The following is a 44,319-nucleotide window of genomic DNA, read 5'->3' as shown; positions in this document are numbered from 1 at the left end:
TCACGGTCGATGACCTGGTCGGCGCCGGGTTCGACGTCGCGGAGTGACGGTGACCTCCTCCCCCCGGCCGGACACGCCGCGCCGGCGGGCCCTCGCGGCCCGCCGGCCGGCGTCCGCCCCCGGCCCGGAACGCCCGCCCCGCACCCCGGCGCGACCAGCGCGACCGGGACGGGTCGCCGGCCTCGGCCGCCGCAGCGCGCCCTGGGGCTTCCTCGCCCCGGCGATCGTGCTGTTCACGATGTTCCTCGCGGCGCCGATCGGCTACTCCGTCTATCTCAGCTTCCGCACCGAGCAGGTGCAGGGCCTCGGCCTGGGCTCCGGCTCGCGGCAGGAGGTGTGGAACGGCGTCGGGAACTACGTGTCCGCCGTCGCCGACCCCGAGTTCCTGGCGTCCGTCGGCCGGGTGGGGCTGTACGGCCTCGTGGTGGTCCCGATCATGCTCGGCTCCGCGCTGCTCTTCGCGCTGCTGCTGGACGCACGCCGGGCCCGCGCCCGGCGGTTCTCGCGCATCGCGATCTTCCTGCCGTACGCCGTGCCCGCGGTGATCTCGTCCCTGTTGTGGGGCTTCCTCTACCTGCCGGCCGTCAGCCCCTTCTACTGGGTGTTCGACCGGTTCGGCTGGAACGTGCCGTCCCTGTTCGAGTCGGACCTGGTCCTCTTCGCGGTCGCGAACGTCGCGGTCTGGGCCGGCATCGGCTTCAACATGGTCGTGATCTACACCTCGCTCAAGGCCGTCCCGTCCGAGCTGTACGAGGCCGCCGAGCTCGACGGTGCGTCGCAGGTCGGCCTCGCCTGGCGCATCAAGATCCCGATCGTCACCCCCTCGATCATCATGACCTTCGTGTTCTCGATGATCGCCACGCTGCAGGTGTTCGCCGAGCCGACCACCCTGCGGCCGCTGTCCAACTCGATCTCCACCACGTGGACCCCGCTGATGAAGGTGTACCGGGACGCGTTCACCCGCGGCGACCTGTACTCCGCCGCCGCGACGTCCGTGATCATCGCGGTGGCGACGTTCGTGCTCTCGTTCGGGTTCCTGCGTCTCGTGCAGTCCCGGGCGTTCTCCTCGGAGGAACGATGACCGCAGTGACAGCCACCCGGGACGTCGCCGTCCCCGCCACGCCCGCGTCACGGCGCAGGGACCGCCGCGCCGGCGACCGGCCGAGCGCCGCCGCCACCGCGATCCTGCTGATCGGGGCCGTCTACTGCCTGCTGCCCGTGGCATGGGTGGTGCTCGCGGCGTCCAAGAGCTCGTCCGAGCTGTTCTCCACGCTGACGTTCCTGCCGTCGACGCACCTGCTCGACAACGTCGCGGAGCTGTCCGCGTACCGCGACGGGCTGTTCTGGCGCTGGATGCTCAACACCGCGCTGTACGCGGGCGTGGGCGCGGCGCTCTCCGCCGTGGTCTCCGCGATGGCCGGGTACGGCCTGGCGAAGTACCGCTTCGCCGGCAAGACCGCGGTGTTCAACGTGCTGCTCGCCGGGGTGCTCGTGCCCGGCGTCGTCCTCGCCATCCCGCAGTACCTGCTCCTGGCGCAGGTCGGGCTCACGAACACGTACTGGTCGGTGCTGCTGCCCAGCATCATCAGCCCGTACGGCATCTACCTGGCCCGCATCTACGCGGCGGCCGCCGTCCCGGACGACGTCGTCGAGGCGGCGCGGACCGACGGGGCGAGCGAGCTGCGCACGTTCGTGCAGGTCGCGATCCCCATGATGACGCCCGGACTGGTGACGGTGTTCCTGTTCCAGTTCGTCGCGATCTGGAACAACTTTATGCTTCCTTACATCATGCTCGGCAACGACAAGCTCTTCCCGCTCACCGTCGGACTCTCCGGCCTGCTCAACCAAGGCGCCTCGGCGCCGGCCATGTACACGCTCGTGGTGACCGGCGCGCTGCTGTCGATCATCCCGCTCGTCGCCCTGTTCCTGCTGCTGCAGCGGTTCTGGCAGGTCGACCTCGCGGCCGGAGCGGTCAAGGCGTGAGCACGGGCAGGAGACCTACGATCCGCGACGTCGCGGCGGCCGCGGGCGTGTCCCGAGGCACGGTGTCGCGCGTGCTCAACGGCGGGAAGTGGGTCTCCGCCGACGCCCGCACCGCCGTCGAGGCGGCGATCTCCTCGACCGGGTACGTGGTCAACCAGGCCGCGCGCTCGCTGGTCACGTCGCGGTCGAACTCCATCGCCTTCCTGCTCACCGAGCCGCAGCACCTGCTGTTCGAGGACCCCAACTTCTCCGTGCTGCTGCGCGGGGTCGCGCAGGAGCTCTCCGAGCGGGAGATGCCGCTGCTGCTCATGGTGGCCGGGACGGTGTCCGAGCGGCGGCAGATCTCCCGGTACGTCGCCGCCGGGCACGTGGACGGGGTGCTGCTGATCTCGTCCCACCGGGGCAACCCGATGGTCTCCGACCTGCTGGAGCACGACGTCCCGGTCGTGGCCTGCGGCGTGCCGCTCGGCTTCGAGGGCCGCGTGGGACACGTCGCTGCCGACGACCGGACCGGCGCCGTCACGATGACGCGCCACCTCCGCGACCGGGGGCGGACCCGCATCGCGACCATCACCGGACCGCTCGACACGCCCGGCGGCACCCTGCGCCTCGAGGGGTACCGGGACGCGCTCGGGCGCGACTACGACGAGACCCTGGTCGCGACCGGTGACTACTCGCGGGAGTCGGGACGCGTCGCGATGGCGGACCTCCTCGAGCGCCGGCCGGACCTGGACGCCGTGTTCGTCGCGTCCGACCTCATGGCCGCCGGGGCGCTGGCCACCCTCCAGGCAGCGGGCCGCAGCGTGCCCGGCGACGTCGCCGTGGGCGGGTTCGACGACTCCGGCGTCGCCGCGGCGATGCACCCCGCGCTCACGACGATGCGGCAGCCGTTCGGCCGGATCAGCGCGGAGATGGTCCGGCTCCTGCACGAGGTGATGTCCGGCGAGGAGCCGGCAGGCATCACCCTCCCGACCTCCCTGGTGCACCGAGCCTCCACCTGACCCAGCTCTCACCCTCCCCCCGACCCGCAGCCGGGCACGCGACCACGCCAGGTTGCGGGGTGGCCACGTTCCCACCACGCAACCTGGCGTGGTCGACATCGCGGGATCGGCTCGGGGCCGTAGGGGGTGGGGAGGTGTGACTGCGGGGGCTGGAGGCGTCAGGCGCGGCAGTCCTTGCAGGTGCCCCACAGCTCGATCGTGTGGTCGATGTCGGTGAAGTCGTGGACCGCGCCGACCTTGGCCGCCCACGCCTCGACCGTCGGCCCGTCGATCTCGATGGTGCGGCGGCACGACCGGCACACCAGGTGATGGTGGTGCTCCGCCCGTGCGCAGCGCCGGTACAGGACCTCGCCGTCGGCGTTGCGCAGCAGGTCCACCTCCTGCGCGTCGGCGAACGTCTGCAGCGTCCGGTACACGGTGGCCAGGCCGACCGAGTCGCCCCGGGCGCGCAGCACCTCGTGGAGCTGCTGGGCCGAGCGGAACTCGTCCTGCTGGTCGAGCGCCTCGGCGACGGCGGCCCGCTGCCGGGTCATACGAGTCACGTGCACACCTCCTGATCTGCCCCCACCCGTTCGCCCGGCGGGAGCTCGACGTCGTCGGGCAGGTCGGGGTGAGGGTCCTGGAACGGCGCGCGCCGTGCGACGAGCGGACGCACGATCGCAGCCACAGCGTAGACCGCGATCGCAAGCACCACGATCGTGGCTCCCGGCGAGACGTCCTGGAAGTAGGTGATGGTCAGACCCGTCACGCAGACGACCACGCCGACGACGACGGCCGTGCCCATCGTGCGCGTGAACGAGTGGGTGAGCTGCTGCGCCACGGCGACCGGCACGATCATCAGCGCACTGACCAGGAGGAGGCCGACCACCCGCATCGCGACCGTCACCGTCAGCGCCGCCACCACGGCGACCAGCGCGTTGAGCAGCCACACCGGCAGCCCGGAGGCGATGGCGAAGTCCTCGTCGTGGGTCGCGGAGAACAACGCGGCGCGCAGCCCGATCCCCACGGCCAGGACCACGATGGACAGCACGACGGTGAGCACGAGGTCGGTGTCGGACACGGTGGAGATCGAGCCGAACAGGTACTGCATCAGGTTCCCGTTGGAGCCGCCGGCCAGCCCGATCAGCAGGACGCCGCCCGCGATGCCGCCGTAGAACATGATGGCCAGGGCCAGGTCGCCGGAGGTGCGTCCGCGGCGTCGTACCAGCTCGATCGCGAGGGCACCGACGACGGCGGCGACCACCGCCCCGGGGACGGCGAGCGCGTCGGGCGCGATCCCGAGCGCGGCGCCCACGAGCCAGCCCAGGGCCACCCCGGTCAGGGCGACGTGGCCGATCCCGTCGCCGAGCAACGACAGCCGCCGCTGCACGAGGTAGGTGCCGACGACCGGCGCCCCGGCGCCCACCAGGAGCGCGGCGACGAGGGCGCGCTGCATGAAGGGGTCGGTCAGCATGTAGCCGATCTCGCTGAGCACGGTCACGGGGCGACCTCCTCGGGGCTCCCGGGGACCGGGTGCTGGGTCAGGGGCGAGCGACGGCGCGCCTCGTCGTCGTGGGGATGCTGGTGGTGATGGCTCTCCGCGCCGTGGCCGGTGCGGGGCCGTGGCGGGGCGCCGTCGTGCACGACACGGCCGTGCCGCAGGACGACGGCGCGGGTGACCAGGCCGGCGAGCTCGCCGAGCTCGTGCAGCACCACGAGCACGGTGACGCCGCGCGCGCCGAGCCGCCGCACGGTCTCGGCGAACGCCTCCTGGCTGGGCCGGTCGACGCCGGCGACCGGCTCGTCGAGGACGAGCAGGTCAGGGTCCCGCACGAGCGCGCGTGCGATGAGCACGCGCTGCTGCTGGCCGCCGGAGAGCAGGTGCATGGCGGACTCCGCGCGGTCCGCGAGGCCGACCTCGCCGAGCGCGTCGCGCACACGGGCGCGCCAGCCCCGCGGGAGCCACCAGCGGCGGCCGTTGAGCAGGCCGGACGCGACGACCTCGGCGGCGGTGGACGGGACGCCGGTGCGGGCGCCGACGCGCTGCGGCACGTAGCCGACCCGTTCCCACGGCACGCGGTCGGTCCCGGGGGTGGCCCCGAGCAGCCGGACGGTGCCCCGGGACGTCGCCATGGTGCCGACCAGCGCCTTCACGAGGGTCGACTTGCCGGAGCCGTTGGCGCCGAGGATCGCCACGGTCTCCCCCGCACCGACGGACAGGTCGATGCCGCGCAGGATGTGGCTGGCGCCCGCGTGCACGTGCAGGCGTTCGACCTCGACCACGGGTCCGCGGGGTTCGTTCACTCGCACACCAGTCCTTCCGCCAGTGCGTCCAGGTTCTCACGCATGACGCTCACGTAGTCGGCGCCGGACGCGGTCGCGTCCTCGCTCAGCCCCTCCAGCGGGTCGAGGACGGCGGTGCCGAGGCCGAGGTCGCCGGCGAGGGTCTCGGCGACCTTCGGGCTCACGAGCGTCTCGGTGTAGACGGTGGTGACGTCGTTCTCGCGTGCGATGTCGGCCACCTCGCGCAGGCGCGCGGGAGACGGCTCGGCCTCGGGGTCGAAGGAGGCGAGCGACACCTGCTGCAGCGAGTAGCGGTCGGCCAGGTAGCCGAACGCGGCGTGGCTCGTCACGAGCGTCGCGCCCGCGCAGGTCGCGAGCCCGTCCGCGAACTCCTGGTCGAGGTCCTCCATCTGCCGGCCGAGCTCGACGGCGCCGGCGGCGTACTCGTCCGCGTGCTCGGGGTCGACGACGGCGAGCTCGTCCGCCACGGACTGGCCGAGCGCGGCCATCCGGCTGGGGTCGAGCCAGAAGTGCGGGTCTGCGCCGTCGTGCCCGTGCTCGTCCCCCTCCTCGCCGTCCTCGCCGTCCTCGCCGTCCTCGGAGTGCTCGTCCTCCTCGCCCAGGTCCGCGAAGGTGGCCGCGTCGACGACGTGCTCCGGGGCGCGGGTCTCCACGCCCTCGTCGACGGCGGGCTGCATTCCCGACAGGAACACCACCAGGTCGGCGTCGCCGATCCGGCGCGCCTGGGCCGGGGCGAGCTCGAGGTCGTGGGGCTCGGCCGACGGCGGCGTGAGGTTGTCCACCCGCACGAGGTCACCCCCGACCTGCTCCGCGACGTACTGGAGCGGGTAGAAGGAGGCGAGCACGGCCACGCCGTCCGACCCGGAGGAGCCGGACCCGCCGGCCGCGGTGCATCCGGCGGCGAGCAGAGACGCGGCCGCGGCGACGGCGGGCAGTGCGAGAAGTCGGCGATTCATGAGAACGATTCTCACGCCGTGCGAGAACCGATGTCAAACTCCGGGGGTTGTGGAGAACCTCCGGGTCCCGCGGTGCGCGACCGGTAGGCTGGAGCCTGTCACCCAGCCGCCCCGCGGCGATCCATTCCACCTGGAGAGATACCCCCGTGTCCGACAAGCCATCGCGCTCCGCGCAGACCGCCAAGCTCGACGCCGTCGTCTCGCTCGCCAAGAAGCGAGGTTTCGTCTTCCAGTCGGCGGAGATCTACGGCGGGACGCGATCGGCGTGGGACTACGGCCCGCTCGGCGTGGAGCTGAAGGAGAACATCAAGCGCCAGTGGTGGCGCTCGATGGTGACCAGCCGGAACGACGTCGTCGGCCTCGACTCGGCAGTGATCCTGCCGCGCCCCGTGTGGGTGGCCTCGGGCCACCTCGGCGCCTTCAACGACCCGCTGACGGAGTGCCTGAGCTGCCACAAGCGCTTCCGTGAGGACCACATGGTCGAGGAGTTCGAGGAGAAGAAGGGCCGCTCCCCCGAGGGCGGTCTCGCCGAGATCGCCTGTCCGAACTGCGGCACGCGGGGCCAGTGGACCGAGCCGCGCGACTTCAACATGATGCTGAAGACGTACCTCGGCCCCGTCGAGGACGAGTCCGGCCTGCACTACCTGCGGCCCGAGACGGCGCAGGGCATCTTCGTGAACTTCGCCAACGTGGCGCAGTCGGCCCGGATGAAGCCCCCGTTCGGCATCGGCCAGATCGGCAAGTCGTTCCGCAACGAGATCACGCCCGGCAACTTCATCTTCCGCACCCGCGAGTTCGAGCAGATGGAGATGGAGTTCTTCGTCACGCCCGGCGAGGACGAGACCTGGCACCAGTACTGGATCGACTACCGCACGAGCTGGTACACGGACCTGGGCATCTCGCGCGACAACCTGCGGCACTACGAGCACCCCAAGGACAAGCTGTCCCACTACTCGACGCGCACGGTCGACATCGAGTACCGGTTCGGCTTCACGGGCGGCGAGTGGGGCGAGCTCGAGGGCATCGCGAACCGCACCGACTTCGACCTGCGGACGCACGCCGAGCACTCGGGCAAGGACCTGCAGTACCGCGACCCGGCGACGAACGAGAAGTACTTCCCGTACGTCATCGAGCCGGCCGCCGGCCTGACCCGGTCGCTCATGGCCTTCCTCGTCGAGGCGTACGACGAGGACGAGGCCCCCAACACCAAGGGCGGCGTCGACAAGCGCACCGTGCTGCGGCTCGACCCGCGCCTGGCGCCGGTCAAGGTCGCGGTGCTGCCGCTGTCCAAGTCCGCGGAGCTCCTGCCCACGGCGGAGAAGATCGCCGACGAGCTGCGCAAGTACTGGAACATCGACTACGACGTGACGCAGGCCATCGGCAAGCGCTACCGCCGCCAGGACGAGATCGGCACCCCGCTGGCCGTCACCGTCGACTTCGACACGCTCGAGGACCAGGCGGTCACGGTGCGCCACCGCGACGCCATGACGCAGGAGCGCATCTCGATCGACCAGCTCGTCACCTACCTGGCGGGCCACCTGCCGGGCGTGTGACCCGGGGCGGTACCCGCGTCGCGCCGGGGTGGGGGGCCCGTCACCGGGTCGCCCGCTCCGGCGTTCTGCTGTGCGAGCACGACGCCGGAGCACCCCTCCGGCTGTGCAAGACTTAGGCAATGCTTACCTCACCCTCGGTGGCCCTGGCCGGTGAGGTGGCCCGCACTCCCGATCGAGCCCGCCGCAGGACGCTGATCCTGCTCGGCCTGGTCGCCGCCCTCGGCGCGACCGTGCTGGCGAGCCTCGCCCTCGGCGTCCGCGACATCCACCCCGCGGACGTGTGGGACGCCCTGACCGGCTGGGCCACCGGCACGCCGCTCCCCGACGACCAGGACCATCGCGTGGTCGTCGAGCAGCGCCTGCCCCGTACCGCCGTCGGGATCGCCGCAGGCGCCGCCCTCGCGCTGGCCGGGACGCTCGTCCAGGGTGTCACCCGCAACCCGATCGCGGACCCCGGGCTCCTCGGGCTGAACGCCGGGGCCAGCCTGGCGATCGTGCTGTCGATCATCTTCCTCGGCGTCACGTCGCCGCTGGGCTACATCGGGTTCGCGTTCGCGGGCGCCGCCGTCGCGGCGCTGCTCGTCTTCTCGATCGGGGCCGGCCGGCCCGTCCGCCTGGCGCTGGTCGGCGCCACCGTGACCGCGCTGCTCACGCCCCTCATCACCATCGCGCTGGTGAGCAACTCGCTGGCGTTCAACCTCTACCGGCAGTGGGCCGTCGGGTCGCTCGCCGGTGTCCGCTCGGCGGCGCTGGCCGACCTGTGGCCGTTCCTCGCGGTGGGCGTGGTCCTCGCCGCGCTCATGGCGAACCGGATGAACATGCTCGCCCTCGGCGACGACGTCGCCACCGCGCTGGGCCAGAAGGTCGGGACCACGCGCGCCGTCTCCGGCGTCGGGATCGTGCTGCTCTCCGCGACGGCCACCTCCCTGGTCGGCCCGATCGCACTGGTCGGCCTGGCGGTCCCGCACGCCGCCCGCCGCCTGGTCGGCACGGACTACCGCTGGATCACCCTGGCCGCCCTGCTGCTCGGGCCGGTGGTGCTGCTCGGCGCCGACGTCGTCGGCAGGCTCCTGCTGCCGCACTCCGAGCTCGAGGCCGGGGTCGTCGCCGCCGCGATCGGGGCGCCCGTCCTCATCGCCGTCGCCCGCAGCCGCTCCCTGTCGGGGGTGTGATGATGACCGGCCCCGTGACCACCGAGACGCCCGCGCCCGGCGCCACCACGACCGCCGTCGCCAGGCTGCGCACCTCGCGGCGCCGGCGGCTCGGCCTGATCCTGACGACCTGCGTCGCGGCGATCGCCGCGCTCGGGACCCTCGGCCTGATGCTCGGCGACTCCCCGATCGACCCCGGCACGGCCCTGCTCGCCGCGTTCGGCGTGGGCGACGGCGGCGACCTGTTCATCGTGCAGCGCCTGCGGATGCCGCGCGTCGTCGCCGCGATCCTGGTCGGCGCGATGTTCGGGCTGGCCGGTGCGATGTTCCAGTCGACCCTGCGCAACCCGCTGGCCTCCCCCGACATCCTCGGCATCGCGTCCGGCGCGAGCCTCGGCGCGGTGACCGCCCTGCTGACCTTCGGCCTGATGGGGTTCGCCGTGGCCGCGTCGGCGTTCGGCGGAGCGCTCACCGTCGCGCTGGCCATCTGGTTCTTCGCGTGGCGCCGCGGCCTGCACTCGATCCGGTTCGTCCTGGTCGGGGTCGGCTTCGCGTACCTGTGCCAGTCCTTCCTGTCGTGGCTGCTCGCCCGCGCCGACGAGCGCGAAGCCGCCTCGGCCCTGCTGTGGACGGTGGGCTCCGTGGCCGACGTCCGCGGCGACGACCTCGGGATGCTCGCGAGCGGCGGCCTCGTCCTCGCGCTCTGCGTCGCCGTCGTGGCCCGCACACAGCGCCCCCTCGCGCTGGGCGACGACAACGCCCGCGCGCTCGGCGTGCCCGTGAACGCGGCGCGCGTGACGACGCTGCTGCTGGCCGTCGGGCTCGTCGCCCTGGCCACGTCGTTCGCCGGGCCGGTCGCGTTCGTCGCCCTGGTCGCCCCGGCGATCGCCCGGCGCCTGCTGTCCGACGGCGGCCCCGCGCTGGCCGCGTCCACCGCGGTCGGAGCCCTCCTGACGCTGGCGGCCGACCTCATCGGCAACCATGAGGTGTTCGGCGTCTCCGCGCCCGTCGGCATCGTGACCGGCCTGGTCGGCGCGCCGTACCTGCTGTGGCTGCTGGCCACGAACGAGAGAAAGGAGCGCCGGTGACGACGCGCTCAGACAGCACCGGGGCCGCGGGTCCCGGGCTCCGCGAGGACGCCACCACCGACGCCGGCCCGGCGGACCGGGCCGGGGACGCCGTGGCCGGCCCGACCCTGCGGGCCGAGGGCGTCGTCCTCGGCTACGACGGCCGCACCGTCATCGACGGCCTCGACCTGGTCCTGCCCGCCGGGAAGATCACCGCGATCGTCGGCCCCAACGCCTGCGGCAAGTCCACGCTCCTGCGTGGGATGGCGCGCCTGCACGCGCTGTCCGGCGGCACGGTCCTGCTGGACGACCGGGACGTCACCGCGATGTCGCGGCGCGAGCTCGCCCGTGCGGTCGGGATGCTGCCGCAGTCGTCGATCGCGCCCGACGGCGTCCGCGTGGCCGAGCTCGTCGCGCGCGGCCGCTACCCGCACCAGGGCTGGTTCGGCAGGCACTCGTCCGACGACGACGCCGTGGTCGCCTCCGCACTCGCCTCGACCGGCGTGGCCGACCTCGCCGACCGGCCCGTCCAGGACCTGTCCGGAGGGCAGCGGCAGCGGGTGTGGATCGCGATGGTGCTCGCGCAGCAGACCGACATCGTGCTGCTCGACGAGCCGACGACGTTCCTCGACGTACGCCACCAGCTCGACCTGCTCGACCTGCTCACGTCCCTGAACCGGGAGCGTGGCACCACGGTCGCGATGGTGCTCCACGAGCTGAACCTCGCTGCCCGGTACGCGGACCACCTGGTGGTGATGAACTCCGGGAAGATCGTCGCCGAGGGCGCTCCCCGCGCGGTACTGACCAGCGAGGTGGTCCAGGGCGCGTTCGACCTGGAGTCGGACGTCGTGCCGGACCCGGTCTCCGGGACGCCGATGGTGGTGCCTCGCGGGCGTTTCCACACGGCGAGCTGAACCGGGTGCGACGCAGGACACACCCCGCAGGGAATTTCGTGATGTGGACGTGACGAAAAAGCCTGGCTGATGAGGTTAGGCTCGCCTCACACGCGCCCGGCGTCGTCGGGCCCCCGGATATCAAGGAGGACCCGTGCGAGTTCGCCGCACCCTCACCACCGCGGCCGGCCTGCTGGCCGCATCAGCCCTCGCCCTGGCCGGCTGCGGCTCGTCGGAGCCCGACGACGAAGCCCCGTCGGAGGCCGGCGCCGCCACGGACGAGTTCCCGATCACCATCGAGCACGCCCTCGGCGAGACCGTCATCGAGGAGGCACCGGAGCGCGTCGCCACCTGGGGCTGGGGCTCCACCGAGGCCGCGATCTCCGTCGGCGTCTACCCGGTCGCCGTCGCCGAGCAGGTCTGGACCGTCGGCGAGGACGCCCTCCTGCCGTGGGTCGAGGAGGCCTACGACGAGGCCGGCGAGGAACCGCCCGTCATCCTCGACGACCCCAACGCCGGCGACGAGGTGCCGTACGAGCAGTTCGCCGAGGCCGAGCCGGACGTGATCGTCGCGCCCTACTCCGGCGTCACGGAGGAGCAGTACGAGCTGCTCAGCGAGATCGCACCGGTCGTCGCGTACACCGACGGGCCGTGGGCCACGCCGTGGGAGCAGATCATCACGGACACCGCGAGCGCCCTCGGCCGCAGCGGGGAGGGCGAGCAGGTCGTCGCGGAGATCGAGGAGTACGCGGGGGACCTCGCCGAGGAGAACCCCGAGTTCGAGGGCCAGACGGTCGCCGCCATCGCGGACAGCCCGTCCGAGGGCCTGGTGTACGTGTACAACTCGTCCGACCCGCGCGCCGGCTTCCTCGAGCGTCTCGGCCTGACCACGGCTCCGGCCGTCGACGAGCTCGACTCCACGAACGGTGAGGGCTTCTTCTACACGCTCACCTACGAGGAGCTCGACAAGCTCGAGTCCGACGTGATCGTGGCCTACACCTACACCGAGGAGGAGGCCGAGGCCCTGCCCGACAGCAAGCAGCTGCAGGCCCTGCCCGCGGTGCAGGCCGGACACGTCGCCCAGGTCGTCGGCAACGTCCCGGTGTCGTCCGTGTCGCCGCCCACCGCCCTGTCCTACGACTGGCCCGACGGCATCCCGGCGCTCGCCGAGGAGCTGGGCAACCTCTTGGGCTGACCAGTCCGTCCGCCGAGGTGGTGGGGCCGTTCGAGCCCCACCTCCTCGGCGGACGCCGTCGGGACGAGATCTACGTCGACGTGACCGCGTCGATCGCCCCGCCGTAGCGGCGGTCGCGGCTCGCGTACTCCTCGACGGCGCGCCAGAGGTGCCGGCGGTCGACGTCGGGCCAAGCCTCCGGAAGGTAGACCATCTCGGCGTACGCCGCCTGCCAGACCATGAAGTTGCTGGTCCGCTGCTCGCCACCGGTCCGCAGGAAGAGATCGACGTCGGGCGCGTCCGGCACGTACAGGTGCTTCTGCATCGTCTTCTCGGTGATCTTGCGGGGGTCCAGCCGGCCGGCCGAGACCTCACGGGCGATGGACGCCGCGGCGTCGGCCAGCTCCGCGCGGCCGCCGTAGTTCACGCACATCGTCAGGGTGCAGCGGTCGTTGTCGCGCGTCGCCTCCTCGCACCGCTCCAGCACCTTGATCACCGAGCCCCACAGCTTGGGCCGCCGCCCCGACCAGCGGATCCGCACCCCCCAGGACGCCATCGTCTCGAGCTGGCGCTCCATCACCTCGTGGGTGAAACGCATGAGGAACGCCACCTCCTCGGGCGAGCGCTTCCAGTTCTCCGTCGAGAACGCGTACGCCGAGATGTTCTCGACGCCGAGCTCGACGGCGCCGGCGACGACGTCGAGCAGCGACGCCTCCCCCGCCTTGTGCCCCTCCGTGCGCGCGAGCCCGCGCGCGTTCGCCCACCGGCCGTTCCCGTCCATCACGACCGCGACGTGCCGGGGCAGGAACTCACGGGGAATCCGCGGCGCACGCACGCCCGACGGGTGGGGGTACGGCTCGACGAACGGGCCCCGCGGGCCCGGCATCGCTTGGCTCATGAGCGCTCGACCATCCTCAACGATCTCAGTGTCCTCTCCAGGTAGTACTGGCTGTAGGCGGCCACCAGGCCGCTCGCCTCGTTCCGGTGCCGCCCGTCCGACGCGTCCGCGGTGTCCCAGTCCCCCGACAGCAGCGCCGCGAGCAGGCGGAACGTCTCGGGCGCGGGCGACGGCGACCCTGGGGGCCGGCAACGCGGGCACACCGCACCGCCCTGGGCCACGTTGAACGCCGAGTGCGGACCCGGCTCGCCGCAGCGCGCGCAGTCGACCGGCGACAGCGCCCAGCCCGCCACGGCCAGCGCCCGCAGCAGGTAGGAGTCCAGGACCAGCCCGGCCGCGTGGTGCCGCTCGGCCAGGGCCCGCAGCCCGCCCGACAGCAGCCAGTACTGCTGCACCGCCGGCTCGCCCTCCTGGTCCACCAGCCGGTCGGCGGCCTCCAGCATCGCGGTGCCCGCCGTGTAGAGCTCGTAGTCCTCGCAGATCCGCCGCGCGTAGGCGCCGACGGTCTCGGCCTGCGTGACCGTGTCGAGCGTGCGGCCCGTGTGCAGCTGCACGTCCACGGCCATGAACGGTTCCAGCCGCGCCCCGAACCGGGACGACGTCCGCCGCACCCCCCGCCCGACGGCGCGCACCTTGCCCCGCTCGCGGGTCAGGAGCGTGACGATCCGGTCCGCCTCGCCCAGCTTCTGGGTCCGCAGCACGATCGCGTCGTCTCGATACAGGGGCACGAGAGCATTCTCGCAGCCCTGACTGACATCCCGGCCGGGGCGCCGGCGCGGGTGCGGTCAGCGCTCGACGAAGCGGGTGCCGTCCGAGGTGAGCTCGGGCTCCCAGACCACGCGGTGGATCACGTACTTCTCCAGGATCCCGCGCACGATCATGGCGACCGCTCCCCACACGGCGAACAGCAGGAGCGCCTTGAGCCAGTTGTTCCCGAACGTGCCGAACCCGATGACCGCCAGCAGCGGGAGGGTCAGCAGCGCGCCGATGAGCACCGGGAAGATGTGCACACCCACCCACTGCAGCGCGGACAGCGGCTCGAACCGCCGCTCCGCGATGACGCCGCGGTAGTCGAGGACCTGCACGACGTGGTCGGCCCGCCACTTGGGCACGTGCCGCGCCACGGTCCACTGCGCGTCGCGCGCCTCGAGGTACTCGCTCTGGGTGGGCAGCCAGATCCCGAGCATCTGGTGCACCTCGGCGGGTGTCATGTACCCGCGGTCGAGGATCGACACGGAGTGCCACGGCGGCTGCTTGGTGTAGGCGGGACCCGGGATCGCGAGCGAGACCAGGAAGAGCACCGACCCGCCCACACCGAGGAGCCAGGTCAGGACATCGGGGACCCAGGCGAGGATGAGAAAGGTCAGGCTCACGGCGCCTGCGCCCAGGAGCGCGCAGAGGATGCGGTTCTTGGTGGTCATGGTGCCTCGATACTACCGAAATCGGACAGGACAACGGGTCGTTGAGTGCACAGTATCTGCTGGGTCCGACACTCCTGCACCCACAGAGACCGCACGGGTCTCGTGGCTCCTCGACCTCGCTCGTCGCGACGCCGGACGCACGGCGCGGCGGGCCCTGTGCACGAATGGTGAATTCCGACCTCGCACCCTTGATGTCCGTTGTGCCCGAAAGTAGGGTCGCCGGGCCTCCAGGTGGCCGACAGAACCGGCAGAACCGAAAGAGCCGGCGTGGCCGACACGGCCCGGGACTCCGGGCCGACGCGCGGACCGGACGATCTGGCGACGCGCATATGCGCGCTGATGTGAGCGTTCACCGTTTCGATCGAGGAGAATACCGACAGTGACGGACGACAAGAATCAGCCGGAGGTCATGGACCTGGACGGCCTGGTGACCCCGCAGGGACTCGGCGCCCTGGGCGACAAGCTGGACGAGCAGCTCCTGCTGATCGCCGCGCTGAAGGCGCGGCTCGAGGGTGCGTCCGCGGCGGGCGAGGCGCCGGAGTCGGTGATCCAGGAGGTGCTCGACCAGTTCGAGGCGGCGCAGCTCTTCCCGTCCGAGAAGGACGACGAGTCCGGCTCCGTCGCCTGAGCCGCACCGGCGGCCCGCTACCGCCGGTCGACGTCGTCGCCGCCGCCGAGGTCCGTGCAGTCGACGGCGCGCACGCCGTGCTCCCGCAGGTACGTGGCCGCCCCGCCGTCTCCCTCGACGGTGTGCGCGACCGGTTCCCAGTGCTGCCGCCCGAGCACGACGGGATGCCCCGGCCGCCCGTCGTACGCCGCGCGCCGGAGCGTGTCCGCGCCCGCTTCGTCGTCGCGCCGTCGTGAGCCGGTCGACGGACCGGCCGCGAGCAGCCGCCGCACCGCCTCGGGACGCTGGTCCGGCAGGTCCACGAGCGTGATCACCGCGACGTCGGCGCGGGTCCCGACGGCTGCCGCGAGCCCTGCCCGGAGAGATGCGGACGCGCCGTCGGCCCAGTCGGGGACGACGACGGTCATGGCCCAGCCCGGCACCAGCGGTCCGGCGTCGTCCGCCCCGGCTCCGAGCGTCACGACCACCTCACCGCACCCGCCGTCGCGCAGCGCACGGCACGCGACCTCGACCCAGGGAGTCCCGCCGCCGTCCCGCGCGAGCGCCTTGGGCCCGCCGAACCGCCTCCCGCCTCCGCCTGCCAGCACGATCCCGACGGCATCAACCATGGGCGCCACGCTAGTGCAGTCGTGACGTCGTCGTGCGATCGGCGGCGCGCTCTGCCGGCCTCACGGCACCGCCGGCCTCACGGCACGGTGCCGGACGCCCCGTTCGCACGCCGGTCCGGGTGACCCGTCCGGCCGCCGAGGCCCGTCGATGCCGCCGAGGACGCGGGGCCGGTCAGTACGGGGTGCGGGTCTCCGCGGACTTCCACGCGGCGAACGGAGCACCGGCCGCCGGGATGCGACGGGACGTGACCGAGTGGGGCCAGGTGTCACGGTCCTGCTCCAGGAGCTCGTAGAAGGCTCGGTCGTCGAAGCCCGCCTCCGCGGCGTCGTGCCGGTCGGCCGCGAACACGATGCGGTCCAGCCGTGCCCACAGGCTCGCCGTCAGGCACAGCGGGCACGGCTCGCACGAGGAGTACAGCGTCGCGCCGGACAACTCGTGCGTCCCCAGCGCCTGGCAGGCGGCGCGCATCGCCACCACCTCGGCGTGCGCGGTGGGGTCGAGGTCGAGGGTCACGCGGTTGACGCCGACGGCGATCTCGGCGCCGTCGCGCACCACGACCGCGCCGAACGGCCCTCCCCCGTGCGCGACGTTCTCGGTGGCGAGCGTGACGGCGCGAGCGAGCCAGCGGTCGTCGTCGAGGCAGGTCGCGTCGGAGTCGACCGCGTCGGGTCCGGTCTCCTCGGGGTCGGTCATGATGTCTCCTCGCTGTTGAGCAGCCGCCACAGGACGTCGCGCTGCATGGGGATCCCGTGAGGGCGGACGCCCGTCGCGTCGGCGATCGCGTTCGCCAGCGCTGGAGCGACGGGGTTGTACGGAGCCTCGCTCATGGACTTCGCCCCGCGCACGCCGAGCCGGTCGGCGGTGTCGGCGAAGAACACGTCGGTGCGGGGCACGTCGGCCATGGCGGGCAGCCGGTAGTTGCGCAAGGTGCGCGTGCGGACGGTGCCCGCCGGGACGCCGTCGGACCCGTCCGACAGCTCCAGCCGCTCCTGGAGCGCCGACCCGATCGCCTGCGCGACGCCGCCCTCGATCTGGCCGCGCAGCTGCTCCGGGTTGATGACGACGCCCGCGTCGGCGGCGTGCACCGAGCGCAGGATGCGCACCTCCCCCGTCGCGCGCCGCACCGCCACGCGGAAGCCGTGCACGTTGAACGCCACGGAACGCGGCGTGCCGTCGTGCGAGGCGGTCGCCTCGACCAGGTCGGACGGCAGGCGGTCCGACGGCGGACGCCCACCCGCCCCCAGCTTCTCCCGCACCTCGGCGGCCGCCCGGGCGACGACCAGTCCCGCCACGACGGTCCCGGCCGAGCCGTAGGCACCGGTGTCGTACCCCGAGGTCGCCGTGTCCGACTGGACCAGCCGCACCCGGCCGGGCACGACGCCGAGCTCGGTCGCCGCGATCTGCACGAGCGCCGTCGACGTCCCGTTCCCGAACTCGGCGGTCCCGACGTGCACGGCGAACGTCCCGTCGGGGTGCGCCACGACACGAGCCTGCGACCGGTGCCCGCGCGGTGGCAGCGTCGCGATCATCGCGAGCGCCAGCCCGCTCCCGACGCTCCACCCGCTGTCCGCCCCGTCGGAGGCGCCGGTGCGGCCGGCCGGGCCTGCGTGAGCGGGGACCGCGGGGGGCGGCGGGTGGAGCTCGCGTTCGACCAGGTCGAGGCACTGGTCCAGGCCGTAGGAGCCGTACTCCAGGTCGCCGTCGTCCACGTGGCCCGTGATGAACGGGTCGCCGGGACGGACCACGTTGCGGCGGCGGAGCTCGGCCGGGCTCAGCCCGGTGCGTGCGGCGAGCTCGTCCATGGCCTGCTCGACGGCGAGCTGGATCTGGCCGAGCCCGTACCCCCGGAACGCGCCGGAGGGCAGGTTGTTCGTGTAGACGGCCTCGCCGTCGACCCGCTTGGCAGGGGCGCGGTAGACCGCGACCGACTCGTTGAGCCCGTGGAACAGGACGCCGGGCGCGTGGTTGCCGTAGGCGCCGGTGTCGGAGAGGGCGTCGACGGCGAGGGCGGTGAGGGTACCGTCGTCGTCGGCCCCGAGGGTGACGGTGACGCGCATCGGGTGCCGGCAGGGGAACGTGGCGAAGGCCTCTTCGCGGCTGGGCTCCCACTGGACGGGCCGACCGGTGCGGAGCGCCGCGAGCGCGACGACGTCTTCGAGCAGCATCTCCTGCTTGCCCCCGAAGCCACCGCCCACGCGGGGCGCGACGACCCGCACCGAGGCCGGGTCGCGCTCCAGCAGGCGGGCGAGCTCGTCGCGGACCAGGAACGGGACCTGGGTGGAGGTGCGGACCACGAGCGTGCCGTCGGGCGCGACGTGCGCGCGGGCGGCGTGCGTCTCCAGGCTCGCGTGGGCGACGCGCGACGTCGTCCACGTGCCGGTGACGGTGTGCGCGGAGGCGGCGAGCGCCGCGTCGACGGCGCCGGGAGCGGGGTACTCCTCGTGGACCTGCGCGACGACGTTCCGCGCGGGGTCCGCGATACGGGAGGCCACCGGGTCCTTCTCGGCGTGCAGGAGCGGGACCGCCGGCGCCGACCCGTGTCCGGCGACGCTGCCGCCGGTGGCGGGGCGGCGGGCGAGGACCGGGTCGAGGACGGCGGGCAGGATCTCGTACTCGACGCGGACGAGGGCCAGCGCCTCGCGGGCCAGGCGTGGCGAGTCCGCGACGGCGACGGCGACCCGCTGGCTGCGGAAGCGGAGCACGGGGTCGAGGAGGCGGGTGTCGTCGGGGTCGTCGGTGCGGTGCTCGTGGCGGCCGGTGGAGTAGAGCGTGTCGGGGACGTCGGCGTGGGTGAGGACGAGGTGCACTCCGGGCGCGCGGCGTGCCGTGTCGGCGGAGATGCGGGTGATGCGGGCGTGGGCGTGCGGGCTGCCGAGCACCGCGACGTGCAGCAGTCCGGGCGGTGCGGGCTCGTCGAGCGTGTACGGCTCGCGCCCGGAGACGACCCGCGCGGCGGCGGGAGCACGGACGGACCGGCCGAAGGAGACGGTGTCGTCCCCGGGACCCTCACGCCGGCCGGTCCCGGGCCCGCCCCCGGCCGCCGGTCCCTCGGTGTTGGACTTCCCCGTGATCGCGTCCTGGATCGACCGGTACCCGGTGCAGCGGCAGAGGTTCCCCTTCCACAGCTCGGCGTCGACCCCGCCGTCCTGCCGGGACAGGGCCTCCGCCGCACCAGGCGCCGCACCAGGCGCCGCCCCGGCGAGGGCCACGGCCGTGGTGACCATGCCCGGGGTGCAGAAGCCGCACTGGAAGCCCCCGGCCTCGGCGAAGCCCTGCTGGACCGGGTGCGGTTCCTCGGGGGTACCGAGACCCGCGGCCGTCGTGATCTCGGACTCCGCCGCCCGGTGGGCGGGGATCAGGCAGGAGTGCACGGGGGCGCCGTCGAGCAGCACGGTGCAGGCACCGCAGTCGCCGGCGTCGCAGCCGCGCTTGACCGCTGTCGCGCCCTGTTCGCGCAGGTAGGTACGGAGGCACTGGCCGGGTCGGGGCGCGTGGGGGCTCTCGGTCCCGTCGATCTTCATCGCCGGTCCCCGCACGTCGAGGCGGGCCCGGGGCGCTCGTGCGTCGTCATGAGAGTTCCTCCAGGACCTCGTGGGCGAGCCGGCGCGTCATGGCGGCGCGCCAGTCGGGGGCGCCGTGCGGGTCGTCGTACCAGTCGGTGATCCGGTCCAGCGCGGCGTCCAGGACGTGATGGCCGCCCGAGGGGACGGTGAGCACGAGCGGCCGGGGCACGGACGCGGTCAGTGCCAGCCGGACCGTGTCCTCGGACGAGGCCGCGGGGCGCGCCGGCCCCTCGCCGACGACGGCGCCCGCGCTCGCGGGGACCGGTCGCCCGGCGGCCGATGCGCCCGTGACGAGCACGGCCGAGCGGCCGAACTCCGTCAGGCTGAGCTTCCGGGCGGCAGTCCGCGCGCGAAGGCCCGCCGCCGGCACGTGGAGGGCACGCAGCACCTCACCGTGGGCGAGCGTGGTGGTGCCCGGGCCGGTGATCAGGTCCGCCACGGGCTCCGTCCGGGCGCCGCCGGCCGGTGTCCAGATCTCCGCCGTGGCGTCCAGGGTGGCGAACAGCGCCGCCATCGGCCCCGCCGGCAGGGCGAGGGCCAGGTTCCCGCCCACGGTCGCGGTGTGCGCCACCTTGAAGGACAGCAGGAACGCCGAGACGCAGGAGGCCACGAGCCGCAGACCCGGATGCCACCCGGCCGACGCCGCGGCCCGGTCCCGCAGCATCGCGATCGTGCAGGTCGCGGCCACCTCGAGCCCGCCCGGTCGTACCGCGCCGTCGCGACTCGCGGAGCCGCCCGGCCCCGCGCCGTCGCCGGACGGTGCCCACGGCTCCCAGCCGAGGCCGAGCAGGTCGACGAGTCCTGTCACGCCCGGCGGGACCGGTTCGGAGTACAGGAAGGTCCCTCCGGCGAGCAGCCGCTCGCCCGGGCCCAGCGCCAGGTCGGCGCGTTCGCGTGCGATGCGCACGCCGTCGATGTCCAGGTCCATGAGTCCTCGTGTCAGCCCTCGTCCAGCTCGCCGAGCTCGGCGTACACGGCGTCCACCTCCGCGATCCGGGCCGCCCCGGACGCCGTCCGCGCGAGCACCAGGTCCGACAGCGTGGCCACGAGGCTCATCGGGACGGCGTGCGAGTCGAACGCGCCCTCGTACCCCACGGGGCACTCGATCCACCAGCGCACACCGGCGGCGAGCCGGCGCAGCGTCGGGTCCGCCAGGAGCAGCACGGGGACGCCCGCCTCGACGAGCCGTTCGACGGCGGCGGCCGTCCCCGCGGGGTGCCGCCGGAAGGAGACCACGACGACGACGTCCTCCCGGCCGACGCCCACGAGATCCTCGGCGAGCGACTGGCCAGGCGACGGCGCGAGCATCACGCCGGGCCGCACCTGCGCCAGGTTGCGCCGCAGCTCGGCGGCCACCGGATGGCTCCCGCGCCGCCCGACCACCAGCACCCGCCGCGCGCGGGCCAGCGCCGTCGCGGCGTCCTCGACCGCGGTCTCGTCGAGCGCCGCGTAGGCACGCTGCAGGTGCTCGGTCTCCCGCTGGAGCCGGGCGGCGAGTCCGGCCGGCGGGGTCACCGTCACCGGCAGGCCCCGGCCACGCTGCTCCCGCAGGTGCTCGCGCAGGCCTTCGAAGTCCTCGTAGCCGAGGCGCCGCACCAGCCGGCTCATCGTCGCCTTGGACACCCCGGCGAGCTCGGCCAGCTCGGTGGCCCGGTAGGCGGCGAGGTCCGACATCCGTTCCAGCAGCAGGTCGGCGGCGCGCGCCTCCTGCGGGGACAGGTCGGCGTAGCGTTCCCGGACGCGGGTCTCGAGCGGCATCACGGCGTCGTCCCCCGGACGTCCCGCGCGACGGCGAGCACCGCCGCCTCGAACGCGTCCAGCGCGACCGCGACGTCGTCCTCGCGCACCGACTCCGCCGGGTGGTGGCTGATCCCGTCGTGGCAGCGGACGAACAGCATGCCCACCTCGGTCACCGCGGCCATGGCCATGGCGTCGTGCCCGGCGGGGCTCCAGAGGCCGGGGACGTCGCCGCTGCCGGGCCGGGCGGCGCGGACGCCGTCGGACACGGTGCGGCTGAGGCGTTCCGAGCAGGTGGCCGACGGCGCGCGGTGGGTCTCGGTGACGTCGAGCGTGACGCCCCGGCGGGCGCCGGCCGCGTGACCTGCCGCCTCGATCGCGGCCACGAGCGTGTCCCGTGCGGCGTCGTCGACGGCGCGGACGTCGAGCGTGACCTCTGCCCGTCCCGGGATCACGTTGACCGCGCCGGGCAGCACGCGCACGTCACCCACGGTCGCGAGCGCCCCGGCGTCACGGGCGAGCCGCTCTGCGGCCAGCACCACCTCCGACGCGGCGGCGAGGGCGTCCTTGCGCCGCTCGTACGGCGTGCCCCCGGCGTGCCGGGCCTCGCCGGTCAGGGTGAGGACGAACCGTCGCGCGCCCGCGATCGACGTCACGTACCCGAGCGGCAGGCCGGCCGCCTCCAGGCGCGGGCCCTGCTCGATGTGCGCCTCCAGGTAGCCCACCAGGTCCGCGGGACGCCGGGCCGCCTCGCCGACCCGGTCCGGGGCGAGCCCGAACCGTTCGAACGCCTCGCGCACGGTGACGCCGTCGGCGTCGCGCCGCTCCCACCAGGCCTCGTCCCACCGCCCGGCCACGGCGCTGCTGCCCATGAGCGCCGTGCCGAAGCGCGCGCCCTCCTCGTCCCAGAAGCCGACGACCTCCAGCGCGAACGGCAGCGCCGCATCCCGCAGCCGCTCGGCGACAGCGATCGCGAGCACCACCCCGAGCGGCCCGTCGAAGGCGCCCGCGTCCGGGACGGTGTCCAGGTGGGAGCCCAGCACCAGCGCCGGTACGCCGCGCGTGCCCGGCTCCTGGCGGACACCGTCCGCTCCAGGAGGCTCGGGGGCGCGGCGTCCCCACAGGTTCCCGGCCGCGTCGGTCTCCGTGTCCAGGCCCGCGTCCCGCATCCACCCCGCGACCGCCGTGTTGGCGGCGGCGTGCTCGGGCGTGAGGTAGGTGCGCTCCAGCCGGTCCGGACGGGCGGAGTAGGAGGTCAGGTCGGCACAACGGTCGAGCGCCCGGCGCGCGGTGGTCATCGGCGTCCCTCCGGCCCGGCCGCCGGGGCGCGGTCGGGCACGAGGCCGGTCGGCGGTCCGGCGTCGCCGCGCCGCTGGCCGCCGCCCGGGGCGACGTCGCCCGGCGTGCCGTACGTTCTCAGCGCCGCGTCGACGCCACCCCCGGCCAGAACGCCGACCCCGGCGCGGCGCAGCACGTGCTCCAGCCCGGCGAGCGTGGTCAGCACGGCGTCGCGGCGCGCACCGGTGCCCATCACGCCGATCCGCCAGACCTGCCCGTGCAGCGGCCCGAACGACGTGCCGATCTCGATGCCGAAGTCCTCCAGCAGCGCGCCGCGCACGCCGTCGCCCGCGTCCGGCGCGGCACGCAGGCGCTCCGGGATCTGCACGGCGACCACGTTGTTCATCCGGAACCGGTCGTCGCCGAACGTCTCCAGCCCCAGCCCGCGCACCCCGGCGACCATCGCCGCCCCGTGCCGGGCATGGCGGGCGGCTCGCGACTCGACCCCCTCCGCGCCGACCAGCCGCGCGCACTCGCGTGCCGCGTACAGCATGGACGTGGCCTCGGTGTGGTGGTTGAGGCGCCGCGGTCCCCAGTACTCCATGATCTGCGCGAGGTCGAGGTAGTTGGAGGCGATGCGCGGGCCGGTCGCCTCGACGTCGTCGGCGGACCGGATGCCCGCCTCCACGTGCCGTCGCGAGCGGATTCGCGCGGCGGCGCGCTCCGAGAGCGTGACCGGCGCGCTGCCCGACGGGCCGCCGAGGCACTTCTGCAGGCCTGCCGTGGCGGCGTCGATCCGCCAGGCGTCGGCCTCGAACACGTTGCCGCCCAGCGTCGCGGTCGCGTCGACGTACAGCAGGGCATCGTGGGTCCGCGCGATCTCGCCGAGCGCGTCCAGCGGCTGCGCCATCGTCGTGGACGTGTCCCCGTGCACGACCGCGATCACCCGCGGCCGCACCCGTCGCACGACGTCGGCGACACGATCCGGGTCGACGACGCTCCCCCACTCCGCCTCGACCGGGTGCACCCGCGCCCCGGCACGCGCGGAGATCTCCGCGAGCAGATGGCCGAACCGCCCGAACGACGGCACGACGACGTCGTCCCCCGGCTCCAGGAGCGACACCAGCGCCGCCTCGATCCCCGCCCGCGACGTGCCGTCCACGAGGAACGTCTGCTCGTTCGCGGTGCGCCAGACGTCGCGCCACAGGCCCATCGTCTCGGTCATGGTGTCCGTCATGAACGGGTCGAACTGGCCCACCAGCGGTGCGGCCATCGCGCGCAGCACGCGCGGGTCGGCGTCGACCGGGCCGGGGCCCATCAGCAGCCGCGGGGGCGGGTTGATCTGGGAGGTCATGCGATCTCCTCGGGCGTGGCCGGCGGGTCGGGTCGCGGGTGGCTCGTCATGCGTTCTCCCGGCGGGTCGCGACGCTGCCGGGCCGGGCGAGCAGCCGGCCGTCGCCTCCGTGCCCGACGTCCGCCTCCGGGTGCCCGGTGCCGTCGTCGAACTCTCCGTGGGCCGCGGCACCGGGGAAGGCGCCGGCCACGAGACGGCCGCCCAGGACGGTCGCGGCGACCTCCCCGGTGATCGTCATGCCGTCGTAGGCACTGACCGGGTTGCGGTGGGCCAGGCCGGCGACGTCGACCGTGCGCTCCACGTCGGGGTGGTACACCACCAGGTCCGCCGCAGCGCCCTCCGCGAGCACACCCTTGGGACGGTCGGAGCGGTCCAGGCCGACGAGTTCGGCGGTCTGCTGAGCGGTCCAGCGGGACACGTCGGCCAGGGGCACACCCCGGCGCCGGGCGGCGTCCGCGAGGGCGACGAACCCGGTCTGCAGACCGCTGATGCCGCCCCAGGCCTGCTGCAGGTCGACCTCGCCGCGCGGCTTGGCACCATATTTCTTGTCGGTGGTCGTGGGCGAGTGGTCACTCACCACGCAGTCGAGGATGCCGGCACGGAGGCCGTCCCAGAGGGCGTCCTGGTTGCCCCGGTCCCGGATCGGCGGGCAGCACTTGTAGGCCGGGTCGCCGGCGGGCACGTCCTCGGCGGCGATCGTCAGGTAGTGGTGGCAGGTCTCGGCCGTGACCGGCAGGCCCTCGTCCTTGGCCGCGGCGAGCAGGTCCAGCACCCGGGCCGAGGACACGTGCAGCACGTGGGTGCGCGTCCCGGTCTCCCGGACGACGTCGAGCAGCCGCGCGACCGCCGTCGTCTCCGCCTCGTGGGGGCGGGACAGCAGAAAGTCCGCGTACGCCGGACCCTGCCGCGCCGGAGCCGCCGCGAGGACGCCGGGGTCCTCCGCGTGCACGACCATCAGCCCGCCGAACCGGGCCAGCCGGTCCATCGCCGCCAGCAGCTCGTCCGGAGCGAGCGGCGGGAACTCGGGCACACCGGAGTCGGCGAGGAAGCACTTGAAGCCGAACGCCCCGGCATCCCAGAGCGGTTCGAGGTCCTCGACGTTGCCGGGAACGGCCCCTCCCCAGAAGCCGACGTCGCACACCAGACCACCGCCGGTGCCTGGCCTGCCGGGCCGGGCGGCGAGCGCCTCGGCGGCGGCCCGCTTGACCGCGAGCGCCTCGACGCTGGTGGTGGGCGGGACCGAGTTCAGCGGCATGTCGATGATCGTGGTGACACCGCCGAGGGCGGCAGCCCGGGAGGCGGACGCGAAGCCCTCCCACTCGGTCCGGCCGGGCTCGTTGACGTGCACGTGCGTGTCGACGACGCCGGGCAGCACGACGGCGTCACCGAGCCGCAGGACTTGCGAGGCAGGAGCGGGGTCGCCCACGTCCGGACCGCCGAGCACCTCGGCGCCGCCGTCACCGAGGGCGACGCGGTCCGGGTCGGAGGTGCCCCACCACACCTGGGCGATCCTGTCGCCCTCGATCAGCAGGACCCCGGAGCGCAGCGCGCCCTCGACCAGCATCTGCTCGGACCCGACCAGCAGACTCATACGAAGCCCCCGATCGTCGCCCACACCGGATGCTCCGGGCCCTGGCCGGGCTGCCCGCCCGGGTCGTCGTCGGTCGCGTCGTCCGACCTGGTCACGGCGGCCTCGATGAGGCCGTACGGACGGTCCGCGGCGAAGAACACCTCACCGGGGTTGTCCAGGCCGAACGGTTCGAGGTCCACGAGGAAGTGGTGGTTGTTGGGGCAGCTCAACCGGATCTCGGCGATCTCGGGGTGCGCCTCCAGCACCGCCCTGCCCATCGCGTACACGGTCTGCTGGAGCGCGAGGGAGTGCAGGCCCGCGAACGTCTCCAGGAGGATCGAGCGGACCGCGTCGTGGCGCGCGTCGAAGGTCGCGCCCTCGTCGTCGGCGGCGAGCGCGGCGGCCACGAAGCTGTCCGTGTAGCGCCACCACGCCGTGACGTCCGTGGCCAGGACGCGATCCGTGACCTCGGGGAGGGTGGTGTAGCGGTCGCGGGGGAAGCCGTGGAACTCGGAGCCGGTGGACTTGAGCAGTGTCACGTCGCGCAGGCCGGCCAGGACTGTCAGGTGCGGGTCGCCGTCGTCGGACGTGGCGGCGTGGACGAGCGCGGTCCGGGGCCCGCCCCCCGGGCGTACGAAGGAGTGGTCGTGGCCGGCGGCCGCGGCGGGGCGGGGTCCGGCGGACGTGGCGGTGCCCGGGCCCGACCCGGCCGCGCCGTCTGCTCCGATCCGATCCCAGGCGTACTGCTCCGCGACCCAGCGTCCGCCCGTCACCTGGGGAAACGTGAGGAAGTGCCGCGCCAGCCGGGCAAGGAAGGTCTCCGGCGCGCCGACACCGGCGCGCGCGAACGCGTACACCGTGTTCTTCTGCGTGTCGGTCGCGATGACGCCGGCGTTGTCGCCCTCCAGATGGGTCGCGGCGAAGTCCCCGCGGAGCTGGGACGTGACGCTCAGGTCGGTGAGGCGGTGGCGCGGGGTGCCGCGGTCCACGCGGACCAGCCGCACCTCGGCCTTGCCGTACTGGTTGGCGCCCAGGACGATCGGCATGTCAGCTCCCCCGGTAGGTCGTGTAGGCGAACGGGCTCAGCAGCAGCGCGACGTGCGCGTGAGCGGCCCCGAGGGCCACCTCCAGCACGACGCGCGGGTAGAACGTGTCGCGGTCCTGCGCGGCGAACCAGTCACCGGTCGCCAGCTCCAGCGTGTAGGTGCCCGGCCCGGGCAGCTCACCCCAGTCGATGCGGCCGTCGTCGTCCGTGGCAGCTCGGCGGCGCCCCGCGTCAGGGCTGCCGGGCACGGCGTCGGCCCGCGGGTCGACACCCATGTCGTCCTCGGCCGAGAGCAGCCGGGGCGGACCGGGCAGAGGACCGGTGAGCGTCGCCCGCAGGCCGGCGGCCGGGAGACCGCGGGCGGCGTCGAGCACGTGGGTGGAGGCGGTGGTCATGCCGGGGTCCCCTCGTCGACCAGGCCGTCGAGGCGCAGCAGAGCGATCTGCCGCAGCTCGTCGATCGCCACCAGCGTCTCGGTCGCGTCGTCGTTCCGCAGCCGGGCGGTGAGGTTCGCGAGAATCTCAGGCCCGGTCCGGCCGGCGGCGCGGATCAGGAAGATGCGGCCAAACCGCTTCTCGTAGACGGCGTTGCCGTTCGCGATCGCGGTCGTCGTCGCCGCGTCGGCCGACGACGCCGACCCTTGCTCCCTCCGCGACATGGCTGCCTCGCGGGTGGCGCCCCCGGGCCGCTCTCCGATCCGCGGGTGCTGCGTGAGCGCGGCGTCCAGGTCGGCCACGCCCCAGTGCGCGGCGGCGCGTGTCGCGCGTCGCACCAGGGCTTCGCGCGTCGGGTAGGGGCGGCCGGAGACGACGTCGTCCACCCACGCAGGGACGTCCGCGCACGGCCGCACGACGCCGACCGCCTCGGTGTCGGGCAGAGAGTTGAAGGTGGCCAGATCCATGGTCATGAATCTACGGTTTCACGACCCCGCGCGTGCGACACGCACGTTTCGCCCACGTAAAACCTCGCCCGGCACCAGCCGCCGCACCCGCCACCCGCCACCGGGCACCGGGCACCGGGCACCGGGCACCGGGCACCGGGCACCGGGCACCGGGCACCGGGCAACTGAACGCGGTTCAACAGGGTCTCGCAGACCTTTCGCGGCCTCTTAAATGGATTCGAAACCCTGTTGAACCAAGCTCAGCAGGGGGTGAGGTGGCCGTGGCCGCCGAAGGGGTGGTCAAGTGCCCCGGGGTCAGGTGCCCCGGAGGTGGTCAGGTGGCGGCGGGGCGCTTGGGGCGGGGTGTCTCCGGTTCCCAGCCGGGTCCGGCCGCGAGCTCCAGGAGGGCGCGGTCCGAGCCCGCCGGCCCCACCAGGCAGAACCCGGTCGGAGGACCGCCGGAGGTAGGGACCGGGATGGTGACGGCCGGAAGACCGCCCAGTACCGCGGTAGCACACAGCCGCACCGTGTCCGCGCGGACCGCCTCGGCGGCGTCGGGGTCGCCGGCCGGCGGCGCGACCGACGCGACGGCGGGAATGACCAGGACACCGCTGCCCAGGCGGTCGCGGATCTCGGTGCGTGCCGCCGCGGCGACCCCGCGGGCCTCGGCCGCCTGCGCCGTGGTGACCGTCCGCGCGTACTCGAACCGTCCTCTCACGGCGGGCCCGATCCGGTCGAGGTGCCGCTCGGCCCAGCCGCCGTGCGCCTCCCACGCCTCAGCGGCCTGGACGACACGCAGCGCCTCGACCCACGTGGGCCCCACCGGCCAGTCGACCTGCCCCGGCCGCTGCTCCAGGCTCGCCGTGCCGCGGTGCACGGCGCCGACCACCGCCTCCCGCACCTCCGGGCTCAGCATGGCCAGCAGGTCCGGGGCGGTGAGCAGCTCACCCGACGGCGCGACGCCGCCGGCCGGGAGCAGCACGTCCCCGACCCGCGTCAGCAGGCCGGCGTCGCCGGTCAGCCAGCCGACCGTGTCGAACGACGGCGCCAGGGGCAGCACACCCGCGGTCGGGATCACCCCGTGAGTGGGCCGGAAACCCCACAGCCCCTGATAGGCGGCGGGCACGCGGATCGACCCTGACGTGTCGGTACCGAGCCCGACGCTCACCTCACCGCCCGCGACCGCCGTCGCCGGCCCCGACGTCGACCCCCCACTGATCCGGCCGGGCGCGGCGGGGTTGGGTGGCGTGCCGTAGTGCGCGTTCGCGCCGGTCAGCGACCAGGCGAACTCCTCGGTCCGCGCGATCCCGGTGACCGCCGCGCCGGCCCCCAGGAGCCGGGCCACGGCGGGGGCGTGCGCCGCTTCCACGGGCGCCTCCGCGAGCCAGGCGGGATTCCCTGCCCCGATCCGCTGCCCGGCCACCGCGAACAGATCCTTGACGGCGACGGTCTCGCCGTCCAGCACACCCGAGCCAGTCGGTGCCACCAAGGGGCCGGCGGGCTGCACCGTCTCCACGCCGTCGTCCCCGAGCACCCGCCACACAGAGCTGTCCATGCGGCCCATCGTGCCAGCGGCGGACGCGCCTCAGGTCGCGAAGTCCGACGTGCGGATCCTTGCGTGGACGCCCTTGACCACGTCCACGACCTGGGAGATGTTGAAGTCGGTCGCCGCCGACAGGTAGGCGTACGCGTGCGCGGCGTCCATCCCGTAGCGGGCGCGCAGCAGGGCGATGGCCGCGCGGACGCAGTCCTGCACGGCCACGTCGAGGTCGCGGTCCAGGCCCGTGGGGACGAGAAAGTCGCTCGTCTCCCCCAATGGCCCGGTGAGTTCGCCGAACATCGCGGTCGCGTCGGCGGCCGGGACCAGGTCGAGACGTACACGCATCCGCAGCGACGCCTCGAACGCGGTGAGCGCCACCTCGCCGTCGCCCTGCGCGAAATGCGGGTCGCCCAGGTACGCCAGCGCGCCGTCGGCCTGTACGGGCAGGTAGAGCGTGGTGCCCGCACCGAGGAGACTGATGTCGAGGTTGCCGCCGAAACTCCCCGGCGGCACGGAGTGGGGCCGTTCACCACCTGCCGCGGCGACCCCCATGATCCCGCAGAAGGGCGCGAGGTCGAAGCCGACGGTCGGCCCGGCGTCCGCGGCGTCCGTGCGCGACGACGACGGCGCAGGACCGCCCTCGCGCCCGCCCGACGACGGCGGCACACCCTCCGGCCCGGAGACCCCGGACGCACCGGACGGCCCGCCCGACAGCGGCAGACGCCCACGACCGTCGGCGTCCACCTGGGCGAACACGCTCACCACGGCGGCACCACCGGCGGGGTGCTCGCCCGGCAGCGCACCACGGCCGTGCCGGTTGGAGATCACACCGTAGGGAACGCGCGGGGTCGCCTCCAGCACACGGATCGCCAGCAGGTCGCCCGCACGGGCACCCCGCACCGCGACCGGCCCGGTGACCACGTGCCCGCCGTGGGCTCCGGGGACGTCGAGCAGGCCGGGTACGCGGACGCCGAGCCGGCTCGCCCGCTCGCCCGCGCGGGCGGCCCGCGCCAGGTCGACGGCGTCGGCCAGCACCGCCCCGTCGGGCACGCCCCGCTCGGCGAAGTACGCGAGCGGATCCGATCCCTGGTCCTCGAGGATGCCCTCGTGGGACAGCGTGTCGACCACGACGTCGTCCCCCGGGTCGACCGTGAGGACCGGCTCGTCCGCGGCGCACGGCAGACGGCCCCAGAACGCGGTGTCCCGCTCGGTGGCCAGGTAGTGCACCCCTGCGGGGACCTCGGTGCCGGGCTGGAGGACGGTCTGGTCGCGCATAGCCGGACGCTACCTGCCCACGACCTCCACCGTCGCACCGGCGCGCTCCAGCGCGGTGCGGTAGCGGTCGGCCTCGGCGGCGGTGACGCGCTCGGCCACCGTCGTGGGGATGCCGCGGAACAAGGCGCGCGCCTCGTCCACGCCGAGGGCGGCGACGCAGCACAGCGCCCTGATGAGCTCGACGGCGTCACGCTCCAGCGCCGCGTCGACGCCCACCAGCCGCACGGTGAACGGCCCGTCGACGGAGAACCCGGGAGCGGCCGAGCCACGCCGCGTCACCAGCACGTCGATCACCAGGTAGGAGACGAAGACGAGCGCGACCCACGCCGCGACCGCGCTGATCGGCCCCACGAACGGCAGCAGCTCCAGACGCTCGACCACGGTGACCACGGCCGGTGCGACCAGCACCGGCGCCGCGTGCAGCAGCAGCCGGTGGGCTATCGCCCGCGAGTCAGGGGCCCGCACGGCGTGGATCCCCCGCACCGCGAGGTGCGCCACCGCCTGCTCGGCCCGGACGCGCGTCAGGCTGTGCGCCACGACCCAGCCCTCGGCACGCTCCAGTCCCGGGCCGGGCCGGGGAGCACCGGGCGGGCGCTCCCGGTCGGCGGCGTCGACGGGTTCGAGCCGGAGGATCGCACGTACGCGGTCCCGCGAGGACCCGCCCGTGTCGAGGATCCGCACGACGGAGTCCCTGGGGTCGACGACGTCGTGGGCGGGGTGCCGGACCGCGAGAACCAGCATGATCGCGGCGATCGACCACAGGACGCCGTCGAACCACCCGGCGAGCGTCGCCTGCGCCTCGACAGAGGCCGTGTAGACGAGCGCTCCTACCAGGAACAACGCGACCCGTGTGCCGTGCTTCACACAGCGCATCCTGCCAGAGATCACAGGCGCTTCCTGACGCGAGAACGCCATTTCACCCTGCCCCGCAGGTCAGACGGTTGCAGCTCGCGAGGACGAGGAAGGGCGGGACAGCGTCGCCGCTGCCCCGCCCTCCGTCCGGCCGATCAGCCGGCCGCACGCTCCGCGCGGTTGACCGCCGAGACGATCGCCTTCAGGGACGCCGTCGTGATCGACGGGTCGACGCCCACGCCCCACAGCACGTCGTCGTCCACCTGGCACTCGACGTACGCGGCCGCCTTGGCGTCGCCGCCCTCGGAGAGGGCGTGCTCCGTGTAGTCGAGCACACGGACGTTCACGCCCACGTGGGAGACCGCGTCGACGAACGCGTCGACCGGGCCGGTGCCGGAGCCGGTCAGCGTGTGCCGCTCGCCGCGGTCGACGACGTCGATCTCCAGGGTGGCGGGCCCGCCCTCGGACGACGTCACGCGCGTGTGCTCCAGCTTGAGGCGGCCCCACGGCTCCAGCTCGGCTCCCACCGACCCGACGGACCGCTCCTCGATGGGCAGGTACTCGTCGGCGAAGATGCGCCAGATGTCCTCGCCGCTGACCTCGTGGCCCCCGGTGTCGGTCACCTGCTGCACGGCCCCGGAGAACTCGATCTGCAGGCGGCGCGGCAGGTCCAGGCCGTGGTCGTGCTTGAGCAGGTAGGACACGCCGCCCTTGCCGGACTGGCTGTTGACGCGGATGACCGCCTCGTACGAGCGCCCGACGTCGCGCGGGTCGATCGGCAGGTACGGCACGCCCCACGGCAGGTCGTCCACGGACACGCCGGCGGCCTCGGCCTGCACGGCCATGTGCTCCAGCCCCTTCTTGATGGCGTCCTGGTGCGACCCCGAGAAGGCGGTGAACACCAGGTCCCCCACGTACGGGGTGCGCTCCGGGACGGGGAGCTGGTTGCAGTGCTCCACGGTGCGGCGCACCGCGTCGATGTCGGAGAAGTCGATCTGCGGGTCGATGCCCTGCGCGAACAGGTTCATGCCGAGCGTGACCAGGTCGACGTTGCCGGTGCGCTCACCGTTGCCGAACAGGCAGCCCTCGATGCGGTCCGCACCGGCCAGGTAGCCGAGCTCGGCCGCCGCCACACCCGTGCCCCGGTCGTTGTGCGGGTGCAGCGAGACGATGACGTTCTCGCGGTGGTTGAGGTGCCGGCACATCCACTCGATCGAGTCGGCGTACACGTTCGGCGTGGCCATCTCGACGGTGGCGGGCAGGTTGATGATGACCTTGCGCTCCGGTGTGGGCTCGAAGACCTCGAGCACCTCGTTGCAGATCCGGGCCGCGAACTCCAGCTCGGTACCCGTGTACGACTCCGGCGAGTACTCGTAGTAGATCCGCGTGTCCGGCATCGTCTCCTCGAGCTTGCGACACAGCTTCGCGCCGTCGAGGGCGATGTCGATGATGCCGTCCTGGTCGGTGCGGAACACGACCTCGCGCTGCAGCACCGACGTCGAGTTGTACAGGTGGACGATCGCCTGCTTGGCGCCCCGGATCGAGTCGTAGGTGCGCTCGATCAGGTGGGCGCGGGACTGCGTGAGGACCTGGATGACGACGTCGTCCGGGATCCGGTCCTCTTCGATGAGGCGGCGCACGAAGTCGTAGTCGGTCTGGCTGGCCGAGGGGAACCCGACCTCGATCTCCTTGTAGCCGAGGCCCACGAGCAGGTCGAACATCCGGAGCTTGCGCTCCGCGTCCATCGGCTCGATGAGTGCCTGGTTGCCGTCCCGCAGGTCGACCGCGCACCAGCGCGGCGCCTGCTCGATGCGCTTCGTGGGCCAGGTCCGGTCGGGCAGCTCGACGGTGATCTGCTCGTGGAACGGCCGGTACTTGCCCACCCGCATGCCGGACGGCTGCTGCGGGTTGTCCTCGATGAGTCCGCCGGCGGTGCCGTACACGGGGTCACCGTGGGTGACCGCAGGGGCGGTGGGGCTCTCCGTGCTGGTGTTCATGACTTGCGTGTCCTCCGGGTAGAAGTGACCTTCTGTCAGCGACGGCCCGGGTCACGGGCCGCGGCCGGCATCACGAAGCCACCGCGGCGAGGAGTCCGGCCTCTTTATGGGGCCTCGCCGCGGCACCGAAGGAGGAGGCTCTTCGCCGGGTGCACGCTGTCACCATACCTCTGCGGACCTGGAACACCACCACGGTCCACGATTCGAGCCACCGGCGGCCGGACCGGGCCGCCGGAGCCTGCCGGAGCACGGCGGCGCCTGGGGCCGGCGTCCGCAGGCCGAGCCCGGCGGGCGCCGGAGAGCACCGTCAGATGCGCTTGGTCTCCAGGAACTCCGCGATGCGCCCGATCGCGTCCGTGAGCACGTCCACGCCCGGGAGCATCACGAGGCGGAAGTGGTCCGGCGTCGGCCAGTTGAAGCCTGTACCGTGCGTGACCAGGATCTTCTTCTCGCGCAGGAGCTCCAGGACCAGCTTCTCGTCGTCGTCGACCGCGTAGACCTCGGGGTCCAGCCGCGGGAAGCAGTACAGCGCGCCCTGCGGGACCACCGTGTGCACCCCGGGGATCTCGTTGAGCAGCCGCACCGCCGTGTCGCGCTGTTCGAGCAGCCGGCCGCCGGGCAGCAGGAGCTCGTCCACCATGGCCGGGTCCCCGCCCAGCGCCGCCGGGATCGCGTACTGCGCCGGGACGTTCGCGCACATGCGCATGTTCGCGAGCAGGGTCAGGCCCTCGAGGAAGTCCGTGGCGAGATGCTTCGGCCCGGACACGGCCACCCAGCCCGACCGGAACCCGGCCACGCGGTAGGCCTTGGACAGGCCGGAGAACGTCAGGCAGAGCACGTCGTCGCCGGCGAACGTCGCGGTGTGGTGGTGGCTGACGCCGTCGAACAGGATCTTCTCGTAGATCTCGTCGCTCAGGAGCACGAGCCCGTGCCGCCGCGCGATGTCGGCGATCGCCCGCACCGTCTCCGCCGGGTAGACCGCGCCGGTGGGGTTGTTGGGGTTGATGACGACGAGCGCCTTGGTGTGCGGGGTGATGCGGGACTCGAGGTCGGCCAGGTCGGGCGACCAGCCGGCGGACTCGTCGCACGCGTAGTGCACGGGCGTGCCGCCGGTGAGGCTCACGGCGCCGGTCCACAGCGGGTAGTCGGGTGCCGGGACGAGCACCTCGTCGCCGTCGTCCACGAGCGCCTGGAGGACCAGGGAGATCATCTCGGACACGCCGCTGCCGACGAAGACGTCGGTGGGCGTGACGTCCACCCCGTGCCCTGCGTAGTACGCGGCCACCGCCTCGCGGGCGGGGAGGATGCCGCGCGAGTCCGAGTAGCCCTCGGCCTCGTGCAGGTGCTCACGCATCCCGTCGACGACGGCGGCGGGCGCCTCGAACCCGAAGGGCGCCGGGTTGCCGATGTTCAGCTTCAGGACCGTGCTGCCCTCGGCCTCGAGCCGCTCGGCCTCGACCAGGATGGGTCCGCGCACGTCGTAGCGGACGTCGCGGAGCTTGCTCGACTGGATGATGGGGCGCACGGGCAGCATTCTCCCACTCACCTGCGGGCGCGGAGGGCGGCGTCCACGTCCGGGTCGCCGAGCGCGCCCAGCCAGTCGAGCAGGGCCGGGTAGGTGGACGGGTTCCGCGCGACGTGCGGACGCAGGTGCGGGGCCTCCTGCACGATGACGGCGAGGTCGGCCAGCGAGGTGCGCGGGTCGAGCGCCACGCCGGGCGTCCAGCCGCGGGACTGCCGCTGCGGCTCCCCTCCCTGCACGGGCTGCATGACGGCGGTCTGCTGGGCGGCCTGCTGTGCGGGAGCCTGCTGCGCGGGGTTCTGGTTCGCCAGGCTCTGCATCTCACGCGCGGTGGGCTCCTGCGCCACCTGCGACACGGACGGCTGCTCGCCCGAGGAGTCGCGACGCCCCTGGCCCGCATGGGTCCGCACGGCGCCGGTCGAGGAGACGCGCTTGCGCGGGCGTTCCGATGCCGGTTCCGCGGCGTCGGCGGGGTCCTCCGCGGGCACGGGCGCGGCGGTTCCGGAGCTGCCGGCGCCGGACGCCTCCGCTCCGGACCCGACGGCCTCGGTGCCGCCCGACTCCGGCTGCTGCCCGCCGGAAGGGACCGGCATCATCGCCGCGGTCGCGCCGCGGTCGAACGCCGTCGTCGGGTCGTTGCCGGATGCCGGGGCCGCGGCGGGAACCTCCGGACGAGCCGGTGCCGTCCCGGCCGGCGGGCGGCCCGCGGTCTGCGTGCCACCCGTGGGGAGCTGCTCGCGCCGGCGCGCGGGGTTCTCGGGCAGCGTCGCGGGGCGGGACTCGGCGGCGGGCGCCCAGACCCAGGCCGGGCTGTGGTCGACGGGACCCTCGCCGGCGATGCCCGCGGTGTCGAAGTGCTCCCGCACCGCCTTCGGGACCATCAGCGCGAACGCGGCGATGCCGGGGAGCCCGAGCGCCATGACGAGGTCCACGATCCGCACCGCGGACCCGCCGCCGGACGCCGCGACGACGACCACGAGCCCCAGGACGCCGGTGACGCAGGCCGCGCCCACCGCCGGGACGTGCCCGGAAGAGGTGTCGCGCCGGAGCGAGCGCTGCCCGAACCAGGCGACGCCCGCGATCACGGCGCTGAGGACGAGGCGGAGCAGGGGCGCGACGTCGAACCCGCCGGAAACGAGGGTGGCGACGCCGCCCAGCGCGCTGCACAGCGCCAGCAGGGCGAGCACCTGGAAGGCGCGGACCGCCGCGCGGACCCAGACGTCGACCGCGCCGGGCTCGGACGCCGGGCTCCGGGACTCCCAGACCGGCGAGCGCCGCACCGCGGGCGCGGCGGCCAGGGCCGCGAGCGCGGGGACGAGGGTCAGGCCGAACCGCTGGTCGTGCATGGACTCCACGCCGACCAGGGCACCGCCGGAGGTGAACAGCGCCAGGACGATGAGCACGACGCCGAGGGCGAGCAGCACGAGGCGCGCGGCGCGGTCCCGCCGCCACGTCGCGACGACGAGGAGCACCAGGATCCCGGCCACCATGGCGAGCCCGATGGGCGCACGCAGCATCGGGCCGAGCTCGCGGTCGCTGAAGTACGTCTGCGCGAACGCCACGAGGGCGCCGGCGCCGACGAGCCCGCCCGCGACGAGCAGGACGGTGCGCCAGCGCTCGTGCACGCGGCCGTCCAGGTCGGAGGGGCCGAGCTCGCTGTCGCGGGGCGCGGCGGCGAGCAGGGCTCCCGCCAGGCCGAGGCCCAGGCCCGTCCCGACGCCGGACCCGGTCACCAGGTCGAGCAGGACGACGACGAACGAGACGGCGATGGCCGGGGCGTTCGCCCAGACCCGCCACTTGCGGGTGGACTGCACGGTCCACGTCGCGGGCAGCGCGCCGAACCGCGCGAGGTACGGCAGGGAGAGGGACGCGAGCGACACCGCAGTGGCGAGGACGACCTCGACCCGGTCGGCGCCGCGGTCCGCGGCGCTCCAGGGCAGGGCGAGCGCCAGCAGGAGGACGAGCACGGCGACGACGTCTCGCACGTAGTCGGCCGGGTGGTAGCTCGCGAAGGGCGAGGCGGCGTGGTCCGGGGTGTTTCGGGCAGCGGTGCCGTTCCCGAGATCCTCGGCGGTACCGGCGCTCCGGTGCTCATCACGCGCGGCGGCGTGGGTTTCCGTCATTCCAACTCCTGATGTGACGCCGCAGGGCGGGGCGCGGGGCGCAGGCGGCATGGGGGTCCGCCACTGTTTCTACCGGGTCAAACGCTCTGTGTCGTCGCGAATCGCGGGGAGGATCGTCACATCGTCGGATCTCCGCACCTCCCTCACAACCTACGCCTCCGGCGGGCCGTCAGACGCCCAGCTGGTAGACGCCCCAGTACGCCAGGACCAGGCCGAGGGCGACGATACCGGCGGCGACCGCCCAGAAGGACACCATCACGGTGCGAGCCCCCGCGCGGCCGCCGTCCGGCACCGTGCCCGAGACGACCTTCCACCGCGCTCTCCGGCAGCGCAGCAGCAGGACCGCCGTCGCGACCACCGCGACGACGCCGAGCAGCCGCACGACGATCCAGCCGCCCTGGACCACCGGGGCGTTCTGCTCGTAGTCCTGCGCGATCCGCGCGACGCTCAGGATGTAGGCCACCAGCCCGCCGGCGGTGGCGACGGCCGCCCCCGCCGCCACCGCCAGCGGCACGGCCATCCCGCCGGCCAGCCGCGCACCCGTGCGGTCCGGGGCCTGCCGTGCGGTCGGCAGCGCACCCGGCCGGCCACGCGGCCACGCGCCGGCCACACGGCGCCCGGCCCGCGCCCGCCGCAGCCCGGTCACGCCGAGCGCCGAGCCGCCGGCGAGCAGCAGCACACCGGCTCCGAGCACGATCCCGAGCACGACGTCGCCGTCCGCGTACCAGTGCGGCTGGGGCACGGGAGCCGCGAGGTACAGCTGTTCCGGCGGCGCACCCGCGATCCGGGGCTTCGCCGTCGCCGCGTCCGGCAGCCCCTGCACCCACGTCGTGACGTCGCGCGCGTAGCCCGGGTGCAGGTGCAGGTCGTCGCCGTGGGGCACGATGTCGTCGCCGAGCGGCTCGTCCGACACGTTGATCCCGTGGTTCGCGCCGCCGTAGAAGCGCACGGTGACGGGCGCGTCCCCGCCGCCCACCGCGGTGTCCGCCAGGACCTGCCGCACGCCCTGCTCCATGGGCATCGACGGGTCGGTCGCGCCGTACACCATGAGGATCGGCGCGGACTGCCGGGCCAGCCACGGGTGCACGTCGAAGTCCGCGTACTCGAAGCCGCCGCCGGGCAGCCGCATGCCGACCGCGCGCGGGATCGCGCGGAACACCCCCTCGGGCACGTCCGTGTTCCGCAGGTAGCTGTCCATCGCGAACGCCGCCTGCTGGCGCGGCGGCACGACCGGGGCCGACACCCAGACCTGGAACGCCAGGCCCGTGTCCTGCGTCATCATGACCGGCGCCACCCAGCAGCCCTCCGACTCCGCGTACAGCCCCACGCGCTCCGGGTCGACGCCGGGCACCTCCCGCAGGAACTGCACGGAGTGCTGGTAGTCGCCGGCCATCTCGACGTAGTCGCGGTCCCGGGTCGTGTAGTGGGCGAGGTACTTGTCGGGGACGAGCGTGACGATGCCCGCGCTCGCCAGCGCCGTGGCCGCCTCGGTGAAGGCGTCGCTCGCCTTTCCGGTCCCCGCGCCGTGCACGAAGACGACACCGGGGGCGCCCGCCGCGGCGGTCCCAGCGCTGCCCGACGACGACGCCGCGGCGGAACCGTCCTCCGGCGCGGACGCGGTGCCGGCCTCGGTGACCGGCTCGCGCAGCAGCCCGCCCACCGACGCGCCGTCGTCCAGGCCGATGGTCACGGGCGTCTCGCGCACCTCGAAGCTGCCCGGCCCGGGGAGACCGTGGAAGCCGCCGTCGCCGGCCCCGATCGTCGTGTCCGGCGAGGCCGGCTCGATGTGGTCCGGTACGGGGACCGGCTCCCATCCCGGCCCGGCGAGCGCCCCGGCGGCCGCGAGCCCCAGCAGGATCACGGCGCTGGTCGCGACCGTACGGAAGAGCATCCTCCGAGGCTACTCGCAGGGCTCGGTCAGAAGCCCAGGCGGCGCAGCTGTTTCGGGTCGCGCTGCCAGTCCTTGGCGACCTTGACGTGGAGGTCCAGGTAGACGCGGGTGCCCAGGAGCGCCTCGATGCCGCGGCGGGCCTCCGTGCCGACCGAGCGGAGGCGGGAGCCGCCGCGGCCGATCACGATCGCCTTCTGGGAGTCACGCTCCACGAACAGGTTGACCCGGACGTCCAGCAGCGGCGGCCGGCCCTTCGACTCGTCGCCCGTGCCGTCGCGCTCCACGATCTCCTCGACCACCACGGCCAGCGAGTGCGGCAGCTCGTCACGGACGCCCTCCAGGGCGGCCTCCCGCACCAGCTCGGCGACCATGACCGCCTCGGGCTCGTCGGTCAGCTCGCCGCCCGGGTACAGCTCCGGCCCCTCGGGCAGGTGCGAGACGAGGACGTCGGACAGCTCCTCCACCTGGAACCCGTCCTTCGCCGAGACCGGGACGATGTCCGCCCACTCCCGCTCCACGGCACCGGCCAGCTCCTGCACGGCGATGAGGTGCTCGACCATCACGGAGCGCTCCACGACGTCCGCCTTGGTCACCACGGCCACGACGGGCACGGCCCGGCGCCCGCGCATCAGCTCCGCCAGCTGTTGCGCGATGTACCGGTCGCCGGGGCCGATCTTCTGGTCCGCCGGCAGGCAGAAGGCGATGACGTCCACCTCGGAGAGCGTGTCGCGCACCAGGTCGTTGAGCCGCTCGCCGAGCAGCGTGCGGGGCCGGTGCAGCCCGGGCGTGTCCACGAGGATCAGCTGGGCGTCCGGCCGGTGCACGATCCCCCGGATCGCGTGCCGGGTGGTCTGCGGTCGCGCCGACATGATCGCGACCTTCTCCCCGACCAGGGCGTTCGTCAGCGTGGACTTGCCCACGTTGGGCCGGCCCACCAGGCAGGCGAAACCGGACCGGTGGCCCGCGGAGGTGTCGTCGTTCACGCGTGTTCTTCCTTCTCGTGCTTCAGCGCTTGCCCGGCCGTGCCGGACGAGGTGCCGGACTGGGCGCCCTCGCCCCCATTGTCACCGTTCGCGGGGCTGACCCGGCGCACCACGAGCGTCGCGAGCTGCTTGCGACGGCCCTCGACCCGATCGGCCTTCAGGTGCAGGCCGGACACCTCCGACGCCGAGCCCGCCAGCGGCACCTTGCCGAGCGCCTTGGCGAGCAGGCCGCCCGTGGTGTCGACGTCGTCGTCGTCGAGCCGCAGGTCGAAGAGCTCGCCGAGCTCGTCGACCGGCATGCGGGCCGGCACCCGGAAGCTGCCGTCGGACAGCTCCTCCGGCTCCTGGACGGGGACCGTGTCGTGCTCGTCGGTCAGCTCGCCCACCAGCTCCTCGAGCAGGTCCTCGATGGTGACCAGGCCGGCGATCCCGCCGTACTCGTCCACGACGAGCGCGATGTGGAAGGCCGACGACTGCATCTCGCGCAGCAGCGCGTCGACGGGCTTGGACTCGGGCACGAAGACCGCCTCGCGCGCGAGGTCGGCGGCGGGCTGCAGGCCGGCGCCCTCGCCGTCGTCCACGGGCCAGTGCACGGCGGCGACGACGTCCTTGAGATAGGCGACCCCGACGACGTCGTCCACCGAGTCGCCCACCACCGGGACGCGCGAGAAGCCCGAGCGCAGGAACAGCCGCAGCACCTTGCTCAGCGGCGTGCCGGCGGAGACGGTGATCATGTCGGTGCGCGGGACCATCACCTCGCGCACGATCGTGTCGCCCAGCTCGAGGGCCGAGCGGAGCAGCTCGCGGTCCTCCTCCTCGAGGTCCTCCGCCTCGCCGACGCGGTCGGCGACGTCGCGCCGGTCCTCCTCCGGGACCGGCGGCGGCACCCGCGGCACCGAGAGCCGCGTCAGCCACGCCACGCCGCGCGAGACCACCGTCAGCGTCGGCGCCAGCGCGAGCAGCACCTGCACCGGGCGCCGGAAGCCGAGCGCCCGCGGCGAGACCCGGACGAACAGCACGCCGACCCCCAGACCCGCGGCCAGGGCGACGAGCATGACCAGCAGCTCGGGCACCAGATCGCCCGACGGCGGGTCCGGGGTCGCCTGCTGGACCAGCAGCGTGGCGGCGGCGATCGCCCCAACCTCGGACATGACGCGCACGAGCGCGAACGACGCCACGGTCGCCGTCGGCTCCACGACGAGGGCCAGCGCGGAACGCGCGCGGTCCGCGCGACGCAGGTCCGGCTCGGGACCGTACTCCGCCTCGGCGAGGCACTCCGCCAGCCCGGAGCGTGTGACGCGCAGCAGTGCCGCCTCACCTGCCGAGAGCAGGCTCGCCAGGACGAAGCCCACCACCGAGGCGAGCGCGAGCAGGCTTGCGGTCACTCCACGTCCTTCAGCGGTTCGCGAGGAAGGTCAGGAGGAGCCGGCGCTGCAGCGCGAACATCTCCTTCTCCTCCTCGGGCTCGGCGTGGTCGTAGCCGAGGAGGTGCAGGATGCCGTGCACGGTCAGCAGGAGGAGCTCCTCGACCGTCGAGTGGCCCGCCGTGCGTGCCTGCTTGGTGGCGACCTCCGGGCACAGCACGACGTCGCCGAGCGTCCCCTGCTCGGTCTCCTCGCCCTCGTGCCCCGGCCGGAGCTCGTCCATGGGGAACGACAGCACGTCGGTGGGGCCGGGCTCGTCCATCCACTGCACGTGCAGGTCCGCCATCGTCCCGGAGTCCACGAACAGGACCGACAGCTCGGACTGCGGGTGCACGTGCATGGCGTCCAGCACGTAGCGGCCCAGGGCGGCGAACTCCGCCTCGTCGACCTCGTACCCGGACTCGTTGTTGACCTCGATGCTCACCCGTGCTCCTAGCGCCGGCGCCGCGGCTGCCGGTGGTCCTGTGGCTGACGCCCGGGACGCTGTCCGTCGGTGACGATGTCCCAGCGCGCGTAGGCGTCGATGATGTCGCTCACGAGCCGGTGGCGCACGACGTCGGCCGATCCGAGGCGGCAGAACTCGACGTCGTCCACGCCGGCGAGGATGTCCTCGACCACCCGCAGGCCCGACGTCTGGTTGCCGGGCAGGTCGACCTGCGTGGCATCACCGGTGATGACCATGCGCGAGCCGAAGCCGAGCCGGGTGAGGAACATCTTCATCTGCTCCGTCGAGGTGTTCTGCGCCTCGTCGAGAATGATGAAGGCGTCGTTCAGGCTCCGGCCGCGCATGAAGGCCAGCGGGGCCACCTCGATGGTGCCGTTCTCCACGAGCTTCGGGACCTGGTCCGGGTCGATCATGTCGTGCAGGGCGTCGTACAGCGGACGCAGGTACGGGTCGATCTTCTCGGTGAGCGAGCCGGGCAGGTAGCCGAGCCGCTCCCCCGCCTCCACTGCGGGGCGCGTGAGGATGATCCGGTTGACCTGCTTGGCCTGGAGGGCCTGGACGGCCTTCGCCATCGCGAGGTACGTCTTGCCCGTGCCGGCGGGGCCGAGGCCGAACGTGATCGTGTTGACGTCGATCGCCTCGACGTAGTGCTTCTGGCCGGGAGTCTTGGGCCGGATGGTGCGACCGCGGCTGGACAGGATGTCGAAGGTCAGCACGTCGGCCGGGCGCTGGGCGGAGGCCGCCGTGAGCATCCGGATGGAGCGGGTGACCACCTCGGGGGTGAGCTGCGTGCCGGCCTCGACCACCTGGACCAGCTCGTCGAGGAGCCGCGAGACGAGCTCGACGTCGCCCGGCGGGCCGGACACGGCGATCTCGTTGCCGCGGGCGTGGACGTCGACCTGACCGAACCCCTGCTCGATCGCGCGGAGCACGGCGTCCTGGCTGCCGAGCAGTGCGACCATCGGGACGTGGGCCGGGACGACGACGCGGTGTTCGGTGCCGCGCTGCGGCTTGCGGTCCGTCTGCTGGGCGGGTGCGTGCGATGCGGAAGTTGTCATGGGCCGGCTGATGCCGATGCGCTCCTCGTTTCCAGGTCTGGGTGACACCTTCATCCTATCGACCCGGGCCCGGTCTGTGTCGCCCGAATTCCCGCGCGTCGGGGCCGGTTCAGAAGCCCGTGAGCTGGGTGCCCGCCAGGACGTGCGCGTGGGCGTGGAAGATCGTCTGGCCGGCCTTCGGGCCGACGTTGCAGACGAGACGGTACTGACCGTCCGCCAGGTCGGTGGCGACCTGGTCGGCCAGCCCGACGAGGTCGGCCAGGACCTCGGGGCTCGCGCCCGCCAGCGCGCTCACGTCGGCATGGTGCGTGCGCGGCACCACCAGCACGTGGACGGGGGCCTTCGGAGCGATGTCCTTGAAGGCCACCGCGGAGTCCGACTCCGCGACCATCTCGGTCGGGATCTCGCCGGCCACGATCTTGCAGAACAGGCAGTCCGCGCTCGCCGCGCTCGTCTCGGTGCTCGCCATGGCCGCAGGCTACCGGGGACGCGGTGGCGGTGCCTCACCGGGCGGCCTCACCGGGTCCGCCGGCGGCGCGCCGAGGGGTGCCGCCGGCGGGGTGCCGGAGCCCTGCCCGGGGCCCGCCGGGGCGGCGTCGTCGGGACGTCTACGCGTGATACGCGCCCGACATGACCGGGCGCTAACATCCGGGGCATATTCGAAATTGTTACCTCGTCCGAAGTGCCAGACATCGTCAACTGTGGTTGAGTCTGCCGCGTTCGACGGGTGGACCCCCAGACCCCCGCAGATCGGACAAGTTCTCGCCGATGCCGTCGCCCTGACCGGCGGCTGTCCGTACACCCAGGAGGTTCAGCGTGGGTTGGTTCATCACCCAGTCGCTCCTTTTCATCATCGTCACCGCCGTCATCTTCTTCGCGATCGGCCTGTGGGTCGGCTGGATCCTGTGGTCCCGCAGGACCCCCGGCAAGCACACCGCCGAGGCGACCGAGAAGAAGGCCGCCGCGGCAACGGGGGCCGCCGCCACCGACGATGCCTCCGACGCTCCGGGAGCACCCGAGGCCGACGCCGGCACCGACACCGACACCGAGGCGACCGCCACCGACGCCCCCTCCGTGGACGCCGGTGCGCCGGCCACCACCCACGCCGCCCCCTCCGACGGCACGGACACCGAGACCGCCGCCGAGGACGCTGCGCCCGGCACGGACTCCGAGGCCACCAGCGAGCCGTCCGACATCGAGGACGAGAACCTCGCGGTCTTCGCGGGTGCCGAGGCCGAGGTCGTCGCCGAGGCCGAGGCCGCCACCCGCGTCGCCGTCGTCGACAGCCCGGAGGACGGCTCCGGGGACGACGACACCGGCACGGACGCCGACGGTACTGACGCTCCGCCGCACGACGACCTCACGCGCATCGAGGGCATCGGCCCGAAGATCGCGGACGCCCTCAAGGCCGGGGGCTACGGCTCCTACGCCACGATCGCCGAGGCGTCCGAGGCGGACCTCCGCAAGGCGCTCACCGACGCCGGCATCACGTTCGCCCCGGCCGCCTCGTCCTTCTCCGCCCAGTGCCAGTACCTGGTCGACGGCGACGACGAGGGCCTGGAGGAGTACCAGGACTACCTCATCGCCGGGCGGGACCGGAAGAGCAGCGGGTTCGTGGAGGACGTCGACTACACCGACGTCGACGAGCTCGACGGCGCCGACGCCAAGCAGGCCGCGCTCGCCGCCGACGCGGAGAAGGTCGCCGAGACCACCGGCGAGGAGGACGCTGCCGACGCCGCCGCGCTGACCGCGGACGCCGAGGCCGCGACCGGCGACACGGCCGAGGACGTCGCCGTCGCACCGGAGACCCCGGCCGACGAGGACCTCAAGGTGGTCGAAGGCATCGGCCCGAAGATCGAGGCGGCGCTCAAGAACGACGGCATCACCTCGTACGCCCAGATCGCGGCCTCCTCCGAGGCCGAGCTGCGCGCATCGATCCGCAAGGGCGGCATCAAGTTCGCCCCGTCGATCAAGAGCTGGGCCCAGCAGGCCCAGTACCTCGTCGACGGCGACGACGACGGCCTGCAGGAGTACCAGGACTACCTCATCGGCGGCCAGGACCGCGGCACGACGAAGTTCGTCGAGCACGTCGACTACACCGACGTCGACGAGCTCGACGGCGAGTCGGCCAAGGAGGCCGCGCTCGCGGCCGACGCCCGGAAGGT

40 protein-coding genes (1 of these 40 cut by a window edge) are annotated in these 44,319 nt (G+C 73.6%); 10 read left to right on the top strand and 30 right to left on the bottom strand.

What is annotated here, in order from left to right; genetic code table 11:
- Nucleotides 1-49 precede the first annotated feature (49 nt).
- From ACYU96_RS01555 to ACYU96_RS01545, 3 genes are read left to right on the top strand one after another with little or no spacing between them, the layout of a single operon-like run.
- Nucleotides 50-1,081, top strand: coding sequence for a carbohydrate ABC transporter permease (locus tag ACYU96_RS01555; RefSeq protein ID WP_460748415.1), 1,032 nt, complete (start codon nucleotides 50-52; stop codon nucleotides 1,079-1,081).
- Nucleotides 1,078-1,983, top strand: coding sequence for a carbohydrate ABC transporter permease (locus ACYU96_RS01550; protein WP_460748412.1), 906 nt, complete (start codon nucleotides 1,078-1,080; stop codon nucleotides 1,981-1,983). Before ACYU96_RS01555 ends, ACYU96_RS01550 begins: the two co-directional genes overlap by 4 nt.
- Nucleotides 1,980-2,984 (top strand): LacI family DNA-binding transcriptional regulator, encoded by a 1,005-nt coding sequence (locus ACYU96_RS01545; RefSeq protein WP_460748409.1) that lies wholly within the window; start codon nucleotides 1,980-1,982, stop codon nucleotides 2,982-2,984. The genes ACYU96_RS01550 and ACYU96_RS01545 overlap by 4 nt, the downstream gene beginning before the upstream one ends.
- A 158-nt stretch (nucleotides 2,985-3,142) precedes the next feature.
- Here the strand turns inward: ACYU96_RS01545 and ACYU96_RS01540 are convergent, their stop codons facing one another.
- From ACYU96_RS01540 to ACYU96_RS01525, 4 genes are read right to left on the bottom strand one after another with little or no spacing between them, the layout of a single operon-like run.
- Nucleotides 3,143-3,517 carry a Fur family transcriptional regulator gene (locus ACYU96_RS01540; RefSeq protein ID WP_460748438.1) on the bottom strand — a complete coding sequence of 125 codons (375 nt, stop codon included), beginning with the start codon at nucleotides 3,515-3,517 and terminating at the stop codon, nucleotides 3,143-3,145.
- A 5-nt stretch (nucleotides 3,518-3,522) separates the two neighbouring features.
- Nucleotides 3,523-4,464, bottom strand: a complete 942-nt coding sequence (locus ACYU96_RS01535) for a metal ABC transporter permease (RefSeq protein WP_460748407.1) — start codon at nucleotides 4,462-4,464, stop codon at nucleotides 3,523-3,525.
- Nucleotides 4,461-5,267: a metal ABC transporter ATP-binding protein gene (locus tag ACYU96_RS01530; RefSeq protein WP_460748405.1), complete on the bottom strand. Its 807-nt coding sequence runs from the start codon at nucleotides 5,265-5,267 to the stop codon at nucleotides 4,461-4,463. Before ACYU96_RS01530 ends, ACYU96_RS01535 begins: the two co-directional genes overlap by 4 nt.
- Nucleotides 5,264-6,223, bottom strand: a complete 960-nt coding sequence (locus tag ACYU96_RS01525) for a metal ABC transporter substrate-binding protein (RefSeq protein ID WP_460748402.1) — start codon at nucleotides 6,221-6,223, stop codon at nucleotides 5,264-5,266. The genes ACYU96_RS01530 and ACYU96_RS01525 overlap by 4 nt, the downstream gene beginning before the upstream one ends.
- A gap of 146 nt (nucleotides 6,224-6,369) precedes the next feature.
- Between ACYU96_RS01525 and ACYU96_RS01520 the strand changes: the two genes are divergently transcribed.
- The 5 genes from ACYU96_RS01520 to ACYU96_RS01500 all read left to right on the top strand — a co-directional run bounded on the left by ACYU96_RS01520 (nucleotide 6,370) and on the right by ACYU96_RS01500 (nucleotide 12,082).
- Nucleotides 6,370-7,776, top strand: coding sequence for a glycine--tRNA ligase (locus tag ACYU96_RS01520; protein WP_460748399.1), 1,407 nt, complete (start codon nucleotides 6,370-6,372; stop codon nucleotides 7,774-7,776).
- Between the two features lie 119 nt (nucleotides 7,777-7,895).
- Nucleotides 7,896-8,948 (top strand): FecCD family ABC transporter permease, encoded by a 1,053-nt coding sequence (locus tag ACYU96_RS01515; RefSeq protein WP_460748396.1) that lies wholly within the window; start codon nucleotides 7,896-7,898, stop codon nucleotides 8,946-8,948.
- Between the two features lie 2 nt (nucleotides 8,949-8,950).
- Nucleotides 8,951-10,015 (top strand): FecCD family ABC transporter permease, encoded by a 1,065-nt coding sequence (locus tag ACYU96_RS01510; protein ID WP_460748393.1) that lies wholly within the window; start codon nucleotides 8,951-8,953, stop codon nucleotides 10,013-10,015.
- Nucleotides 10,016-10,107: 92 nt separating this feature from the next.
- Nucleotides 10,108-10,908 (top strand): ABC transporter ATP-binding protein, encoded by an 801-nt coding sequence (locus tag ACYU96_RS01505; protein WP_460748436.1) that lies wholly within the window; start codon nucleotides 10,108-10,110, stop codon nucleotides 10,906-10,908.
- A 133-nt stretch (nucleotides 10,909-11,041) separates the two neighbouring features.
- Entirely contained in the window at nucleotides 11,042-12,082 is a 1,041-nt protein-coding gene (locus tag ACYU96_RS01500) for an iron-siderophore ABC transporter substrate-binding protein (RefSeq protein ID WP_460748390.1), read from the top strand.
- 70 nt (nucleotides 12,083-12,152) lie between these two features.
- Here ACYU96_RS01500 and ACYU96_RS01495 read toward each other — a convergent pair whose 3' ends face one another.
- From ACYU96_RS01495 to ACYU96_RS01485, 3 genes are read right to left on the bottom strand one after another with little or no spacing between them, the layout of a single operon-like run.
- Complete coding sequence (locus tag ACYU96_RS01495) at nucleotides 12,153-12,959, bottom strand: isoprenyl transferase (RefSeq protein ID WP_460748387.1); 807 nt, start codon at nucleotides 12,957-12,959, stop codon at nucleotides 12,153-12,155.
- Nucleotides 12,956-13,687 carry a DNA repair protein RecO gene (recO, locus tag ACYU96_RS01490; protein WP_460748384.1) on the bottom strand — a complete coding sequence of 244 codons (732 nt, stop codon included), beginning with the start codon at nucleotides 13,685-13,687 and terminating at the stop codon, nucleotides 12,956-12,958. The genes ACYU96_RS01495 and recO overlap by 4 nt, the downstream gene beginning before the upstream one ends.
- A gap of 57 nt (nucleotides 13,688-13,744) precedes the next feature.
- Nucleotides 13,745-14,380 (bottom strand): hypothetical protein, encoded by a 636-nt coding sequence (locus tag ACYU96_RS01485; protein WP_460748382.1) that lies wholly within the window; start codon nucleotides 14,378-14,380, stop codon nucleotides 13,745-13,747.
- 379 nt (nucleotides 14,381-14,759) lie between these two features.
- Between ACYU96_RS01485 and ACYU96_RS01480 the strand changes: the two genes are divergently transcribed.
- Nucleotides 14,760-15,008, top strand: coding sequence for a hypothetical protein (locus tag ACYU96_RS01480; RefSeq protein WP_460748381.1), 249 nt, complete (start codon nucleotides 14,760-14,762; stop codon nucleotides 15,006-15,008).
- A 17-nt stretch (nucleotides 15,009-15,025) separates the two neighbouring features.
- Here ACYU96_RS01480 and ACYU96_RS01475 read toward each other — a convergent pair whose 3' ends face one another.
- The 23 genes from ACYU96_RS01475 to ACYU96_RS01365 form a co-directional block, all read right to left on the bottom strand.
- Nucleotides 15,026-15,616 (bottom strand): nucleotidyltransferase family protein, encoded by a 591-nt coding sequence (locus tag ACYU96_RS01475; RefSeq protein WP_460748378.1) that lies wholly within the window; start codon nucleotides 15,614-15,616, stop codon nucleotides 15,026-15,028.
- 172 nt (nucleotides 15,617-15,788) lie between these two features.
- Nucleotides 15,789-16,310, bottom strand: coding sequence for a nucleoside deaminase (locus tag ACYU96_RS01470; protein WP_460748374.1), 522 nt, complete (start codon nucleotides 16,308-16,310; stop codon nucleotides 15,789-15,791).
- On the bottom strand, nucleotides 16,307-19,138 hold the full coding sequence (locus ACYU96_RS01465) for a molybdopterin-dependent oxidoreductase (protein WP_460748372.1): 2,832 nt from the start codon (nucleotides 19,136-19,138) through the stop codon (nucleotides 16,307-16,309). Before ACYU96_RS01465 ends, ACYU96_RS01470 begins: the two co-directional genes overlap by 4 nt.
- Nucleotides 19,139-19,184: 46 nt before the next feature.
- Nucleotides 19,185-20,108, bottom strand: a complete 924-nt coding sequence (locus ACYU96_RS01460; protein ID WP_460748370.1) for an FAD binding domain-containing protein — start codon at nucleotides 20,106-20,108, stop codon at nucleotides 19,185-19,187.
- A gap of 11 nt (nucleotides 20,109-20,119) precedes the next feature.
- Nucleotides 20,120-20,938: a MurR/RpiR family transcriptional regulator gene (locus ACYU96_RS01455; protein ID WP_460748367.1), complete on the bottom strand. Its 819-nt coding sequence runs from the start codon at nucleotides 20,936-20,938 to the stop codon at nucleotides 20,120-20,122.
- Entirely contained in the window at nucleotides 20,938-22,215 is a 1,278-nt protein-coding gene (locus ACYU96_RS01450) for an allantoate amidohydrolase (RefSeq protein ID WP_460748365.1), read from the bottom strand. The genes ACYU96_RS01455 and ACYU96_RS01450 overlap by 1 nt, the downstream gene beginning before the upstream one ends.
- Nucleotides 22,212-23,549 (bottom strand): pyridoxal-phosphate-dependent aminotransferase family protein, encoded by a 1,338-nt coding sequence (locus ACYU96_RS01445; protein ID WP_460748363.1) that lies wholly within the window; start codon nucleotides 23,547-23,549, stop codon nucleotides 22,212-22,214. The genes ACYU96_RS01450 and ACYU96_RS01445 overlap by 4 nt, the downstream gene beginning before the upstream one ends.
- 46 nt (nucleotides 23,550-23,595) lie before the next feature.
- Nucleotides 23,596-25,140, bottom strand: a complete 1,545-nt coding sequence (gene allB, locus ACYU96_RS01440) for an allantoinase AllB (RefSeq protein WP_460748361.1) — start codon at nucleotides 25,138-25,140, stop codon at nucleotides 23,596-23,598.
- On the bottom strand, nucleotides 25,137-26,165 hold the full coding sequence (gene pucL, locus ACYU96_RS01435) for a factor-independent urate hydroxylase (protein ID WP_460748359.1): 1,029 nt from the start codon (nucleotides 26,163-26,165) through the stop codon (nucleotides 25,137-25,139). Before pucL ends, allB begins: the two co-directional genes overlap by 4 nt.
- 1 nt (nucleotide 26,166) lies before the next feature.
- Nucleotides 26,167-26,559 carry a hydroxyisourate hydrolase gene (locus ACYU96_RS01430; protein WP_460748358.1) on the bottom strand — a complete coding sequence of 131 codons (393 nt, stop codon included), beginning with the start codon at nucleotides 26,557-26,559 and terminating at the stop codon, nucleotides 26,167-26,169.
- Nucleotides 26,556-27,071, bottom strand: a complete 516-nt coding sequence (gene uraD, locus ACYU96_RS01425) for a 2-oxo-4-hydroxy-4-carboxy-5-ureidoimidazoline decarboxylase (RefSeq protein ID WP_460748356.1) — start codon at nucleotides 27,069-27,071, stop codon at nucleotides 26,556-26,558. Before uraD ends, ACYU96_RS01430 begins: the two co-directional genes overlap by 4 nt.
- A 307-nt stretch (nucleotides 27,072-27,378) precedes the next feature.
- Nucleotides 27,379-28,599, bottom strand: coding sequence for an amidase family protein (locus tag ACYU96_RS01420; RefSeq protein WP_460748355.1), 1,221 nt, complete (start codon nucleotides 28,597-28,599; stop codon nucleotides 27,379-27,381).
- Between the two features lie 30 nt (nucleotides 28,600-28,629).
- A complete protein-coding gene (locus tag ACYU96_RS01415) occupies nucleotides 28,630-29,859 on the bottom strand; it encodes an acetamidase/formamidase family protein (RefSeq protein ID WP_460748353.1) in 1,230 nt (409 codons plus the stop codon).
- Nucleotides 29,860-29,868: 9 nt separating this feature from the next.
- Nucleotides 29,869-30,723: a ribosomal protein L7/L12 gene (locus ACYU96_RS01410; protein ID WP_460748350.1), complete on the bottom strand. Its 855-nt coding sequence runs from the start codon at nucleotides 30,721-30,723 to the stop codon at nucleotides 29,869-29,871.
- A gap of 143 nt (nucleotides 30,724-30,866) precedes the next feature.
- Nucleotides 30,867-32,708, bottom strand: coding sequence for a 2-isopropylmalate synthase (gene leuA, locus ACYU96_RS01405; protein WP_460748349.1), 1,842 nt, complete (start codon nucleotides 32,706-32,708; stop codon nucleotides 30,867-30,869).
- 307 nt (nucleotides 32,709-33,015) lie between these two features.
- Complete coding sequence (locus ACYU96_RS01400; protein WP_460748347.1) at nucleotides 33,016-34,233, bottom strand: pyridoxal phosphate-dependent aminotransferase; 1,218 nt, start codon at nucleotides 34,231-34,233, stop codon at nucleotides 33,016-33,018.
- Nucleotides 34,234-34,250: 17 nt separating this feature from the next.
- Nucleotides 34,251-36,353: a DUF7937 domain-containing protein gene (locus tag ACYU96_RS01395; protein ID WP_460748345.1), complete on the bottom strand. Its 2,103-nt coding sequence runs from the start codon at nucleotides 36,351-36,353 to the stop codon at nucleotides 34,251-34,253.
- Nucleotides 36,354-36,522: 169 nt separating this feature from the next.
- Nucleotides 36,523-38,244 carry an alpha/beta hydrolase family protein gene (locus tag ACYU96_RS01390; RefSeq protein WP_460748343.1) on the bottom strand — a complete coding sequence of 574 codons (1,722 nt, stop codon included), beginning with the start codon at nucleotides 38,242-38,244 and terminating at the stop codon, nucleotides 36,523-36,525.
- A 26-nt stretch (nucleotides 38,245-38,270) separates the two neighbouring features.
- Nucleotides 38,271-39,227 (bottom strand): GTPase Era, encoded by a 957-nt coding sequence (era, locus tag ACYU96_RS01385; protein WP_460748342.1) that lies wholly within the window; start codon nucleotides 39,225-39,227, stop codon nucleotides 38,271-38,273.
- A complete protein-coding gene (locus ACYU96_RS01380; RefSeq protein WP_460748341.1) occupies nucleotides 39,224-40,612 on the bottom strand; it encodes a hemolysin family protein in 1,389 nt (462 codons plus the stop codon). The genes era and ACYU96_RS01380 overlap by 4 nt, the downstream gene beginning before the upstream one ends.
- 10 nt (nucleotides 40,613-40,622) lie before the next feature.
- The gene (gene ybeY, locus ACYU96_RS01375; RefSeq protein WP_460748339.1) at nucleotides 40,623-41,075 is read right to left on the bottom strand and encodes an rRNA maturation RNase YbeY; all 453 of its coding nucleotides are present in this window, start codon (nucleotides 41,073-41,075) and stop codon (nucleotides 40,623-40,625) included.
- Nucleotides 41,076-41,083: 8 nt separating this feature from the next.
- Nucleotides 41,084-42,154, bottom strand: coding sequence for a PhoH family protein (locus ACYU96_RS01370; protein ID WP_460748338.1), 1,071 nt, complete (start codon nucleotides 42,152-42,154; stop codon nucleotides 41,084-41,086).
- Between the two features lie 109 nt (nucleotides 42,155-42,263).
- Nucleotides 42,264-42,623, bottom strand: a complete 360-nt coding sequence (locus ACYU96_RS01365) for a histidine triad nucleotide-binding protein (protein ID WP_460748336.1) — start codon at nucleotides 42,621-42,623, stop codon at nucleotides 42,264-42,266.
- 347 nt (nucleotides 42,624-42,970) lie between these two features.
- Between ACYU96_RS01365 and ACYU96_RS01360 the strand changes: the two genes are divergently transcribed.
- Nucleotides 42,971-44,319, top strand: the 5' portion of a protein-coding gene (locus ACYU96_RS01360) for a helix-hairpin-helix domain-containing protein (RefSeq protein ID WP_460748334.1). Its footprint extends 28 nt past the window's final position; only the first 1,349 of its 1,377 coding nucleotides appear in the window; it begins with the start codon at nucleotides 42,971-42,973; its stop codon lies beyond the right edge, outside the window.

The sequence above is a fragment of the Myceligenerans cantabricum genome (genome assembly GCF_054777735.1).
Note: the sequence above shows the minus strand (reverse complement) of the source record. Positions and strands in the feature narration are given on the sequence as shown.

Bases quoted from the DNA above. Each gene is read 5' to 3' on its own strand.
- ACYU96_RS01430 (WP_460748358.1), bottom strand. From the start codon at position 26,559: ATGACCACCGCCTCCACCCACGTGCTCGACGCCGCCCGCGGTCTCCCG.
- uraD (WP_460748356.1), bottom strand. From the start codon at position 27,071: ATGACCATGGATCTGGCCACCTTCAACTCTCTGCCCGACACCGAGGCG.
- ACYU96_RS01470 (WP_460748374.1), bottom strand. From the start codon at position 16,310: ATGACCGACCCCGAGGAGACCGGACCCGACGCGGTCGACTCCGACGCG.
- ACYU96_RS01395 (WP_460748345.1), bottom strand. From the start codon at position 36,353: ATGACGGAAACCCACGCCGCCGCGCGTGATGAGCACCGGAGCGCCGGT.
- ACYU96_RS01370 (WP_460748338.1), bottom strand. From the start codon at position 42,154: ATGACAACTTCCGCATCGCACGCACCCGCCCAGCAGACGGACCGCAAG.
- ACYU96_RS01525 (WP_460748402.1), bottom strand. From the start codon at position 6,223: ATGAATCGCCGACTTCTCGCACTGCCCGCCGTCGCCGCGGCCGCGTCT.
- ACYU96_RS01415 (WP_460748353.1), bottom strand. From the start codon at position 29,859: ATGCGCGACCAGACCGTCCTCCAGCCCGGCACCGAGGTCCCCGCAGGG.
- ACYU96_RS01390 (WP_460748343.1), bottom strand. From the start codon at position 38,244: ATGCTCTTCCGTACGGTCGCGACCAGCGCCGTGATCCTGCTGGGGCTC.
- ACYU96_RS01465 (WP_460748372.1), bottom strand. From the start codon at position 19,138: ATGAAGATCGACGGGACCGAGAGCCCCCACGCGCCCCGACCCGGCCAG.
- ACYU96_RS01550 (WP_460748412.1), top strand. From the start codon at position 1,078: ATGACCGCAGTGACAGCCACCCGGGACGTCGCCGTCCCCGCCACGCCC.
- ACYU96_RS01420 (WP_460748355.1), bottom strand. From the start codon at position 28,599: ATGGACAGCTCTGTGTGGCGGGTGCTCGGGGACGACGGCGTGGAGACG.
- ACYU96_RS01455 (WP_460748367.1), bottom strand. From the start codon at position 20,938: ATGCCGCTCGAGACCCGCGTCCGGGAACGCTACGCCGACCTGTCCCCG.
- ACYU96_RS01475 (WP_460748378.1), bottom strand. From the start codon at position 15,616: ATGGTTGATGCCGTCGGGATCGTGCTGGCAGGCGGAGGCGGGAGGCGG.
- ACYU96_RS01515 (WP_460748396.1), top strand. From the start codon at position 7,896: ATGCTTACCTCACCCTCGGTGGCCCTGGCCGGTGAGGTGGCCCGCACT.
- ACYU96_RS01445 (WP_460748363.1), bottom strand. From the start codon at position 23,549: ATGACCTCCCAGATCAACCCGCCCCCGCGGCTGCTGATGGGCCCCGGC.
- leuA (WP_460748349.1), bottom strand. From the start codon at position 32,708: ATGAACACCAGCACGGAGAGCCCCACCGCCCCTGCGGTCACCCACGGT.
- ACYU96_RS01460 (WP_460748370.1), bottom strand. From the start codon at position 20,108: ATGGACCTGGACATCGACGGCGTGCGCATCGCACGCGAACGCGCCGAC.
- pucL (WP_460748359.1), bottom strand. From the start codon at position 26,165: ATGCCGATCGTCCTGGGCGCCAACCAGTACGGCAAGGCCGAGGTGCGG.
- ACYU96_RS01540 (WP_460748438.1), bottom strand. From the start codon at position 3,517: ATGACCCGGCAGCGGGCCGCCGTCGCCGAGGCGCTCGACCAGCAGGAC.
- ACYU96_RS01485 (WP_460748382.1), bottom strand. From the start codon at position 14,380: ATGACCACCAAGAACCGCATCCTCTGCGCGCTCCTGGGCGCAGGCGCC.
- ACYU96_RS01495 (WP_460748387.1), bottom strand. From the start codon at position 12,959: ATGAGCCAAGCGATGCCGGGCCCGCGGGGCCCGTTCGTCGAGCCGTAC.
- ACYU96_RS01450 (WP_460748365.1), bottom strand. From the start codon at position 22,215: ATGACCACCGCGCGCCGGGCGCTCGACCGTTGTGCCGACCTGACCTCC.
- ACYU96_RS01510 (WP_460748393.1), top strand. From the start codon at position 8,951: ATGACCGGCCCCGTGACCACCGAGACGCCCGCGCCCGGCGCCACCACG.
- allB (WP_460748361.1), bottom strand. From the start codon at position 25,140: ATGAGTCTGCTGGTCGGGTCCGAGCAGATGCTGGTCGAGGGCGCGCTG.
- ACYU96_RS01365 (WP_460748336.1), bottom strand. From the start codon at position 42,623: ATGGCGAGCACCGAGACGAGCGCGGCGAGCGCGGACTGCCTGTTCTGC.